This is a genomic window from Reyranella aquatilis (assembly GCF_020880995.1).
In the GTDB taxonomy this organism is placed as follows: Bacteria; Pseudomonadota; Alphaproteobacteria; order Reyranellales; family Reyranellaceae; genus Reyranella; species Reyranella aquatilis.
In genome coordinates, this window is the sequence record NZ_JAJISD010000005.1 from 57,672 (window position 1) to 115,342 (window position 57,671).

Sequence of the window (57,671 nt, forward strand, 5' to 3'; positions counted from 1 at the left end):
TGTGCTCGTCAAAGGCGAGGATGCCGCCCTCCAGCGCGAAGGCGCCGCGCGTCTCGATCCAGCTGCCGACGAACCCGTCGATCACCGCCGAGGTGAAACCCATCTGCGTGCTGAACAGGCTAGCGAGCCCGGTGGCGAATGAGGCGAAGGACGCCGAGCCCCGCACCACGCTCGCACGGACCTCGCCGCGCGAGCGTCCACGGCCCACGGCCGAGACGAAGAGTTCGTCGAGCGTGCCGCCCTCGCCTCTCCAGACCATCTCTTCGACGTCGAGCGTGCCATTCAGCGCCACCGCGAGCTGGTCGGTGCCGAACTCGTTGGCGGCGCCCGCCACCGCGATGGTGCGCGAGATGTCGATGTTGCGCACGCTGCCGGCCACCTCGATCGCGGGCGTGGCAGCGCGCGCATCGACCCGCGCCGTCAGGTCGAAGGCGGCACCTTCGAGCGTGCCGGACAGCCGCGTGACGTCGAGGACGCCGCGCTCCAGCCGCGCCGAGAGTTCGACCATGCCCAGCGCATAGGATCCCCAGGCGACGTTCGGCGTTGCGAGCGTCAGAGTCGCGTCGAGCGTGCTCAGCGCGTCCGTCAGCCCCGAGCTTCCCGTCGCCCTCGAGGTCCCGCCTCGTGAATAGCCCGCGCTTCCTGCGCCCGACCGCGGTGCCGCGGGCAGCCAGCGATCCAGCCGCAGCCCACCGGGCGCCCGCAACGAGGCCACGACATGCGGGCGCGCGGTCAGGGTCGAGGAGAATTCGCCCGAAAGCGCCATGCCGTCGATCGCGAGGGTGCCGCGGAACGTCGCGTGGCTCGAATCGCCGTGGAAGGCGCCGTCGGCTTCCACGTCCGCCAGCTCTTCGCGGGGGCCGCCGCCGGCCGCCGCGAGGAAGGCGCCGAGTTCGAGGCCGGCCACCGAGAAGCGCGGGAAATCGAAGCGGCGGTCGCCGTCGAAGGACATGCGCCCGGCGGCGGTGAAGGTGGCGCCGAGCATGGAGACCGACAGGTCCGACAGCGCCGCTTCCTTGAGCGTACCCACCGCGCGGCCCGCCACCTGGGCAGCCCCTATGCGCCCGTGGACGAAGCGCGGCAGCGCCGCGAAATCGAGCATGCGGTCGGCATCGCGCAGAACGCCGCGCCAGTGCAGGTCGAAGCGCGGAACGGTGCCGTAGTCGGCGATCGCGCCTGAGAGTTCGATATGCGAGCCCAGCAGCTCGCCCACGCCGACATGCTTGAGCCTGAGTTCGTTGCCGCGGATGACGACATGGGCGTCGACGTCGCGGGCGGTCTCCCCGCGATAGAGCACGTGGTCGAAGCGCGCCGCGAAGTTCAGCACCGGCGGCGGCGGTTCGTCCGCGGGCGGCGGCGAGGCCGGGGTCGCGTCGGGCGCGGGCATCAGCCCCTGCAAGGCCGCGCCGGTCAGTTGATAGGCGTCGAGGTTGAGATCCGGCAGATGGATTCGGGCGGTGATGACCGTCGGGATCGAATAGGCGATGTCGGCGGTCGCGGTCCCGCGCTGGTCGTCGAGTTCGAACGTCGCGTCGCTGACATGCACGACGCCTTTTGCAGGCCGCGTCCGGCCGGCGATCCGCAGGGTCTGCAGCCGGTCGGGCGGCAGCGACGACGTGTCGATGCCGATCCACTTCAGCGTGCGGCGCAGGTCCCGCCCCTCGACCTCGATGAGGCCGTCGTAGCCCGCCTCCCTGGCATCGCCCTCGAAGCCGGCCTTGCGGTTGACCCTGAAGTCGCCCGGCAGCACGGCCCTGAGCGCCAGCACGTGGAGCACGTCGTCGCGGTAGCGGAAGCTCGTTTCGAGATCGCGCACCGTGTCGCGGCGATAACGCAGCGCCCCGACCTCGCAGGTCAGTCGCACTTCCAGGGACGACAGCTCGTCGTCAGGCCGTCCCGTTTGCAGCGCTGCGCGGGCCGCCGCGCCGGTCGGCTCCACGAAGAGCGACCCGCCCTGCAGCCGCTCCAGCCATCGGTCGGCGTCGAGTTGCGGCGACGCGAGCCGCCCGCTCACCGTCGTCGTCCCGCCCCCGTCGATGAGCAGGCTGCCGCGGATCCGCTCGTCGCCCAGCTGGATATCGAGATCGTCGAGCGAGAGCCGGTCGCCGGCCAGCGCGAGATCGGTCGACGCTGTCAGCCTGCGCGCGATCGCCTCGTTCACCCGCATCGGCCTGCGGCCGCTCGCGCTCGTGATCGCCTCGACGAACTCCGGCAGGAACTCCGCCTCGACGGACAGGCGGCCGCGCAACGGATCGCCCGCGGTGCGCTCACCCGGCCAACCCGCAAAGACGAGGCGCCCGCCGGGCACGCCAAGCCCCAGCCTCACCGGCGCCTCGGCCGTTTCCGCGAGCCGCAGGCCGAGCGCGAAGGAAACCGGCACGCCGTTCAGGACGGCGGTGCCATCCAGCGCGAGCCGGCCCGCGGTACCGTCGAACGATCCGGAGAGATCGATCGCGCGGGCGTCGAGCGGCTGGCCCGACAGTCCGATGGCGTCGACGATCCGGCCGCCGCGAATTTCGAGCCGGGCGATCGAGATCGCCGGCACGCTGGGCGCAGAACCGTCGGCCACCGGCAGGCGCCAGTTGGGGCCTTGTCCGGGTTCGCGCGGCAGCACCAGCCGCGGTTCAAGGACCACCACGCGCTGCAGGCCGATGCGCCCCTGCAGGATGGCCCGCCAGGACAATGTCACCGTGAGTTGCCGTGCTTCGAGCATATCCGGGGCCAGGGCGCCCGGCGCGTTGCCGACGCGAAGCCGCTGCGCGACCAGGACGGGCTGCGGCAGCAGCGTGATGTCGAGCGGACCGTCGAGGCCGACGTCGCGCCCGATCGCCTCGGTCAGGAATGCGGCCAGACGTGCCTTGTACGGCCCCCAGTCGACGACCTTGGGAAGGATGAACAGACCGGCCACGACGACGACCACGCAGACGGCGATCCACGCCGACATCCGCACGAGAAAACCAGCCGTTCTCAACGACCATGCGAACATCGAGGATACCGTGACGACAGCGACTTGCCGGAGTTTGATTTCGAACGGAGCCTAGGCGGCCCTGGCAGGAGCTTCAAGGTTGGCGGCATCCGAGCGGCTGCGGGCCCGGTACCGCAGCGCCCTCATTGGGCCGGCACCGTCACCACGGGAGCGGCCGTACGCACGCCGACATCGGAGATCGAAAAGAGCAGCATGACGCCCGAGAACATGGACTTCGAGCGGATATCCGCATCGGAAATCCAGAACCAGCGGCCGTTGTACTGAACGGCGGCATAGGAATCCGAAGGCGGCGCCGGCCCGCTCAGGATGTTCAACAGGGGCGGACGTTCGCCGGCGGGAAACAGGATGTCACCCGGGCCCGGTGTCGCCCTTCCGCCCGTCACGTCGGTCTCGGGCACCTGCGCCAGGACACCCAGCTCGACCATGACCTGCAGCATGGAGCGGGTCGTCATGGCGATTTCATCGCCCCTGCCCGACCAGCCGCCATAGCGGACCTGATGGCTCAGGCCGGCCCCCGTCAGGTGCAGGATGCGCCTCACTTCCGCGATCTTCGCGGCGATGTCGGGTGAGGTCCTGATCGGCGGAAAGCCGATGATGGAGACTTCGGCGTTGTCCTTGGAGCGTTCGATCCGGATCTGCAAGGCATTGGCGCGCTGCAGGTCCGTCAGGAGCTCGGCTAGGCGGAAGAACTCCGGGTCGCCGGCACGGCTCATGGCCGCCCGCCTGGACTCGTTGGCGACGCCGTTGATCGAGTCGACGGCCAGCGGCACGACGACGGTGGCGGGATAGCCCGACTGCAGAAGGAAGAGGATCGCGCTGGGCGGGATCGGCCGCAGCAGCGTCTTGATGAAGTCGTTTCCCGTGAGCGGCGCGTAGATCACGGTCGGGCGATCGATATAGGTGGCGCCCACGCCGGCCGTGCCGCCGATGGCCGCCGGCCCACCGACCGATGTCGACAGATAGTTCTGGGCGGAGAACCCCGCCGCGGCGGTCGTCTGCACCTGATAGCCCGCGATCACCTGGGCGATCTCCAGGAACACCGGAAAGTCGCCGTAGCGCAACTTGACGATGTTGAGCAGCGTCTGCTGCTTCCAGGAGGCCCCGATCGCGCCGGCATAGTCGGACCGGTCGCGCGCGACGGTCGTGGGACCGACGCTGCTGCAGCCCGCCGCTGCGACGGCGACCGCTGCCGCGAGAATCAGCGGCGAAATCCGGCGGGCGACCATGAGAGGCATCTCCCGGCAGGCCGCCTACCTGTCGTCCTCGATCTGCACCTTGATCCTGCCCGCGCTGACGGCGGCCTTGAGCGCGGCATGATCGCGTTCCGTCTGGTCGGCATAGGCCACCGCGAAGTCGCCCATCGCCTCGTCGAAGGCATCGCTCGAGCCAAGATATCCGGTAATGAGCCAAGGATGGCTTGCCCTGCCATGCGCGCGGGCCAGCGCCCAACCGCAGACCTTGGCGTAGAGCACCAGCATGTGGCGGTCGAAGGTCTCGACCAGCGGCTTGATCTTGGCGTCGCGCAGCTGGCGGACATAGAGGTCGTTGCCGCGCAGGCCGTTCGTCCAGCCGAGGAAGATGTCGGACGACGACTGGATCAGGCGCTGCCCCTGGACCACGCGCTGACCGGCATGACCATAGGCGCTCCTGCCGGCATAGGGCTCGAGAACGGAGGCCACGGCCTCCTTGAACTGCAGGAACAGGGGCTGGTTGGACGACGACATGAAAAGGCCGATCGAGCAATAGCGCCCGACGCTGCCGATCCCCACGACCTTCATCGCCACATCGACGAGGCGATAGCGGTCGAGAAGGGCTTTACGATCGTCGGGCAGGCTTTCCCGGTAGGTCGCCAGCGCCTTGTCGACCATCTCCCTGAAGCCGTCCGCCCGCGAGGCCTCGGTGTGGAAGATGAGCGGAGGCTGGTCCTTGATCTGTACCTGCCCGCCGACCATTTCGGCCAGCTTGGGGAAATCGAGCTCGGAGGCCCTCTCCTCCTTGGCTTTTTTCATCCGGCGCAGCACGCGCTTCCTGATATCCGGATCGTCGATGAGGGCGAAGAATTGCTCCGTGCCGATCCGGCTGTACCAGGCTTCCAGCGGGCTCATTTCCGCCACTTCCCGCAGGCGCTCGCGATAGCTTCGGGCAACGGCCACCGCCGCACCGCGCTCGGCCGATCGCGAGAGGCCGTTGGAACGGGCCGCGAGAACGAACGACGCCACCAGCCGCTTCACGTCCCACTCCCAGGGCGCCGGCAGGGTCTCGTCGAAGTCGTTGATGTCGAAGTTGATACTTCTCTCGGGCGTCGCAAACCCGCCGAAGTTGAGCAGGTGGCAATCGCCGCAGGCCTGCACGTGGACGTTCGTCGTCGGCAGGACGGCAAGGTCGGCTGCCATGACCGCCGCCGACCCGCGATAGTACGTGAACGGCGACTGGAGCATCCGGCCGTAGCGGATCGGCAGCAGCTCGACCTGCCGGCCGGCATCCGAGGCCTGAAGAATGACGAGTGGGTCGGCGCGGTCCTTGTGGCGCTTCCACAGGCCCTGGCTTGCTCTCGGAACCGTATCGCGCAGTCGCTTGCCGGCCGCCATCAACTCGCCGGCTGGCACGGAATGAGCCGGGCGCCGGAGTTCGGGCACGCCGGCGCTGGCATGAAGCTTTGCCACGTTGCTCATCGACGCATCTCCGACCGTGGCCCGCGAAGGAGAATCCCTTCGTGACGATCAGGTTACGCCGGCACACCTGCGTTGCCTTGATGCAGGTCAATGGCCCCCGTCCCCACCAACCGCGGGAGCACGGCCGGGCGGCGAGGAGACTCTGCATCTTCCCCTGGCCATTCCCGTTGGCGAAACCGCCGGGCAATTCATGCGCCGCGAGACTTGTCAGCACGCGCGAGGGCTGCTCCCTTTCGAGCTAAGGGAGAACACCAGCATGAAAAGCGACGCGACCTATGACTACATCGTCGTCGGTGCCGGGTCCGCGGGCGCGGTGGTCGCGAGCCGGCTGAGCGAGGGGGGCCAGCATCGCGTGCTGCTGCTCGAGGCCGGCACCGAGGGCTCGAACTTCTTCTGGTCGAAGGTACCGGTCGGCGTCGCCAAGATGATCGACGATCCCGCCGTCAACTGGTGCTACTCGTCGGAGCCCGACGAAGGCTCGGGCGGACGCCGCATCGCCGTACCGCGCGGCCGCATGCTGGGCGGCTCCAGCTCGATCAACGGCATGGTCTATATCCGCGGGCAGGCGCAGGACTACGACCACTGGGCGCAGCTCGGCAATCGCGGCTGGAGCTTCCAGGACGTGCTGCCGATCTTCAAGCGCATGGAGCGCTTCGAGGGCGGCTCCGACGAGTTCCGCGGCCGCGACGGCATCCTTCCCGTCACCCACACGCCGCGCAACAAGGTCCCCCTGCTGGAGAAGATGATCGAGGCGGCCGAGAAGATGGGGCTGCCGTACAATCCCGACCAGAACGGCGCCACGCAGGAAGGCATCGGCATGTCCCAGGTGACCATCACCAGGGGCCGCCGCCAGAGCACCGCCTTCTGCTATCTCGATCCCGCGCGCGGCCGCGCCAATCTGCAGATCGACCAGGGCGCGATCGCCGAGTCCCTGATCCTCGAAGGCAGGCGCTGCGTCGGCGTCCGCTATTCGGTGAACGGCGAGAAGCGCGAGGCCCGGGCCGCGCGCGAGGTCATCGTCTCCGGCGGCTCGATCAATTCGCCGAAGCTGCTCGAACTCTCCGGCATCGGCCAAAGCGAGCGGCTGCGCGCGCTCGGCATCGCACCGGTGCACGAGCTGCCGGGAGTCGGCGAGAACCTGCGCGACCACTATTCGCCGCGCATGAAGTTCGAGATCACCGGCAAGAATCTCACCTTCAACGACAATGCGCGCGGCTGGCGGCTGGCACGGGAGGCCGTGAAGTACGCGCTGTTCCGCGAGGGCTTCCTCGCCTCGACCTCGGTGCCGATCCGACTCTATTTCCGCACGCGCGTCGGTCTCGACTCACCCGACGCCACCATCTCGATCGCGCCCTTCCTGTACGAGATGGTCGGCAAGGAGCGCCGCGTCTCGGCCCAGAAGGGCATCACCATGAACGTGAACGTGCTGCGCTCGGAGAGCACCGGCTCGGTCCACATCAAGTCGGCCGATCCCCACGAGCCGCCGGCCATCCGCTTCAACTTCCTGTCCACCGAGCACGATCGCATCGGTATCGTGAACGTGCTGCGCAAGGGCCGCGAGCTGATGGCGACGTCGCCGCTGAAGGAAGTCACCGGCAGGGAGATCGCCCCCGGCGCCCATCTCCAGAGTGACGCCGAGCTGCTCGAATGGGTGCGCAACAACGCCGAGACGACGTATCACCCGGTCGGCACCTGCAAGATGGGCAACGACCCGCGCGCCGTCGTCGATCCCGAACTCCGGGTCCACGGCCTCGCCGGCCTGCGCGTCGCCGATGCGTCGATCATGCCGACGCTCACCAGCGGCAACACCAACGCCCCCACCATCATGATCGGCGAGAAGTGCGCGGCGATGATCCTCGCGACAGCGGCGACGGCTCGCGCGGCCTGAGAGCCTCACTCCGCGCGGATGTCGGCCGCCTTGATGACCTTGCCCCAGCGCGCCACCTCGGCCTTCAGGTAGTCCTGGAATTGCGGCGGCGTGTTCAGGACCATGTCGCTGCCCGAGGCGATCAGGCGTTCGCGCACCGCGCCCTGGCCCAGCACCTCCTTCACGTCGGCATAGATCTTCTGCACCAGCTCCGGCGCCATGCCGGCGGGGCCGTAGAGGCCGTTCCAGGTCGCGGTGACGATGTCGCCCGCGCCGGATTCGACGATGGTGGGAACGTCGGGCGCGAGCGGCGAGCGGGTCTGGCCGGTCGTCACCAGCGCCTTCAGCTTGCCGGCCTGGACGTAGGGCATGCCCGACGGAATGTTGGCGAACAGCACGCCCACCTGGTTGCCCATGACGTCGGCCAGTGCCGGTTGCTCGCCGCGATAGGGCACGTGCACGGCCTTGAGGCCGAGCTGCATGTTGAGCAGTTCGGAGGTCATGTGCGGCGAGGAGCCGATGCCGCCCGAGGCGAAGGTGACCTTGCCCGGGTTGGCGCGCACGTAAGCGAGGAACTCGGCGAAGGTCGATGCGGGAAACGACGGGTGCGCGACCAGCAGCATCGGCGTCGCGGTGAGAATGGTGATCGGCGTCAGGTCCTTGAGCGGATCGTAGGGCGACTTGGCGAAGATCTGCGGCGCCACGGCGATCGAGGTCTGCGGCGAGACGAGCAGCGTGTAGCCGTCGGGCGCCGACCTCACCACCTGCTCCGCGGCCATCATGCCGCTCGCGCCGGTACGGCTCTCGACCATCACGGTCTGGCCCCAGCGTTCCTTGAGGGCGTCGGCCAGGACGCGCGCCACGAAGTCGGTGCCGCCGCCGGCGGCGAAGCCGACCACGATCTTCACCGGCTTGTTTGGGAAAGCCTGCGCGGCGGCCGGGGCGGCGCCCGCGGCGGTGGCGACAAGCGAGCCCATCAGCGTGCGGCGCGTGATCCTCATGACGTTTCCTCCTGTTTTGGTTCTTTCGGTTGGCGGGAGTGTCCGCATTGCGCATTCCAGGGTCAACGCAGTCTTGCCGTCGTCGCCCGCGAGGCGGACAGTCGGCCTTCGACGAGACTGATTTGATTCCGGTGACGACATGCTGACGGACCGCTACGGCCTGCCCCTCTCCACGACCAGCGCCGTCGCGCGCGATGCCTATGTCGAAGGCGTCGACCTCCTGCTGACGGTCTATCCCGGCGCCACCGCCGCCTTCGATCGCGCCCTCGCCGCCGATCCCGACTTCGCGCTCGCCCATGTCGGCAAGGCCCGCGCCGCGCAGGTCGCGACGAACCTCGACGCCATGCGCGCCTCGCTCGCGACGGCGCTGTCGCACGTCGAGAGCGTGTCGGCGCGCGAGCGCAGCCACATCGGCGTCTTCCGTCACCTGTTCTCCGGCCAGCCGGTCGAAGCGCTGGCGGCGCTGCGCGTCCATGTGAAGACATGGCCGCGCGACGTGCTGATCCTCAGCCTCGCCGCCAACCAGGGCGGGTTGATCGGCATGTGCGGCCTGCCCGGCCGCGAACAGGACCTGGTCGATTTCCTCGGCGGCTTCGCGCCGCACTACGGCGAGGAGTGGTGGTTCGAGGCGCACTACGCCATGGCCTTGTCGGAGATCGGCCGGCATGCGGAGGCCCGCCCGCTCATCGAGCGCTCGCTTGGCCGGTTCAAGCGCAACGCCTACGGCGCGCATGCCTTTGCCCATCTCTGCTACGAGACCGGCGAGCGCGATGCGGGCATCGCGTTCCTGCGCGACTGGCTGCCGCTCTACGATCGCGGCGGCAGCCTGTTCGGGCACCTCAACTGGCATCTCGGCCTGTTCGAACTGCACGCGGGCAATCTGGAAGGCGGGCTTCGCCTCTACAACGAGGCCTTCTGCGCCGACGATCATCGCGGCGCCGTGCACCAGAAGCTCTCGGATTCCGCGGCGTTCCTGTGGCGCGCCGAACTGGCGGGCCATCCGCGAGAGTCCGCACGCTGGGCCAGGCTCAAGGACTATGCGCGCGAAAAACTTCCGCGCCCGGGCATGTCTCTCGCCGACTGGCATGTCGGCCTGACCTATGCCGCCACGGGCGACGAGGCTGCGCTCGAGAGCTGGGTCCGTGCCATCGAAGCACTCGCGGATGCCGGCCGCTATCCGTCGGGCGGGCTCATCCCGGCGGTCACGCGCGCCTTCGCGGCCCACCAGCGCGGCGACCACGAGACGGCGATCGAGCTGATCGAGGCCATGCTGCCCGAGCGCGAACGGATCGGCGGCAGCCGGGCGCAGGGCGATCTGGTGGAAGCGACGCTGCTCAAATCGTATCTCGCCACCGGACGCGTGGCCGAAGCACGGCGCCTGGTCGAACGCCGGCGAACAGGACCGGCGGGTCTGCCGGTCGCCGGGCCCGATTCAGCTCCCGCCTGATCGGCCCCGCCACGCTTTGACAGATGGCGAACATTTCGCCGCCTCGTGCGGCCAAGCTATGCGCCCGGCGCGATTGTCCATAAGTTTACTGTAGGTATGCTGGCGGCCTGTCCCAGGAGAGATTTCCATGTGCAACGCTTGTCTGTCGCGACGCGGTCTGTTCTCGGGAATGGGAGCGCTCGCCGTCACAGCCGCCGCCGGTACCGCGTTGCCGCGCGCGGCGATGGCCCAACCATCGCGCTCCGCCGAGACGCCTGACGCGGCGCTGTCGCTCCTGATGGAAGGCAATGCGCGCTATGTTTCCGGAAAGTTGGCCGAGCGCGACTTCTCCGCCGGTCGGGCGGCGCGTGCCCTTGGGCAGGCTCCCTTCGCCGCGATTCTCGGCTGTGCCGATTCGCGGGTGGCGCCGGAACTCGTGTTCGACCAGACGGCAGGCGAACTCTTCATCGTCCGGGTCGCCGGCAACTTCGTGACGCCGGATGGGCTGGGCAGCCTCGAGTATGGCGCTGCGGTGCTCGGCACGAAGGTGATCATGGTGCTCGGTCATACGAGCTGCGGCGCCGTGAACGCCACCGTCGAGGCGCTGCAGAAGGGCAATACCCTGCCCGGCCACATCGCCGACCTCGTGCGCGCCATGAAGCCCGGCATCGAGCCGGTCCTCAAGACGCCGGGCGACGATCTCCGCCAGCGCGCCGTGGTCGCCAACATCCAGTCCAACGTCCGCCGCCTGCAGACCGAAAAGCCGATTCTCGGCGACATGGTCGCGGCGGGCAAACTCAAGGTCGTGGGCGCCTATTACGATCTCCCGACCGGCAAGGTCATCATGGTCTAGCGGACAGATGCGCCGCGACTATTCCGAGTTTGTTTGCTCCGGGCGATGGCCTATCATTCCCCGATCGGGTTTGAACGACTGTCATCGGGGAGATTTCGATGGATCTGGCCGCGCTTTCCCGCGCGATGCCATCTGGAAGAGCGTTCGGTCGCACCCGTAGTATCGGGGGTGCGCCATGAACCTCGGTCCTCGCCTCCGTCAACCCGTCTACCTCGCGGCCGGCCTCGTTCTGGTCGTCTGTTTCCTCATGCTCTTCTTCAGTTCGCTGCGCGAACTGGGATTGCGTCGCGACGCGCTGAAGGCCGCCGAGGTCGATGTCGCCAACCTTGCCCAGTCGCTGGTCCAGCACGCCGAGGACTCCTTCGAGATGGCCGACAGCCTGGTCATCGGCCTGGTCCATCGGCTGGAAGCGGAAGGAACGGGTCCCGTGGCCCTCGCGCGGGTGCAGAGCGACATCAACTTCCGCAAGGGAGCGATGGGCCGCGTCCGCGGGCTCTTCGTCTACGACGACAAGGGACGCTGGCTGGCGACATCCGAGACCGTCGACCTGAACGCTTTCAACAACAGCGATCGCGACTATTTCAGGTACCACAGGGACTCGACTGATCCGGGCCTGCTGATCGGAAATCCCGTGAAGAGCCGGTCGGGCGGGCAATGGATCATCCCCGCATCGCGGCGCTTCAACAATCCGGACGGTTCGTTTGCGGGCGTCGTGCTGGCCACCATCGACGCCAGCTACTTCGCGGACTTCTACAAGCGCTTCGATCTCGGCTCCACGGGCGTCATCACGATGCTGCAGAAGAACGGCATCGTGCTTGCGCGAAGCGTCGACAACGAGACGTCGGTCGGCCGGGACCTTGCCAACTCGGCCCTCATCAAGGACATGCATGGCCGGCCATCGGCCAGCGTCTATTACTTCCAGTCGACGTTCGACGACTCATGGCGCCTCGCCTTCTACAAATTGAGCGACCGGTTCCCGATCATCGTCGTAGCCACCGAGTCCAAGGAAGAAGTCCTCGCCTCGTGGCGCGAGGAAGCGATCTTCCGCATGGCATTGGTGTTCATCCTGATCCTGCTGATCGGAAGCACCGGCTACTATCTCGTGCGCCAGTTGCTGGAACGACAGCGGATCGCGGCGGTGATGGCGGCCAAGGAGGCGGACTTCCGGCTGCTGGCCGAAGAGTCGAGCGACATGGTGATGCGCATCGGCCTGGACGAGCGCATCCTCTACGCCTCCCCCGCCTGTCTCCGCGTCCTGGGCTGGAGCCCCGAGCAGATCACCGGGACGCCCGCGCTGGCCGGTGTGAACCCCGAGGACCTGCCGCACGTGCAGGAGACGGTCCGCGATCTCAAGCTGGGGGAAATCGAGGAAACCAAGCTCATCTACCGGACCCGCCATCACGACGGCGGCGAGATCTGGCTGGAGACCGCCCTGCGCGCGACCCGCGACAATGTCACCGGCCGGATCAGCGGCGTCGTGGCGATTTCGCGCGACATGACCGAGCACAAGGATCTCGAGGCCAGGCTGTCCACTCTCGCCAGCCAGGACGGTCTGACGGGCATCGCCAACCGGCGTAACTTCGACGAGCGGCTGCAGACCGAATGGCGGCGCGCCGCGGGCGACGAGACGCCGCTGTCGCTGCTCATGGTGGACGTCGACAACTTCAAGAAGTTCAACGACCAGTACGGCCACCAGGCCGGCGACGCCTGCCTCAAGGCCGTCGCCCAGGCGATCGCGGCCGAGGCGCGTCGCCCGGGCGATCTGGCGGCGCGCTACGGCGGCGAGGAATTCGTGTTGCTGCTGCCCAATACAGACGAGATCGGCTGCGCCAGCGTGGCGGCCCGCATGAGCGAGTCCCTGGCGGCGCTCAACATTCCGCACGCCCTCAATCCGCCGAGCAAGCGGGTGACGATCAGCGCCGGCGGCGCCACGGGCTGGCCGGGCGCGGAGTCCGCGAACAACCATCCGTCGCTGATCGCCGCAGCCGACCGCGCCCTCTACGCGGCCAAGCATGCCGGCCGCGATCGCTTCGTCATGTCGGGCCAGGTGGTCGCCTGGCGGGGCGCCGAAAGCGCCTAGAAAAGAGCGCGCGGGCGAGAAAAGCGGCCCAACGGGAGGACGTTCGGACTAAACTGGTTTTGCACCGCAGCGAACAGCCAGGCAAATCCGGTCGATGTCGATCGACGTCCTAACGATCTATCTGCTGAACTTCGTGATCGCCTTCGCGATGGCCGGGCTGTGCTTCTTCTCCTGGTACCACAACCGCGACATCCTCGGGCTGCGCGGCTGGGCCACCAGCCTGGTCCTGGGAGCGATGGGCACCCTGGAACTGAGCCTGCGCACCAACAGCTCGCCGCTCTACATGGTCATCATGGCCAACTCGCTGATCGTCGCCGGCTACTCCACCGTCTGGATGAGCGTCCGGCGCTTCAACAGCGGGGAGCGCGGGATCCGGCTCGCCGTCATCCCGACCGCCCTCTTCGTCGTCCTGTTCTCGGCCATCCTCCTCGATGGCATCGACGTGAACAAGCGCGTGGCCCTTTGCTCCCTCGCAATCGCCATCCTGTCCAGCCTCGCCGCCTGGGAGGTGATGCGGGCCAGGATCACGGAGCCGCTGAGCAGCCGCCTGCCGACGGCGCTCGCGCTGCTGCTGATGGCCTTCTCCATGGTCGTGCGCCTCGTCTTCTCACTGCTGAGCGATGCGCCCGAGGGCGAGACCACGCCCTTCTACGACCCGACGCAGGGCATCACGCTGTTCATCAACACGATCTGCGTCGTATCGATGACGCTGGGCTTCCTGCTGATGGCCAACGAACGGCTGAGGCATCACTACGAGAAGCTGGCCTCCACCGACCAGCTGACGCACCTGCCGAACCGTCGCTTCTTCCTCGAAGAAGCCGAACGCCTCGCCAGCCGGGGCGCACTCGGCATGTCGCGGGCCTGCGTGCTGATGATCGATCTCGACCACTTCACCAACGTGAACCGGACTTTCGGACATGCCGGCGGCGACCAGGCGCTCGTCGCCTTCGCGCGCCTCGCACGCGAGCAGCTGCGGCCCGACGACCTGATCGCGCGCTATGGCGGCGAGGAATTCTGCGTCCTGCTGCGGGACGTCGACGAGCCGGAAGCGCTACGGGTCGCGGAGCGTCTGCGCGCGGCCATCGCGGACCTGTCGGTCGACATCGACGGCCGCCCCCTGCGCATCACCACCAGCATCGGCGTGGCGACGTTGCGGAAGGACCTGCAGGATGCGATGCGCCGCGCTGACGTCGCGCTCTATCGCGCCAAGGACCGCGGCCGCAACCGGGTGGAAAGCGCGGAGGAGCCACCGGCCGCCGCCGCCTGACGCCCCGTCAGGCGCGTCGTCTTGCGGGCGGCCGGTATCGCCCGGCCTTGGCCATGCGGGAGATCCAACCGGTCACGCGCTCGCCGGGCATCGGCCGGGCGATCAGGAAACCCTGGCCGAATTCGCAGCCGAGCGCCTCGAGGGCGTCCCACTGTTCCTGGGTCTCGATTCCTTCGCCGGTCAGGCTGACCTTTTCGCGCGCCGCCAGCGCCACCAGCATCGAGACGATGTCGCGGCCCTCCTGGTCGCCCGGGAGGCGGGCCACCAGCCCGCGGTCCATCTTGAGATCGCTGAACGGATAGTATTGGAGCCGGCCGAGATCGGAGTAGCCGACGCCGTAGTCGTCCATCGAGATCCGGACGCCGGCCTCGCGAAGTCTTCCGAGCAGGGCGCGCGCGACCGCGGGGTCGGGCGCCCGCTCCGTCTCCGTGAGTTCGAGGATGAGCGTGCACGGCTCGACCTGATGCTCGCGCAGCAGGAACAGGATCTCGTCCGCCGTCTCGACGGAACCGAGAAACCGCGCGGATATGTTCACCGCGATCGACAGGGGAAGCCCGTCCCTGTTCCAGGCCGCCTGTTGCCCGGCGGTGCGCCTCAGCACGTCCCACGTGAGTTGGAGGATGGCGCCGGAGCGCTCCGCAAGACCAATGAACCCCTCCGGGCCGATCAGGCCGTATTCGGGATGCCGCCAGCGCACCAGCGCTTCGGCGCGCGAGAACACGCGATCATGCATCGACACGATCGGCTGGTAGTGAATCTCGAGCTCCTCGCCGGGAATGCGCGCAAGGTCGCGCGCGGCGAGATCGGCATTGGTGTTGTCCTTCTCGCGCGCCTCCAGCGCGGCCAGCCGCGCCGAAAGGGCGGAGAAGGACAGAGGCTTGGCGAGAGCGCCGACGACGTCGAGGCCGGCGCGAATGGCGTTCTGCCTGATGTCGTTGAGCGCGCCCGGGTCGGTGTTTCCCACCAGGACCGTTCGCGGCCGCCAGCCGGTGCCGAGCGTCCGGATGATTTCGAGGCATTGCGCGAGTCCCAGCTCCACGTCGAGGAACAGCCAGTCGAAATGGCGGCCGGGGAGAAAACCGGGCAAGTCCTTTGCCGCGCGGATGGCACGCACCGAGAAATTGAGCTTGATGGCCCATTCGACCAGCTCGGCCCGCAGTTCATCGTCGCCGCTCGCGACGAGCGAGCGGAACCGGCGGGGCGCCGAAGGAGCCTGGTCAGGGTTGGACAAACGATATCCTCGAAGCCACGGGCCTCACCCGGGCCGGACATGACTGGTGCAAATCTCCCTCGGATGCAACCCGTCACGCGCGCTTCGCACGCGGGGCTTCCTGGCCTGCCAAATTCGCAAGCAGCTTGAGACTGGCGGAATAGTAGTCGTCGTCGTCGCCGACGGTCGCAACCGGCGCGGGCCCCTTGTTGCCATCGGCCACGTATTGCGTAACCGATGAGACCGCGACGTAGCCGCCGCTCGATGGATAGGGAGCCACTGCGCCCGTATCGAGGTCGATCCACGCCGGCGGGCGACCGCCGAAACGGGGCGTGCGCCACGCCGTCAGGAAGCGGCCGAGGCGCGAGGCCTGGTTGTGCCACGCGAGATAGAGCGGGATGCGGATCGCATCGAAACCGAAATAGGGTTTCCAGTCGTCGGCGACCCGGAAGGCCTGGTTTCCGAACAGGAGCCAGTCGGGCGGCAGCCGGTAGTCGCCGAAAGCCGCATTGTCGACCAGCCACAGCCCGTCGGATTCGAGACGCCGCCAGCGGGCCTGGTCGCCGGGCTGTTGAGCGAAGTCATGCAGGGCCGGCCAGACGTAATACGACAGATTGACCACGTGGCGGTTGCCGCGGGCGAAGCCCTGCGCCCCGGGCAGCAGGATGAGCCTTCCCTGCGATTCGATCGCCAGCCGGTCGAGCACGGCGGACTGGATCCGCTTGGCCGGCGCCAGCCACTGCGGCTCGTTCCATTTCGCGGCAGCGCGGATGAGCGCCCAGGCGATCAGGATGTCGCCGTCGGCGGCGTTGTTCTTGTCGGGAACGGGATCGCTGGTGTTGGGCGACCAGCGCCACGAGAAGAGACCGTCGCCGCGCTGCAGGGACTTCGATGTCCAGTCCCAGATCTTCGCGAAGGTTTCCTTGTCGTCGTAGCTCTGCGCGAACAGCAGCCCCCATCCCTGGCTCTCGGAGTGGCTGACGTTGTTGTTGCCGCTGTCGATCACGCGGCGGTCGTCGACGATGAAGCGACGCTTGTAGGTCTGCCAGTTCTGGTCCGCCCGCGCGACGCCGGGCAGGAGCGAAAGCGCGGCCAGGCCAATACCCGCCGCCAGCAGACGCCGGCGCGAACCGTCGGGCGACCGCCGAGGGTCCATGACTAGGCGCCGGACCGTTCGTAGCGAAAGATCAGCGCCGGATACGGGCCGCTGCCGCGTTCGACGAGGCGCATCGACAGGCCGGAGCGCGCCGCCTGCTGGGCCAGCCAGCCCTCCAGCAGCGCTTCGAGGATGGCGGCGAACGCCGTCTGCGCCTCGACGCCCTCGAAGCAGGGATAGCCGACGACCACGAACTCCAGCGCCTTCTCGGCTTCGTAGAGGTCGACCTGCCCCCAGTCGAGAACCTGCAGGCCGGCGTTCATGGCCGCCTTCAGGTCGGTCAGCGAATTGCAGACCGGCACCGGCTGCTCGCGGGCGATCGTCGCCCCGACGGCGGCCAGGATTCGGAGCGCCTGCTCGTCGCCCGCAACCTGCGACAGCGACGTCCCCAGCGCCTCCATGAAGATCCGCGAGTGCGGCGGGCTGGAGCGGCGCGCGGCGGCGGCGAGCGTCATCGCGTCGAATGAATTGCTTGCGGGGCGAACTGCCATCGGAAAACCGGTGTCGGGCGAGCTAATTGAACGAGGTTCTCAGGAATAGCAGAATTGTGCCCTGATCGTACTGGTATGCGTTGTCGAAATTGGCCTTGGCACCGATCGCCGTCCGGTCCGTGGCGGCGTATTCGAAGCCCAGCCGCAGGCCGAAGGCGATGCCGGTGTTGCTTTGCGAGGGGAAGATCGGCGCGATCGCGATGGCACCGCTCGAGGCCAGTATGTTCGCGGCGTTCTGCAGATAGTAGTTGTTCGGGAAGAAGAGTGCCGAACTCTGCTGGATGCTCTGCACGCCGAGCGTCGCGCCCGCACTGTAGGTGAAGCGCCCGGACGTTTCCGTCCAATCGACCGGGAAGGTCAGGCTGTAGAAGCTCTGCGGGCTGAAATAGCCGCCCTGGCCGAACGTGAAGTAGCTGAGGTTCTGGTTGTAGCTGAGATAGGTGGCCGAGATGCCGATCTTCAGTTCCTGGCTCTCGTCCTTGATGGGGCGGAAGTACGCGCCCGAGGTGAACTCGTAGGACTGGTTTGTCGGGATGTTGTTGCCCGTGTAGTAGCCGTAGGCGAACTTGGTGTAGATGCCCAGCGTCTGGTCGTCGTAGCTCACGATCGCTTCGCCGCCGTTGCGGATCACGCCGCCCCAGGTGGTGCCGGTGATGGGATCGGTGACGCCGGCATAGGAGAGGACGGAGTCCGTCACCGACCGGCGCGATCCCTCGAGCTTGATGTTCATCCGGTCGCCCAGCGGCTGGTTCCAGGCGAGGCCACCCACGATGTTGGTGATCGGGAAGCCGAGCGGCGTGCTGCCGACATCGGCCGTGAGCCGGCCCCAGTCGAGGCCCATACCGAAGGCGATGCCGGTGGCCCGCGCGTTGTTGGGCTGAACGACGCCGTTCAGTCCCGCGATCGCATTCGCGCCGTAGCGCGACAGCGTCGACGGATCGGCGGAGATCGTGCCGGCATCGAGCGTCACCGGCATGATCGACGGAACGAGGGCGGCGTTGCCCACGGGAATGCGGGCCTTGACCGGCACGTTGAGTTCGTTGACGCGGCCGAGGCCCGATTCGCCGGAGCGGCCGCGGAAGCCCAGTCCGCCATCGACGATGATCGCCGTCTGCTTCTTGAGCGAGTTGAGTTCGCGATCGATCTCGCGGCTGAGTGGGTCGGTGTCGCCCATCGAGCCGGACGGTACGCCGGGCGTGCCGGGCAACGGAGGCGGCGTCATCGCGGTCACCGACGTGGCAGCACTGCTCTCGCCGCCCGGCCGGCGCAGCGGCACGAGCGGATTCCCCTGCGCGATCTGCACCGGCTCGGCACGCACCGGCCCGGCCTGCGCCGTCAGCACCGCCGGCGTCGCCAGCGAGGGACGGTCGAGCGACATGACGTCGGAGCGGCCCGGCGCACCGTCGGTGGCGGTGGGCGAAGGCTTGCCCCCGGCGACGCGGCGCTCGAACTCGGCCATCAGCTTGGAGTCCTCTCCCTGCGGGACCGGCCGCAGCGCGACGACCTCCGGCGAGCCTGCGCCTGCGGACGCGCGCTGCACGGTGCGCTCGGGCAAGGTCGCATCCGCGGCGAGGACTGCGGCTGGGGCGGCGTTGCGCGGCGGCGCCGCTTCGGCGCGCTGGACGGGCGGAGGGGTCGATGCCGGACCGGGAATCGGAACGACTTCGCTCTGGCCGAGGCCGCGATTGAGCTGCTGGGCGGTTTCGAGGGCGCGCTTGGCGCCCATCGTGTCGCCGCGGGCGCGCAACAGGCGCGCCTGGACCATGTAGAGACGCGGGTTCTGCGGCTGCAGGCGCAGCGCCTCGGCCAGCCAGACGTCGGCCCGCTCGTAGCGCTTGAGATCGATGGCGATGTTCACCGCCTGCTGCAGCGTGTCGGGATCGGCCGGCGACGACACCATGATGCCGTCGAGCACCTGGATAGCCTGCTCGCTGAAGCCCGAATCCTTGTAGACCCGCGCCAGCGCAAGCCGCGCGCCGACGCTGGGCGACGGGCCGGACACGTAGGGCAGCAGCACGTCGTAGGCGGCCGTGAGATTCTTCTGCTGGCGCAGGCGGTCCGACTGCTGGATCGCGAGCGACTCCTGGAGATTCGCGACATCGCGGCCGCCGGTGTTCCGGGAGATGCGCGCGAGCAGCGCATTGGCCTCGCCATCCTGGCCGGCTTCCGACGCGGCGTAGAACATCGTGCGCAGCGTGTCGGCGTTGAGGTCGTTGCGAGTCTGCAGCCGGCGCACGACCGCCATCGCCTGCGCCTTGTCGCCGACCTTGGCCAGCGCCAGCGCGGCATTGGCCTGCTGCGCGGGCGTGGCGTTGGCGGCGTTGGCGCGCGCCGCCAGGGTGGCGCGCGCGCCGGCATCGCCCGCCTTGGCCGCGGCGATCAGCTGGTCGGTATCGCCGGCATTGCGCAGGTCGTTGCGCAGCGTGTTCATGCGCGCCGACCGCTGGTTGGCCGGGATGCGGTCGAGCAGCGCCACGGCCTCGCCGGTGCGCTGCTGCTCGGAATAGTAGACGGCGGCCGCGTAGAGACTCTCGGGCCGGCCACTGGCGACCAGCTCGTCGATCAGCGCCTGGGCCTCGGCCACGCGGCCGCGACGGGTCAGGAACTTCGCGAGGTCGTAGCGGGTCCACGGGCTGGAAGGGTCGAGGCGCATGGCCTCGCGGTAGAGCTGCTCGGCGCGCTCGGGCTGCGAGCGTTCGAGCCCGGCGGCCTGAGTGCGCAGGCGTTGCGCCGCCTCCTGGCTGCCGTCGGACTGGATGCGGTTGCGCACCGACGGATCGAGATTGGCGAGCAGCGGCTCGGTGCGCGTGTCGCGGCCCTGCGCGGTCATGACCTGGTAGAGGCCGGCCTGCGCTTCCTTGTTGCCCGGATCGCGGTTCAGGGCCTCGCGATAGTAGCTCTCGGCTTCGCGCGCCTTGCCCTGGCGGCGCAGCAGGTCGCCCATCAGGCCCTGCGCCATGCCGCGCTCCTTGGCGGTGCCGGTATGGTCCGCCAGCGGCCGCAGGATCTTTTCCGCCTGCGCGAGGTCGCCCCGGTCACGCATCGAGACGGCGTCGCGATAGGACAGCCAGAAGTTCGCCGACTCGAGCGCCGGCGCCCATTCGGCGGCGCGGCTGGGCGCCATCCTGATGGCCTTGTCGAGCTGGTCGCGGGCATCGGCGAACCTCTCCTGCCGGAGCCGCACGATGCCGATGCCGGCGACGGCTTCGGCGTTGGTCGGATCGGACTGCAGCACCGCCTCGAAGCGCGCGGCAGCCTGGTCGTTCAGCCCCTGGTCGGCGAGGCGATAGGCTTCGTTGATCGCCGCGCCGATCGGATCCTGCCGCACCGGCCGCTGCGAATCGATCAGCCGGTCGCGCACCATCGTGTCGCCGGGGAAGCGCTTGAGATAGGACTCGAAGAACGGCTTGTCCTGCGGGCCGACGGTCAGCCAGAGCATGGCCTGGCGCATCGCCTCGAACGAGGCCTGGCCTACCGCGGGATCGCTCGCGAGTTCGGCCAGCAGCACGATCCCCTCGCGCCTTGTCTGCTCGTTGTAGGTCAGCACGCGGGCGTAGGCGAACTTGGTGCGGGAGGTCGCATAGCTGCGCTCGGCCAGCGCCTTGAGCCGGATGCGCGCTTCCTCCCAGCCGGTGCCCGTGCCGGCCAGCGTCTCGTAGTATTCCACGGCGAGGTCGAAGGGCGGCGGACCGCCGCGGAACGCCCGCTGATAGGCCGCGATCGCCCGGTCGTAGGCGCCGGCCGCGGCCAGACGGCGCGCCTCCGCCAGGGCCACTTCGTCGGTCTGCCCCACCGCCATCGCCCGCTCCAGTTCGGCGGCGCGCGCGTCGTTGGGATCGATCTGGCGCAGGCGCTGGATGGTGGCACGCACCTGCTCGAAACGCTGGCTCTGCAGTTCGATCGAACCGAGCTGGAACAGCGCCTCGGTATTGTCGGGCTGGCTCTCCAGGATCTTGCGCAGCGATTGGGCGGCGAGGTCGGGGCGGTTCCGTTCCCGCCACATCGTGGCCTGTTCAAACAGCAGGCCGTAGACCGACGAAGACGGATCGGCCGACGGAGATGCCGGGGGCGCCGCGAGGGCCGGGCCGGACGCCGACAGGGCCACGACCGCGCTGGCGAGAACGCTCTTCAGGGCGCCCCTTCGCTCGGATCGGTCAGACCGCGTCATAAGCCCCCGGATTCAAACGGTTTTCGTCGGTGGATTGGGTAGTCCCCGGACGAGGATTCGGTTCGCCCGGTGCGCGGAGAGGCGCTCGATCGTCACTGCAAAAATCAATATAACACAAATCACGCAAATGAATGCAGCAAGCTCAAAAGATCCCGCAAGCCATTGAATTCGCCACCAGATCGGCAGTCCACCGACGAACTTCCTGATCCCGGACGTGTAGAATTCGCCCTTACCCCCTGTCAGATAATAGAAATCTCCCTGGATCTTGGCGACCTGTTCGGGGTCTCCGAGCTGATTGCTCAACTCGACGAGGTTGGCCGGCTGCGTGCTGCCGACCATGACGACCAGCTGGTCGGCATTGAGCGGCGACCAGAAGCTCGAGAGATAGGCGTAGGGTTTTCCGAGGTTGGCCTTGGCCAGTTCCGGCGCGGCGCCGCGATAGTAGGGCGCGCGCGGATCCGTCGGCTGGAGCTGGCGCTGCAGGAAGGTGAGGCCCGGCCCCGGCGTGACGCTGGTGCCGGTGATCTGCAGCGAGTTGTTGCCGCCCCACTCCCTGAGCAACGGCTGCGACGACTGCAGCCCGATGACGATCAGGTCCCGGTCGGCCACCTGGTCGACCCCGGCCGCGTCGGCGACCTTGAAGCGGGTCGGCGCCACCCCGGTGGCGTCGGCCATCATGCCCAGCAGGTTGAGCATCGCCTGGACTTCCTCGGGCGCGGAGGTCTCGGGCATCACGAACGCCGTCGTCGCCAGATCGGCATAGCGGGTGAAGGGGAAGCCTGCGTTGGCGAACAGCGCCAGGTTCGGGAAGGCCGCGAAGTGGGCGACGCGGCTGAGGTCGATGGTCGAGTTCGGGTCGATGCCGGTACGATCGCTCCAGTCCAGCATCTCGCAGTCGGCGTCCGCCTTGGCGCGCAATTCGAACATGAAATCGAGATGGTTCTGGCTGGCCAGCTGGAAGCCGGGAAGCAGCACCTGGCTCACGCGATCCTCGGCCTTGCCCGGGAACAGCCACTCCTTCAGCCGCGACAGCACCTTGAGCTTCGGCTCCAGAGGAATCTCGCCGACAACCTTCCGGTTCAGGTCGACGAAGACGCGTGAATTGCCGGCATCGATCCAGCTGTCGTCGGCGCGCCGGATGTGCAGGTACATCGTGCCGCCCGACAGGGCGCCGAAGAACAGGTCGGGCGCGGTGCGGAAGGAGATCTGCGGGGAATCGATCAGCCGGCGGCCGTTGAGGGCGCCGCCGTGCGCCAGCTCGCCCAGCCGCACCGGGCGGTTGCTGGGAATCCACTTCGGCGCGTCATAGGCCGGTCGCGGCGGCGGCAGGGGCTCCGCAGCGGGCGACCAGCCGCCCGTCAGCCGCGCCGTCGCCGTGGCAAGCGTCCCGGCCGCGGCCTGGAGTTCCTCGGCATTCTCGCCGACGATCAGCAGCAGCTTGCTGTCGACCTGCGAGGGATTGGCGATCACGGCCACCCGCGGGCCCTCGCCCGGGATGGCGGCGATGCCTGCCGGATACTGGCCGCCTTCGACCAGCACGACGGCATTGCCGGCGGGCAGGCCGGTGTATTGCACGGGAAAAGTGGCGCCCTTGGCCCCGGCGATCAGGCCGAAGTAGCCGGCCACCATGCCCGCCGCCTGGATGACGCCCGGCTCGGGCTTGGCCGGCAGGACGAAAGGCAGGCTGAGCGGCAACGGATCCTTGGGATCGGCGAAGGGACGCGGCAGGAACGACAAGTCATCGGCCAGCGGCAGCCGCGTGGTGCTGAGGAAAATGAACGTCGCGGGCTCGATGTTCACCCAGATGGCCTTGTCGCGATCGACCTTGCAGGCGGTCGCCCCCTGCCCCTTCAGCGTGAAGCGGAACTGCAGGCGGTTGTCGGTCGTCAGCAGCGCCGGCGTGAAGGTGAATTCGGCGCGTGCCTTGGGTCCTCTCGCCTTGCCGAGCGGCACCGTGCCGATCGGCTCGTTGTTGAGGAACACCGCGAGCTCGCCATCGTCCCGGGCGACGGCGTTGGAATAGCTGAAGACCAGGCTGATGCGCGCGGCGACGAAAGCGTCGTCCTGCCGGGTCGTGAAGGCGACACCCCCTTCGGCGGCGGCGCCTTCGAGGTGGAGAGCGGTCCCGCGGATGTCACGCAGCCGGATCAGCTGGCTGCGGCCCTCGCCGGTGCCGGTGAACATCGGATAGCCCGCCGTCGGCAGCGGCGCGGGAATGGGCAGGATGTCGGGCCGGCCCGAACCGACCGGCGGGACGGGCGTCGCCGTGACGGGCGGGGCCGCGGGCGCCACGCCGACGGGCGGGACGGTGGCGGCGGGCGGCGCCGCGACCGGGGCTGGCGCGGGCGCAGCCGGCGCCGCCTGCGGGCGCTGGGCGCCGGCCGGAACCGGACTGACCGGCGCCGGCGCGGACGGGACGGTGCCGACCGCCGGCGGAATCGTCGGCAGCACGATCGGGGTGGCGACATCGGCCGGCGGCATCGGCGTGGTCGTCGGCAGGGGCGTCGAAGGGGCCGGTCCCAGCGGTCGCTGGCCCTGCGAATCCGTCGGGGGGATGACGGCCACGCCTGAGGGAATCGAGGGGAAGGTCGAGGGCAGTTCGAACTTCGGCGTCACCGGAGCGGTCGGCGGCGTCTGCGTCTGCTGCACCTGTGGGGAGTTGGCCTGCGGCGGGAAATAGGTCGACGGCGCTCCCGTACCAAGCGGCGGATCGGCGGCCCTTTGCGCCGCGGCCGGAGCCACGAGCGCGAACACCAGGGCCATCGCAGCGCGACGGACCGTTGCTGGCTTCACGCCGGCCTCGACGGCGCCGCCAGCGGTTGCTGCACGCCTTCCCGCGGCCGGCGCATGTTGCGGAACGCCATCCCGGCGAGCCCCCGGATGGCGCCCGAGAGGTCGACCAGCGACTTGCCCACCGTGTCGGGCGGGCGGTCGTCCCAGTTGAGCCAGGCATCGGCGCGTCCGAACACGGCGCTGACGATCGTGCGCTCGTCATCCAGCGACTGCGGCATGAACTCGAGACGGACCTCCCGCCCCTTCACCGCGACGACGCGCGCCGCCACGCCGGAATCGCCCTCGATCTGCTCGAAGTTGACGTACACTTCCTCGTTCACCGTCACGTCGTCCGCCAGGTCGTCCATGCGCAGCAGGCCGCCCCCCAGGGACAGGTCCTCGGTCCGGCCGAGCAACGACCGCCGGCCGTCGAAGTAGAGCGCGACCGGCTGCCTGATGCGCACGCGCGGCTGCGCCCGCACCTGTCGTCGCTCGCGGCCGACGGCCAGCGCGGCGAAGACGGTGAAAGCGCTGTAGAAGCACCAGAACAGGTTCATCCAGAGCACCGGCGCATCGCCCGGGAACAGCTCGGTGAACAGCAGGCGGTAGATCCCGACGCCGATCGCACCCAGCAGCACGACCGCGAGGATCATCAGCGGCCGCATGATCGGCGTGTCGTAGAGTTCCTTCTCCAGCACGCCGCCCTTGCTGGTGACGTTGAAGCTGCCGGCCTTGGGATTGATCAGCGCCAGCAGCGTCGGTCCCATGATATGGAACAGCAGCACGTTGTCGTAGATCTCGCCCCAGAAAGAGTAGCGGTACTTTCCGTCGAGCCGCGACTGCGTACAGAGCGTGTGGAACATGTGCGGTCCGGCATAGGCCATGACCATGAGGGCGCTGGCGACGATGATGTTCTGCGAGGTCAGAAGATAGGCCACCGGCGCCGTGAGGAAGACGAAACGTGGTACCGGGAACAGGAAGTACATCATCGCATTGAGGTAGCAGATGCGCTGGCCGAAGCTCAGGCCTCGCCCCAGCAGCGGATTGTCGGTGCGGAAGATCTGGATCATCCCGCGCGCCCAGCGCATGCGCTGGCCGATGTGGATCGACAGCCGCTCGGTCGCCAGGCCGGACGCCAGCGGCCAGCGGAGATAGGCCGTGTTCCAGCCCTTGCGATGCATGCGCAGGGAGGTATGGGCATCCTCGGTCACCGTCTCGACGGCGATGCCACCGACCTCGTCGAGCGCGTCGCGGCTCAGCACCGCGCACGAGCCGCAGAAGAAGGTGGCGTTCCAGAAGTCGTTGCCCGGCTGGATCAGTCCGTAGAACAGCTGGCCCTCGTTGGGCACGCGGCCGAAGGTGCCGAGATTGCGCTCGAACGGATCGGGCGAATAGAAATGGTGCGGCGTCTGCAGCATGCCGAGCTTGCGGTCGCGCAGGAACCAGCCGACCGTCATCTGCAGGAAGGCGCGCGTCGGGATGTGGTCGCAGTCGAAGATGGCGATCAGCTTGCCCTTGGTGACCGTCAGCGCGTGGTTGATGTTGCCGGCCTTGGCGTGCTCGTTGCTCGGCCGGATCAGATAGCCGCAGCCGGCCGCCTCGGCGAAGCGCTTGAACTCGGGCCGGCGGCCGTCGTCGAGGATGTAGACCTTGAACTTGTCGGCCGGGTAATCCATCGCCATCGCCGCCAGCACGGTCGGCTTCACCACGTCGAGGCTCTCGTTGTAGGTCGGGATGTAGACGTCGACCGTGGGCCATTCCTTGACGTCGGCCGGCAGCGGCGCGGGCTGCCGCTCCAGCGGCCACAGGACCTGGAAATAGCCGATCATCAGCACGATCCAGGCATAGACCTCGGCGGCATAGAGCCCGTAGCCGAACATCATGTCGAACGGATCGATGAAGCCCAGCGTCTCGGTCGTCCGCCACCACAGGTACCGGGTCGATACGATCGCCGACAGCGAGACGATGACGAGGGTCGCGGTGCGGCTCTTGAAGCGGTTGACCAGCAGGAAGATGGCGGCCGTGAAGACGGCGAAGATCGCCTGCGTCTGGAGATCGAACGGCGTGATGATGACGAAGGCGGCCGGCACGAGGGCTGCGACCGAAACCAGCAGGTAGAAGAGCCTCGTCACCATCGAGACGGGCCGCGTTCCGGTCGGCAGCGCATCGCTGGGAGAGGTCATGTCGGCCCTGGATCCCCGCTGGTCGCGAGCAGCCCCTGGATCGCGGCGGCCACGCCGCGCACGTCGGCCGCCGCCTTGCTCACGGGCGCCCGGTCGACCAGCAGCTGCTGGTGGGCAACGGCGTCGCCGAAGCTGTCGTCGTAGTTCACGATGCCGATCATCGAAGGACCGAGCCGGCGCCGCAGCAGCGTGATCACCTCGCGCGTCAGCTTGCGGCGCATGTCCACGAGATTGAAGACGTAGCGCACCTCGCGCCGCCCGTCCGTCGGCTTGGTTCCGAGGAAGCTCTGCGTCTCCACCGCCGAGAGCAGCGACACGGAGGTGGCGTCGGCCTGCAGGATGACGACGTCGAGGGTCGAGATGGCGCGCGTCTGTTCGAGGAAGACAGACGGGCCGGGCGGCGTGTCGATGACGACGACGAAGCCGCGCTCGATGAAGGGCGCCAGCGTGTGGGCGAGCCAGTCGCCGTTGCGGGCGAGATGGTCGGACACAGCGTGGAGTTCCGCCGCGTTCACCTGTCCGAACGGCAGGACCAGCAGGTTGGTCCCGGCGTTCAGGACGCTCTCCCGGATGGAACGCCCGTGGACCAGGCAGGGCGCCCAGCCGCGGTCGTCGGCAAGCTGGACGCCGGCATGCAGGCGCATCGAGTTCTGGACGTCGAGATCGACCACCAGCACCCGCAGCCCCGAGCGCGCCAGTACGCCCGCCACATTGATGCTGAGAGAGGTCTTGCCTACACCGCCCTTGGGCGAACAGAAGCAGACGACCGACATCACCGTGCCAGTCGGTCGAAGAGCCCGTTGAGACTGTCGTTCGACGCCGGCCTGGGCGCCTGATCGACCGGCGCGGTGATGACGCGGCGAATGTCGCCGAGCGATCTCACGGGACCGGCGGGGGCCGCGGCCGTCATCCGGATGGCCGCCGGGGATTGCGTCCGGGGCGCAGGGTCCCGCCAGCCGCCGCGATCGGCGGCCAGCGGCGCCGGCCGGGCCGGCGTGCCGAAAACGTCGGCCAGGAGATCGTGACCGGGTGCCTGGGAGATGCCCAACGGCACTTCCTCCCGCTCCGAGCCGGACGCGTCCTTGCCGAAGATGGCATCGATCAGGGGTGCTGACATTTGGTCCGCCGCGCTTTCGAATTCCCGATAGGGCGTGCCGGTGCGGCCTGTCGCATCCAGGAGATGGTTGACGTCGTCGTTGTTCTTGATCGTCATGTCCGTATCTCAACCCTGTGATTCCGATACACTATCCTTCGCGATTCGTCATCTCTGTAGCCACAATATACGCGATGTATTTGGGTATGTTAGCGGCCGTCCCTAAAGCTGCGTCACGGACCGCACCCTGGAGGTCGGCGAGATGAGTTGGAACCGGAAGCTACCCCGCCGCGGCTTCCTGGCCGGGTCGCTGGGCAGCGCCCTGATCGCGGCGCCGTTCACGATCTCGCGCGCGGCGCCGACGGGCGTCTCCGGCAATCCCTTCACGCTGGGCATCGCCTCGGGCGCGCCGCGCGAGGACGGCGTCGTCCTGTGGACGCGCCTCGCGCCCCGGCCGCTCGAAGGTGGCGGCATGCCGGAGGCACCGGTCGCGGTCGACTGGCAGGTCGCCGAGGACGAAGCCTTCGCGCGCATCGTCGCCCGCGGCACCGAGCAGGCCGTTCCGGCGCTCGCCCACTCGGTGCACGCCGAGGTGCGCGGCCTGAGGCCCGGCCGCCCCTACTGGTACCGCTTCCGCGCCGGCGCGGCGCAAAGCCCGGTCGGTCGTACCCGCACCGCGCCCGCCTCCGCCGGCGCGGTGCCGCGGTTTCGCTTCGCCTTCGCCTCGTGCCAGCAGTACGAGCAGGGCTACTTCGCGGCCTATCGCGACATGGCCGCGCGCGAGCTAGACCTGGTGATCCATCTCGGCGACTACATCTACGAGAAGTCCTGGGGATCGCGGCTGGTGCGCCGGCACGAGGTCGGCATTCCGACGACGCTGCCGGAGTTCCGCGACCGCTACGCGCTCTACAAGCTGGACGACGACCTGCAGGCCGCCCACGCCGCCGCACCGTGGCTCTCGATCTGGGACGATCACGAGGTGGCCGACGACTATGCCGACGACCGTTCCTACACGACGCGCGATCCCGCCCGCTTCCTCAAGATGAGGGCCGCGGCCTACCAGGCCTATTACGAGCACATGCCGCTGCCGGCCTCGGCGCGGCCGCGCGGCCCCTCCGCCACGATCTACGAACGCTACCGCTTCGGCGACCTGCTCGACGTGATGCTGCTAGACGACCGGCAATACCGTTCGGCGCCAGCCTGCGTGAACGGCGCGCGTCCCGGCACCGTGCCCGATTGTCCCGAGCGCACGCTCGAGGAGCGCACCATGCTGGGCCGCGCGCAGGAGGCCTGGCTCGACACTGAGATCCGTAGCTCGAAGGCACGCTGGACCGTCGTCGCCCAGCAGACGCTGATGGCCGAGCTCGACCGGCCCGCCGAGGGCGCACACCGCTACTGGATGGACGGCTGGGACGGCTATCCCAACGCACGGCGCCGGCTGCTCGACTCGATCGCCACGCACCGGCCGCGCAACCCGGTCGTCATCGGCGGCGACCGCCACGCCTTCTTCGTGGCCGACCTCGCCCGCGATCCCGCGCGGCCGACCGCGCCGCCCGTGGCGACGGAGTTCGTCGGCACCTCCATCACATCCGAGGGCCCGGGCGCGAAAGGGCTGCGCGATGCGCTGGCCGCCAACCCGCACGTGAAGTACGCCCGCGGCGACCGCCGCGGCTACGCCACGGTCGACCTCACCCCGGCGCGCTGCACCGTGGGCTTCGAGGCGATCGACGACGAGAAGAGGAAGGACGGCACGGTCTCGCGGCTCGCGACCTTCATCGTCGAGGACGGCGCGGTGGGCGCACGCCAGTCCTAGCGACGAGGGTCCGGCCTCTCCGGCAGACGCTCACGACCACGGGGCGGCGCCAGAACCCGCAGTGCAAGCAACCGCGCAAACGACGTCGAGAGATCGAAGTCGGGACTCCCGGCCATGGCCCGTTCGGCCGCTTCGCCGAGACTCTTCCCCTAAAGAATGGCGTCGGTGAAGGCCGCTTCTCCGTCGTCCAGCCTTACAAAGACCGCTTCATCGTCTTGCCGCATCACGAGCAGCGTGATGCCGCCCGCAGCGAGATCGACCTCGGCGGCACCGGCGCCCGGCTGGCAGGCTTGCCAGATCCTGTCGAGCGGATAGTCCGATCTCAACAGTTCTGCCCCCAGCGCAAGGCAGGGCGTGTACGCGACCAGTTCGTCGGACGACATTCCTTCCAGGTTGGCCATATCCAGGAGCAGACCCGGCGCAGCATGGAACGCAAGGTTGAGCGCCCAGTCGAGGCGCGCCGCGTCGCCAAGATAGGGTAGCCCGCGCGCCGGCGAGAAAGCGGCGACGAAAGCCGGAAAGTCCGAGCCGTACTCGGTGAGCACGGGTCCCTCCGGCAGACGATCGGCGACGAACACCGCCGCCATGGCGCGAAAGAACTCGTCGCCGACCAGGCTGACCACCGTCGGGAAAGTCGCCGATAGTGCTGCCGCAAGGCTTTGCCGGACATGATTGCGATGTATTCGAACCCGGGCGCCGGCGGAGATGGAATCGCCGGCGATCAGATCGAGTAGCGTGTCGCCGCCGCCGGCAAGACCGCGGGCAAAGGCCGACTGAAGTTCAGCGAGCGGGAGCATGTTGCCTCCCCTTCTCGAGCACGCGCGCGGCGCGACGCGCCTCGTCCAGCAGGACGTCCAGCGCCGGAATATCGGTGTCCCATTCGACAAGCGTCGGCCGGCATCCGAACCGGTCCACCATCGCGCCGAACAGCTCCAGCACCGATTCCCCGATGCGACTGCCATGGTCGTCGATCAACACAGGTTCGCCGTCCGCATCGTTCACCGCATGGCCGGCCAGATGATACTGGGTCACTGCATCGGCCGGCAGGTCCTCGAGCCAGCGCGCGGGATCCAGCCGCAGATTGTGCGCCGTCACGACCACGTTGTTGGCATCGAGCAGGATGCCGCAGCCGCTGCTTATACCCTGGCTGGTCCGCTTCCTGCGAAGCTCGCGCGAAAGCATCTCGGGGGTGCTCTAATACCACTAGCATCCCCTGTAGACTCCGCTTGAACGAGGGCAGCCTTTCCACATTAATTCTGCGGAAAGATTAACGTGCTTTGGGGGCACTCGTGGCAACAACCTACGACTCGGTCAGCGGTTCTACGTTCCTAGAGTTTACCGGTGCGGGGGTCGCCGACCAAAGCCAGACAGTCGTGCAGGCATACGGCTTCACCACTACTGGAGAGTTCACAAGCTCAGACCCCGGAATCAATGTGGCGTTGGTCTTGCCACGCGCCAACGACCCGACCGCATTACTCGCTGGTGACTGGGGCAGCCGGCAAGCGTCACTGCAGGCGCTGAACGATACGAACTCCCTGTGGACCACCTACGGCGCTGACGTCGCGACGTACAACAATGCCGTCACGTTCATCCAGAACACGCTTCTCTTGGATGTGCTTGCCAGCACGAACGACGGCACGCTGATCGATAACAGCAATTACATTTCGTCTGCCGGGTCCCGGACCATCTGGGTGGAGATCAACAGCCAGGCCGACTGGCAGGCCCTGTTTGGTCCCGACAGTACCCTCATGTATGCGCCTTACGTTGCCGGCCAGCAGTATGAGACCTGGTTCTGGGAAGGCTCTCTCTCGCTGCCCAGCGAATTGACGATCGCAGGCCTTTGGGTCGACGAGGAAGCGCGGCCGCAACCGTCCAACTTCGCGCCAGGCGTCACGGCTACTCTGATCGAGGGCTCGCAAAGTCCAGGTAATGCGGCAACGCAGCCACTCGAAGCCCCCCAGGTCGTTGGCGAGCGCTACAAATTTCCGCTGAACGGCGCCGATTACCAAACAGGAATGATCGGCCTGATCGAGCCCGGGATCGGCAGTTATATCACCGGTGATCCGACGGGCACTCAGTTCGAGACGCTGCTGACTGAGTATCTGACGACCATGGAAACCAGTGGAACTGGTACAGTATTTGTGCAGGGAATTGACGGTCAGAACTCCATCAGCAGCGAACGATCGCTGGACGTTGGCATCACTGCAGCCGTCAATCCAAACAGCAGCATCGCTCTTTACAACGGATCGGGCCATGTCCCGGCCTCGACTGGCAATGCAAAGTCTTCCGTCTTTACGGCGGTACAGAACTCGATTTGGGGCACGGCGTCCAACCTTGTCGGCGATTCCGTTGGAGTAGCACCGGTCACCAGTAGCTCCTTTAGCGAGGCCCAGCGAGCGGCAAAGGACTCGTTGTTCTACAAGGCTTACTCTGAACTCTTTGTCGATGCCGCTCTGATGAACCAAACCACGCTCATTGCCCTCGGCGATGGCGGTTCCGGCGGCGAGATCGGAAACGGAGTGGTGAACGTCGATATAAACGCCACAAGTCCCTACAACATCTTGGTCGGAGGCACTTCGTTCTCTGACGTGGAGGCAGCATCGCAGGATGCGACGCTGAACGGCACCAATACCAATTTTACGCCCATCTATAACCTCGCGATGGCCGGCGACCCCGCGACCCTATGGCAACTCATGAGTGGCGGGCTCACCCACCTGCCGAGCACCGCCAACACCGAAGAATGGTTGGTCGAGACCGTCTGGAACGAATACGAGACTGACGAGCAGACCTTTGTAGGCGGTAACGGTCAAGGTGGCAGGTCCTATGCGACCAACAATACCGGCGCCGGCGGCATGGACACTACGCGCGCCACCCCCTCCTATCAGGTCGATTACGGCCTGACCTCGGCAATTTACGGCGCTCTCGGTCTTACGGGACGCGGTGTTCCCGACGTCGTGGCGCCAGCCGGCGGAAACCTGTTTTACGCGACGCCCGGTCCCGACATGACGCTCCCGCCTGTTGGTGAAGGTGGCACCAGCGCCGCGACCCCCCTGTGGGCGGGTCTGATCACGCAGATCAACTACGTGTTCAACGATCAGGGCTTGTCCAACCTGGGCTACATGACCGACTTGCTATACCTCGCATCGGTCATTGCACCGGGGTCATTTAATGACGTGACAATCGGCAACAACGTGTCGAGCTACTCGCTGACCGGCACTGACTATGGTGGCATCAATCCCACGGGATACGGTTACGAAGCGGCCGCAGGCTACGACCTGGCATCCGGTCTAGGGTCGCCCAACGGGCTTATACTCGCTCGGACTCTGTCCGAGATCGCTCACTCCCAGACCTATTTTAGCGGAACACCAGACGTTGTGGATGCGGCGCCTGGAGGCTGGACAAGCGGTACGACACAGACGCTGCTACTGCAGACTGTCGCAACCGCGGATGCGGCAGTAACGGTTGATGCCGGTGCTGCCTCCATCGACGCCAGCAGTGTTGCCCATGCTTCGTATGCGTGGACGAGCCAGCTCGCGCAGCAATCGCTACAGGCTGGTTTTGACGGCGACCTGCTGGCCCTATTCGACGGTCAATCACAAGGCTCCCTTACTCAGGCCGTTGTAGCCAACGGCGAGAGCTTGTCGATCACCTTCAATGGTAGCACGGCGGTCGCGGCGCAGGCCGGCATGAGCGCGTCGTTCGGCTTCGCCGACTTCTTCTCCGATGCCACCAACTCCGTACGCCTCGCGCAGGCAGTCGCGGTTGCGGAGACGGCGAACGCCGCCGATGACATCAACGTCGTGGTGCGCATGCGCCAAGTGGCGGGCGCCGACCTCTCGCTGATGCTCTACAAGGTCGACGACTACAACGGCACGATCGGCGGCCTTGCACCGGACCAGGCGGGCTACGCCGCAGCCGCCGCAGGCCGCGCTTATGCGGTTCTGGGCGGCGGGACTACCATCGCCGGGCCTGGCGATGGCAATGCCGGGCATGCGCAGATCACCGGCGTCGATGCCGGCGACCTGATCGCCATGCAGCTCACCAACGTCACCAACGGTGACACTTTCTGGGCCTTCAGTCAGGCAAACGAGATCGTCGGCGGCGAGCATGTCGCCCATCTGTGGAACTACGGCGCCAACACATGGGGCTGGGAGGATCTGGCAGGTGGCGGTGACCGCGACTTCAACGACCTGATCGTCCAGCTCGACTTCACGAGCACTGCCGGTAGCGGGCTGCTTGTAACCTGAAACGGGACGAAACGGTGCGAGGCTGAAGGCCCTCCGCTGAGAATGTCACGGCCCACGCCGTGCATGCGGCACGGCGGATGCTACCGCTGCAACGTCCGCAACCACCAGCGGCGGTTTCAAGAATGCGCCGCCCCTGTCAGGGCAGAAACCGGCGCGACCGAACATCGGCTGGCGGGCGCAGTCCGTCGAGACGGTCCGAAAAATGCCGTTCTCGAGGACGGAAGGCCAGACAGGCGACCTGGCGAGATCTTCGATGCACCTGATGACGGCGCGAAGAGAGAACGACAAGGCCCGGTCAGCATCCCACTTTCCAAGACAAACGTCCCGCCGTCAGAAAAAGTCTCTGGGACAGCCACTTACGAAGTGGAAAAAGAAGGATGGTACCCCCGGTCGGGCTCGAACCAACACTCCGTGAGGAACCTGATTTTGAGTCAACCGATGGCTACTGTAACCATCTGAATTTCCTACACATTTCCGGCCCCCTTGGGTGACTGTGTAAGAAACTGTGTAAATCTAGACCAAAAACAGGGTTCCTCCTAGGTAGTTTCTGGGCTGCGGTCCGGCCCATTTTCAGCGTGTTATCGGCACGATTTTCTTCAGCCTTCCCTTCATGTCTCGCTCTACAAAAGCCTCAACAATGGAGGCCGCGAAGATGTCCGGCGTAAACCCCGCCCTCAAGGCCCCGCCAACGCCCATGAAGCTGCGATAGCCCGTATCGGACAGGAACGGCCTGCTCTGCTCGATCGCGTGAGCCGAGAAGCTGAGCCATGACATATGCGTCGCACCGATGCCGAACAGGCCATCCATTTCGATGCGTACCCGCATAGCCTTGTGCTGGATTTCGAAGGAACCGGATTGGCCCCACAGCGGAACGTTGCCCTCATCGGCACGGGTTAGCCGGTCCAACACACAGCCTGGAGCCTCGTCGTCCGCCAAGATTCCCGGATTGAACCCGTTGAGCTTGTAGGCAAGCTCATGTGCATCGCTGCGCAAACGCGTAACGGCGTCCACGTCACCCGCCTGCATCGCCGCATGATGGCGCTCGATGAGTGTCCGATAGTACGGAAGGGCGGCCTCCATGGAGTCCGGCAGGTGGGCATGTGCCTCCTCCTCCGTCCGTTGCCGGTTGATGGCTTTCGTCTCCGCCAGCAAAGAGGCGAAAGATAGCTGATTGATGTTTGATTCAGGTTTGCGCATGCAAACCAACTAGCCACGCGGCAATGAGCGGGGGTGATGCGTCAGGGCCGGAAAGCGGTGGGTGGTGCGGGCCGGAGCGAAGCGACTACCCGGCCACCGCTTTCCGCCCGCAGGGCCTGGCCTTGACGCAACGGGGGCCGCAGGCCCCTCAATAAAAGGAGGGGGCCAGCCGTAGGCTGCCAACATCAAATGCGCGAGGGATCGTCACCCGAAGGGCGAAGACACCCCTCCCTCAATTTCCCGAGGGGTGGCTTCGTGAGGCCGCTCGCCCAGGCGGCCGAGTAGAGCCCGACCGGCACAGCCGGTCGCGCCAGAGGTTGATAGCCGATACCTCTTGATTGGTTGAGTGCTGATGGGCACGCTCGCGCAATTGGACGGGGAAGTCTGGCGATGGGCAATTCGATTGAAAACAGCTATGAGCGGTTCACAAAGCTGCTGCCGGAGATTGAGACTGCTCTAGGCAACCAACCAAACGAAGCCGATACGCGCCTCAAGGTGCTCGACAGGGTGCTGTTCGAAGTCTTGGACTGGAAGCACGAAGCTGTGTTTACGGAGCCTGCGACACCTTCTGGCTTTATTGACTATCTCCTAACTGTCGGCGAGCGCCGCAACGCCCTGGTGATTGAGGCGAAGCGTTCCGGTTTTTTAGAACCGGCGACAAAAGGGGACGAGGTGATGCACGTTGCCCTTAGCGGGCCCGTTGTGAAGCCCCTTCGCGCGGGCATTGAGCAGGCCCTTCGGTATGCCACGGAAAATGGCGTCCCAGTGGCCGTAGTCACTGACGGCAAGACTTGGCTGTTCTTCAAAGCATCCCGTACAGATGGGCAGGCCCCGATGAACGGAAAGGGTGTGCTTTTCCCCAATCTGAAAGCGGTGGCCAGCAACTTCGCCAAGTTCTCCGAACTGCTTAATGTTGGCGCCATTATCGATCGAAAGAACCTTGCGCACCTTCATGAGGCAGAGGGGCTGATCGTTCCGGAGGCCGAGCAACAATACTTCGTCTTGAATCCAATCGACGCCTCTATGCGCCAGCGCGAGGCGCTGGCGAGTGACGCGGCACTTCTATTTGCCCAGTTCTTTTCCCGGCTCTCAAACGAAAAGGACCGGGAGATGCTTCGGGACTGTTTCGTCGAGACCGCCGAGAGTCGGAAGGCCGACTTTGAGCTTGAGAAGATCGTTCAGAGGGTACTCAATAACATCACAGCCTTAGACACAGGTCAAAGTACCGCGCTTCAAGCCGAACTTCAGCGCACACTTGAATCCAAGCGCTCGGAGACCGTCCTGCTAGTTGGTAACAATGGAGCGGGCAAATCGACATTCATTGATCGGTTTTTCGAGGACATCCTTCCCAGACGCTTGCGCGAGAAATGCGTCGTCGTTCGAGTGGATCTCGAAGAATATGACGGCGATCCAGAGCTCATCGTGTCCTGGATGAACGCCCAGCTTCGCGAACAACTAGAAATCGAGGTTTGCGCGAGCATGCCTCCGACTTACGACGAGCTCATGGGCGTCTTCTTTCAGGAGTATCAACGGTGGTCCGTAGGCTCCCGGAAGCATCTTTACGAGACGGACAAGATCAAGTTCAAGGATGAGTTCGGCAAGCATATGGAAGACCGGCGCGAGAAGAATCCCGGTGAGTATGTGCGCCTGCTTCTCGATTGGGCGGTCCGTGGCCACCAGAAACTTCCGTGCCTCGTATTCGACAATACCGATCAATTTCCTGCAGAAATCCAGGACAAGGTTTACCAGGCCGCGCATTCTTATGAGAGTGCCTCTGCCCTGTTCAATGTCGTGCCTATTACTGATCGAACAATTTGGAGACTGTCCAAAGCGGGCGCACTTCAGAGCTATTCGGCGCGCAATTTCTATCTTCCCGTTCCCGACGCGAAGGAGATCATTTCTCGGCGCGTCGATTTCCTGAAACGCAAAGTCGAGGAAGAACCTAGGGCAGCGAAGCTATACTTTTCCAGAAAAGGCTTTCAAGTCGAGGTCAATGACCTCGCCATTTTGGCGGACGCTGTTGGCAAGGTATTTGTCGAGAACGATTACGTCACTAGGTTCATCGGGCGCTTGGGTAACTTCAATATTCGTCGCATGTTGAAGATCGCAGAGCGTATCTTCCTATCACCTGAATTGAAGATTGATGACATCATCAAGTCGAGATTTGGCGGAGAAGACGTAACAGCAGATCGTCATCGCACCCACCGCGCCCTGATCAAGGGTGAGTATGACCGTTTCAGCGAAAGCGAGAACGAATACATCTCAAACTTATTTCAGACAAACCGCCAAAGACCTGGGCCACCGCTCCTCCCTTACTACATCCTCGCAATGCTGCGACAAAAGCTCAACGCAGTGCGACCGGATGACGACAACATTGAGAACCAGCATTGGTTAGCAGAGGATCTGTGCCGATTGTTTGAGGGGTGTGGAGTCTCTGAAGACTTGGTTATGGCGGCTGTGGTTCGGCTCTATGACCGTCGGCTCATTGAGGCACTTGATCCAAATGCCAAGCAGTTGTCCCTCATGGACAAGGTAGCCATCAAAGACAGCGGGCTCGCTCACCTCGAAATGTTTACTACGTCACCCGTCTACATAGAGCAGATGGCATTAGTTACAGGCTTGAATGAGATGTCCGCGCGAGATGAGATCCGCCAATATCACAGAAGCAATAATTTTCCTGCGCTTCGCGACGAGTTCCTTCGGTATATTACCAAGATAGATAACAGTCGGCTGACAATTCCGACGCATCAGTTGTATTCAGAAATCGCGAAGTCACGTCGGCTGTTTGATGGTCTCAAGGCACCCGGCCCGGCAAGGCGGAAGGCTTCCGCGTAGCTCAACCAGGAGAAGGTTTGCGTTTGGCGCAAGATGTTTGTTCAGCGTCCGTGAATGCCGAGGATCTAAGGCCGGCCACCTGCCAGACATCGAGGGATATCGAGAGTACTTAAGGATCACGTGCCAAGATCATCCGGGAGCGGGGATAACCTATATTGAGCTTTGCAAGCATGATGTCGCTACGTGTCTATTCTTGTCGAGCCTCACAGATCATTCTTCGCACCCTTCCGCCTCGTCGCAGAACGTAACTCTCTGCCCACCGTGAAGAGAACTCGCAACCGACCGCACCACTGAATTACACCGGGTCCTGTTAAGTCAATTTACCACGGGCTTCGTCGCGTTTTTTTGGCGCTCGCGAATAGACTGAATCCAGTCCTCCAGGCCCTTGACCTCATTCAGCAGGTCATCGAGGGAAACGGCTTCTGGATTCAGTGCTTGTGCAGACGAATGTAGGTCTTCGGACAGTCTTGCTTGCGCGGCCATAACGCGCTTCACGTCGTCTTCGGTGAGAATGCCGAGCCTGAACATCGAGGTGGGCTTTACCTTGTTGTCGAACCTTTCGAGCACTGGCCGGATATAGTCAGATATGGCCTGCTCCCAAGCATCGCGCAGTTGGCCGATAGTTCCCTTACAGAAGGTAGTGCGTTGCGTATCGGACAGCTTGTCGAAGCCCGGTCTTGTCGTTTTGAGCGACGATCGAAGCGCGTTGCACATTTCAAGCCCGGATTTTGCTTTGTCGGGCAGCTCGTTCTCTATGTAGCCGGGCCTGCCTTGTTGCCTTCTAACATTGCGAAACGCAATCGGCCTGTTTGCCTTTTCTGCTTCGCGACGAAGCTCGTACAAAAATACAAGGTCGTGCGTGAACACGACAACCTGACGATGCTCCGCTTCCTCGACCAGCCGCGACGCCACCGCGCTCCGATGTATGTGATCGAGCGACGACATGGGATCGTCGAAGACGATGCCCGAGTAGCGCTGCGCGGTAACCAGCTCGGCCAGAAACGCCGCAAGAGCCACGCACCGATGCTCGCCTTCGCTCAGTATCTCTCCGACTTTCGCGCTCGGATTCTCTACCAACGCGACACGAAAATAGGATACGGCCTGCCGATCCTTCTCTTTCCGAAGTTCCACCGGCATCCTGGAGAGCTTCAGCTTGCCAATCTCTCGCGCAAATCGACCGCGCAACGCGTCGGTCACCATGCGATCCGAGAGTTCCTTGTTCTTGTCAGTGATTGACTTCTTCGCTGTTGTCTTGAGTGCTGTGGTGATCGCTTCCATCTCCTTGAGGCGAGCGATTTGGGCCTTAATATCCGCAACAAGTGGCGCGAGGGCGGCGCGATCCTTCAGTTCGAGATATTCGGATTGGAGTTTCTTGTACTCGTCACTCTGCGTATCGGCGGAAAGCTGCGCAGCTCGCGTTTTCAGATCGGTCGCGACGATCGCAAGCGCCGGTAGCGGATCTGCTCCAAGCTGCTTGGGTTCGGCACGGGCCTTAACCATCGCCCGAAGCCGCCAGAGCATTACGACGAACGCGCGACGAACTTGTTGCGAAAGGGCTTCATCGCCGATGTCGGTTGCGACGAACTTGCGAAACTTCAGAATGTCAGCGAGGCGCGGCGCTTGTTCGATCAAATGGCGAAGCGACGTACCTAACTTCGCGCGCGCAGCCGCTTCGTCAGCCTTAGTCGTGCTTTTGATGAATGACTCGAAAGTCTGTTGACGCGCGATCGCCTCCGCGTTGAGTGGCTGTTGACACAGGACGCAAAGCGTATCCGGCTCAGTCGAGGGGAAAGTTTTCTCGGGGTAGGCTACAGTATCCGCATAGTTGCGAGCCGCCTCCCACAGTTTCTGCCACGTAGCTTGCCCCACTTCTGGCAACGGAGACGCGCTGAATAGCTGCTGCGAAGCTAGCGATGCGGCTGCAACTGCGTTGGCATGAGCCAATCTCAAGGCCCCCATCTCCGCGAAGGATGCCGCATTCGTAGCAGACCTCAATGCTTCTATACCCTTATGAATGCGTTCGATTTCCGCGCGCTGAACGTCTAGCCTCGCAACAGCTCGTTTGGGATCTTGAGCGAAGTCTGCTTCCAGCGCGGCGAGACGAGATGTTTCCTGCTCGCTGAGCGCTGCAAGTTTATCAAGCTGCGCAATGTTGGATTTGGCGCTTAGTGCGAGAACATAACTGCCCGCAGCCGTGTCCTGACTCAGCGTGGGATTTGAGATCGCAAGCGGAACTTGCTTCTTGAGCGCGGCAATCCGGGCGTCGAGCAATGCTTTTACGCCGTCGCAAGCGTCGGCGAGCGCTTCCAGTACACGCATCGGCCGCGGAATGTAAGCCACTTCGTTCGTGCTTTCGACGTGGATACTTGCACTTCGGGAATCAAAGATGCTGACCGAAGGAAGATCTGTGTGCGGTGCTCCACTCGGTGTCCAAATGAATTGGTCGGCAGTCGCGCCACGAGCAAAGAATATCTTCGCCGATTGCGGAGTTTCGCTTTTGTCTTCCAAGTCTCGGTGGATGGCAAACTTCTCGTCGCGCGAGCGACAGGCATGTTTCAATACACGGACATAGCCCGATTTCCCGGAGCCGTTATCGCCATAGATCACAGTCAGTCCAGAGGGCTCGAAGGACAGCTTCTGCTGGCTGGCAAGCGCATTTACGGCAGTAGGATTCTCTATCGAGACAAGCGATATCTGTTCTGCCGAACCGGTCTGGACGACGATATGCGACTGTGCGAGCGGCACATGCGGACGACTTGGATCGAGACAGATCTCCGCAAGGTCCTCTATGGCTTTCTGGTCGAGCGTCTCGCCGACGACCAGACGACGAAGAGCGTCTCGCTGCCACGCCGCACGTTTCCCTGACCAAACCAGCAAGTCAGCAAGGGCCGCATTTTCAGTCAGCGGGATTGACTGGACAGGTTGGGCGCTCATGCCGGTTCAAACCCCTTTGGTGCTTGATCGAGAATGCTCTGCGTAAAGAGCCTCTGCGGATTGTTGTGGAGTGGCAGTAATATACTAGAGGGTGGGCGAATTCCGAGAACAATCTATCAGATGTTCTACTTGCGCTTTGCGCATACAAGCCAACCCGCCAAGCGGTAATGGGCGCGGTTGACGCGTCGGGGCCGGAACGCAGCTACTACTTGGCCACCACTTCCCGCCCCCCAAGGGCCCGAGGCGCTCGCCCAGGCAGCGGAATAGAGCGAGGTTGGCTTCCGCAGATGGGTTTATCCACAGATAATTCGCGATTGGTGTCACTCAGCACATATACGACCAACTGACAGCGCGTGGCTTGGCAGCTCCGGCCCGACTCTTGGACAATGGCCTCCCAGCACTAGGAGGCAGCGATGACAGACCCGCAGAAGAAAACAGAACGCCAGATCATGGAGGAACGGGCGGCACAGCTCTTCAGACCAGACACGCCGGAGCGCCGGGCGGCACGAAAGAGCTTTGGCACCCGTTGTGGGCACCTCAAGCGGAAGCTCTTCGCAAAAGAACGCCTAGAAGGGAAGATGCTCGAATTCGCGCTCGACATCGCTAACGACGAAATCGGCAAGAAACTCAAAGCGGGCGAGCCACTGGATCACTATGAGACGCACCTGATGGTCGACGTGTTCATGCTGCACATCAGGTTAAGTATGTGATTAGGCACAGACCAATAAGTTCCTAGCCGATTATCTGCTTCAGGCTTTTCAGATCGGCCAGGAATTGCTCACGCATCTTCGTCGTATAGATGCGAGCGATCTTGCCCTGATTTTGGCGATCAAGAATCTTCTTGAGATCGGAGAGTCGTGACTTCCAAGTCGTGCCGTCCGTGACGAAAAGCAGCCATGTATCACGCCGCATGGCGTCGATGATGGCGTCGAGATCGCCTATAATATCCGTCATCTTGGAGCCGGTCGCGCCGTAGCCCTTTACCTCGATCACTATCCGCGGACGGTGCCGATCGGGAACAGCGACATCGCACTTCGCTGTCTTGCCATCGGCGCCAGTGAAGGTTACGCGGGTTTCGTATCCATCTCCGAACACCTCACGGACCATGGCTTCGGCAAATTCCTCTAGGCCGCGGCCGCGCCGCTGACCTGAGATGGCCGAGCCGCGTCCCGAGCGCAGGCGTTCGACAAGAATATCACTCCAGACGGGCTCGTAGTTGATGCTGGTAGCCATTGCCTCGGGCAATTGCAGCTGCTGCAAAACATCAAGGAAGGCATCGGGGTCGGCCTTATAGCGCTTTACACCGATACCGCCTGCACCCAGCCCACGCTTTAGCTCCGCCTCCATGCTATCCTTAGAGAGAGCAAGAAACAGCCTGGCGCATAGGATGCCCTCGTCGAAGTTGCCGTTAAGGAGTGCCGAGATGTCGGAGCGGTTGTAGCTTTCCTTCCTAGGAAGGTCGGTCAGGCGCGCGATCGCGCTGGCTGCAACATCGTCCATCCAGTCGACATTAAGCGGACTCAGACTGTCAACGACCTCATCCAGGGTCTGGTCCTTCGCCTGCATCAGCTGCCGACGATCAGATACTCAGTGACGGCCGCTCGTTTGACGCCGACGTGCGTCCCGAAGTGGTAGCGGTGCGGCCTCTCAAAAACCCGGACACTACTCTTGTATCGGCGCATGAGAGCTTCAAGCTGGTCTAGGTCTGGAAAACCGTTCGAGCTATAGGAAAGTGCAATTTTGCTGTGCTTGAAGCGCGCGAACATTCGGTCAAAGGCTTCTATTGCAGTGTGGCGATAGCTGAAAGGTGTGTATCGCTTGGCAATTTTTTTGACCTTAGTCGAAGTGTTCACTGGCAGTCCTTGCCAGTAACATGACAGTCCTTCGAGGAAATGATAGCGCTTGATGTAGCAGTTATCATCGGAGCGTGGCACATAGGGCGGATCGAGATAGACGAGGTCGACCTTGCGACGCGTCAGCTCGAAGAGGTCGCTGCGTAGTGCATGATTCTTGCGGCCATTGTCGAAAACAGCGGCATTATAGACCTCGATCTGCTCAAGAAAGTGTTCCTCGATCGAGAGGCGCAGGTCGCGGCGACCGTCATCATAGCGCGAAAGATTGCCCGAAATCGTGAAAACGCCGCGAGGCTGCCGTTTCAGGCAGGAGCGGAACAGCGCGGCGAAGGCGAGCGCTTGCTGATGGGGATCTTGCAGCTGACGGATGTTACCTGACACGAGGTCGAGGAAACGCAAGTCTTCCGGTGTGTAAAACACGCGCTCGAAGGTGCGCTCAATGAAATTGTGAGCGGGCTTCGTACGATCAAGCAGCCGCTTGATTGCCTTGCCGTCGAGATGGGTATGATTGTTCTCGACGGTCGCGCGCGCAACGATGCTGGGAAAATTCAGAAAATCAGAAGCAACGACACGCCGCCCCATTGCCTTCATTAGGTAGGAGACACAGCCAGTCCCAGAGAAGGGATCGAGGGCGCTCTCGAAATCGACGAGGTTCAGCGTTTCGAAAATCCACGGCAGTAGCCGCGTCTTCGATCCCATGTAGCGCATCTCGGGATATTTGGCAGCTTGCGTCGGCATGCCAGCGATCGCCGCTTCGCTCCCCCTGAGGGGGACGACGGCGAGAGCGGCGCGAGGCACATGAAGCGGGGCGGGAGCGACTTTCGTCATACTCAGGTATCCGTACAGTTACCTCTGGGGTCACCGATAGCCGGAAAGTCCGGATTCCGATTCGGAGCTAACGGCCGAGAGTAACTGTTTTTCATATGTCTATATTGCGACTGCGCCTTGCGGCCCGCAAGCCTCAGGATCACGAACGGCCGCCGAAGCATCCGCCAATGGGCGACCGCTGTCTTATCCACAAAATGCTCTCATGCGTTCATTCTGCCGCTCCGCCAACGTAGATTCAGTGGAGGTCTATTACCGAGCGCAAACGACATCCCGCGAGAATTCCTACTCCCGATCGCCAGCCAGGATACAGGGCAGTACGTCCTATTCAGTGAGCAGGAATAACCACCCAACCGCACCCGCCTGATAAGGGCAGCGGGCTGGTCTGGACCTACATTCGCCGCCGGCGGCCGAAGTCGTGCTTTGGATTTCGCTTCTTGAAAGCCTCCATCCGCCGCATGAGGTCGTCAGCCCGATCCGGAGTACCCGATACTTCGTTGAACGATCTGCTGGCCTCCGGGCCATCTATCAGAAGCCCGGCGGCCTCTTGCGGAGCAAGCGCCTCGCCTTGCCCAAGTTCGGGCCGGGACATGGCAGGGGTCGGCAGAGCCTGAGGCTGTGGCCTGAGGGCGTCTTCCCTCGCCCGCGCGTTTTCAGCATCAGCTTTCTGGGTGTGGGCCAGACCATCGCGCTCAAGCCGTTGCCGGGTCCGCATGAGGCGGAAATCCTGCATATGCTCGCGCCACGCGATGCGAGCCGCACCGTCGGCCAGCTTGCGCTCCCACGCGGCCAAAGCCGTCCGTTCCCCGCGATGGATACGCTCAACGCGCTGGGCCAGCGCTTTCCCCGAGAAGACCAGACGGGCAACATCGCGAACGCGAAGCGTCCCGGCCTTGGCCAGGAATTGGCGGTTCGCCATCACGAAGCAAGCGCGTTCAAAGATGCCGCCCCGATTGGCCTCGGCCACCATCCGCGACTGTACGGCCTGGCGCTGATACAGCGTCCGCCATTGGGGCTGGAACTTCGTTCTGGCGGTTGCCCTGTCGGCGACGACCCGCGCCTTGGTCGTAGCCTCAAGAGCATCGCGTTCACCAACCTGCTTCGCCCATAGCGTTTCCCGCTCACCGCGCTGGGTCTCTTTGCGAAACGCTTCCTGCTCCTTGCGCCAGATTTCCCACGCGCGCGTCTCGGCCCGCTCCTTGGCCGTGTACTCAGCCCGGCTCAGGGAGACGGTATCGCGGGTCATGATGCCCTGCGACCGCAGTTCGTTGTTCCGGACCCGCTGCTCGCAGCGTATGCCCCCGTGGTCCCGCTCGTACTGCTCGGCCCATCGGGAGAAGCGGAGCTGGTCGAAGGCGATATTCCGCGCGCGGCTGCCGTCCCGCTCGATGCGGTTCACGATGACATGAATGTGCGGGTGCGGCTCGTCCGTGTGCTGGACGATCAGGGTCTGAAGCCCCTCCAGCCGCAGCGCCGTCAGGCTCGATCGGGCAGCCGACATCATGTCGTCCTGGGTCGGGTTCTGGTCCGGTGCCCACGCCAGCGAGTAGACGTAGACCGGCTTGGTCAGCTTCCGGCCCCGCTTGTTGGCTTCCTTCGCCCGGTAGCGCTCGTAGCTCGCGGTCATCTGGTCGATGGCCTCGCCGGGCGTCTGCGCCTCCATGTTCAGGATCTCGGTGAAGCCGACCCGGTAGGCTGTGCGCTCTCCGTTCTTGTCATGAAGGGCGTACTCGCCGACCCTATCGAACGCAGCCTTGGCATCGCCAGACCGTTCCGGCCTCGCGTCCTGCTTGTCGTTCAGATAGTAGAGACCCGCGCCTTGGAACGACTGGCCCGAGCCCGCCACACGCGGAATCAATTCACCCTCTCAGTTTTGTAAATTCCCTGTATTAGGGAAATTACACATCTTGCTACCACTCATGATGGAGAGGGTTATGTCGTGTCGAACTTCGTTAAATCAAGAGATTCACTTCGGCATTAACCAAGTCGTTACGGTTGTACCGGCTTCCGTCATGCGCCTTTACGTCTTGCATTCATGTGCATGGGTGCGTTTTCATGCCTCTGGTCGGGCTCATGATCAGGATCGGGCTCGGGGCTTCTCAGGAGCGTGGTCGGCATGATGACTTGGGAGTCTGTGGCACCAGAGGATGGTTTTCCACCCAGGGGCTCGGACGGCCCGGCAGCCAGCGAGACGTCACCGGCGGCCCTCTGGGGGAGGCCTGGGCAACTCAGCGATCGGTGGCTCTGGAAACCTGGGAAGGTGCTACTTGGCAAACGGGGCAGTAAAGCTGCCTGGCAGCTGATCGGTTTCGACGACAACCGCCATGTCGTGACCGTCGCGGGCTCGCGGGCGGGCAAGTCGTCTACAGTCCTCATCCCCAATCTGCTTCGCTATCCGGGGTCGACCCTCGTGCTCGACCCCAAAGGCGAACTGGCGCGGGCCACCGCCGACGCGCGCCGGGCCATGGGCCAGCAGGTTCATATCCTCGACCCGTTTGGAGCCACCGGCCAGCCTTCGCAGGCGCACAATCCTTTTGACGAACTCGCCGGAGGCAACCCGGAGCATATCGGCGCGGACGCGGCTTTGCTGGCCGACGCCCTCATCATTTCAAATGACAAGGACCCGCACTGGACGGACTCAGCCAAGAACCTCCTTCGGGGCATCACCCTTCATCTGCTCAGTACGGGCCGCACCGCGACCATTCGCGAGCTGCGGCGGCTCCTGAACGCCGATCCGGACGAACTGGAGCACCTGCTCAAGGACATGGTGAACTCAGACGCCTTCGACGGGGCGGTTGCCAATGTCGGAGCGGCGTTCCTCGGCAAGGCGACATCGGGCGGGGAAGAGTTACAAAGTATCCTCTCCACCGCCCAGGAACAGACCACCCCACTCGATGACGTTCGGAAGATCACCGACCGATCCGATTTCCGGCTACGGGATCTCAAGCGCGGCCCCGTCACCATCTACCTGGTCCTGCCTGCCATGCGCATGGCTACGCATTCGCGCTGGCTGCGCCTCGTGATCCAGCAGGCATTCGCTGCCATGGAACTGGACGAGACCACGCCTGCGCACCCCGTCCTCTTCCTCCTCGAGGAGTTTCCGGTACTGGGACATCTGCGGGCCATCGAGACAGCCGCGGGCTTCGTCGCCGGCTTCGGGGTCAAGCTCTGGACCGTTGTGCAGGATTTTTCCCAGCTCAAGGTCCACTACCCCAAGTCCTGGGAAACCTTCCTCGGCAATGCCGGCATCATTCAGGCCTTCGGGAACGTGGATCTGACCACGACCGAGTACCTGTCAAAGCGGCTCGGCAATCTGACCATCGTCGAAGAGCAAAACGTCCCCATCTCGTCATCTTCGCTAAGCCATGGGGATCTTGGACGGCGTGAGCATCTGCGCCAGGTACCGCTACTCGATGCATCGGAGATTACGCGCTTCTTTGCGCGCGAAACCGGACGCCAGCTTCTGCTGTGTCCCGGTCGTCCACCTATCTACTGCGACCGGCTGTCCCTAGAGAACGTCGCGGTTCGAGACTAGTTCGAAGTCACCCGGAAACGATATGCAGACATGACGGAGGCGATTGATCACGAACGAGTGGCAGCACTGCATGCACAGATGACGGCGGGCATTGCCGCTCTCGCGAAGACGATGAAACTTGTACCCAAACCACCGTACCTGCCAAGGCCGATGCAGCCTTGCGAAATCAGTATCGACATTCCCTATACCCGAGACGAATACGCGGAGATCCTACACTACGTTCTGATTTTGCGGCGCATGCCGCTCATGCCTCGGGACGAACGCCTGGCAGACGGGGCCTCGTCGAGATTGAGTTATTTCGCAAGTCTCATCTGGAATCATCCAACTGCGCCGGAACAACGTCATTTCGGACCCGCGTATATACGCCTTGCGCGGGAGTTAAACGCAGTGTCCTCTGCCGCGACGAGCTGGCTCGATGCCGCCGGTTACGGCATCCCCTACTAGAACGCGCCACATGGGTAGACAGCTGAACGCTAGTCTATGATCCGCGCAGCTCGCGGGTGGCGCGGTTGCGCCGCTGCAATTCGCGCCTTCAGCGCGTTAAGGCAGCCCGCGATTTGGTGAGCGTGACTGCGCGAGCCAAGGTTACGCGAAATGGTTATGCGCCATTCCTCGCCAAGAAACAGATGCACGTCATACCAATGATCCGGCGACCGCACACATTCATTGGTGATCCATGACCAGTCGGCGGTCTTGGTGTACTCGATGGAAGTCAACCGCCTGAGGCCATCCTGCAGACGGAAGGAAGGACCGTCTGTTTCGTAGTTGGCGTCCTCCGCTGGCGGGTTTTCCAGAGAGATAGATCCGTCTGGTGACAGCACGATCGATCGCACACTCCGTCGCCGTCGCTCATGATAGAATTTGAAAATCCACGCTCCCACAGCCGCGACAGCGAACAACCAGGTTAGGGTCTCGGAAAAGGCGCGAGTACCGGGATACAAAGAGACAGTAACGAATGCCGATACAAGAGTGAGTACCGGCAAAATAAACAGCAGATTGCCCTGGTCCCATAGCCTGAGGCGGGTGAAATCCGTCCACGTCACTTTGTATTCGATGCCTTGTGCCGTTTGCCGTTCCGTCACTGTCGCGCTGACCGGCGGCGCGCCTGCCGCCTTGCCGGTCTGCGCAGTGGATTTTCGCGCACGAGCGGGCTCCGACGGCGCGGCCTTCGCGGCATTGGATGCAATCGTCGGCGCGTAGTGCAGAGCGGCGTATGAGAAACCACTGAGCGCGCACAGTCCCACGAAACCTTGCCAGGGCATCCCCGGCAAAAACCACCACGATCCGACTGGCCCCACTATCATGCCTGCAATGCATGCTTCTCGAAAATACCGCCACCCTGTCTTCGCACCATAGTACGCAGCGCCAGCCAAACAGGGTGCGAGCGCCATAAAGAACGCAGGAACTCCAAAAACGATTCCAGGAAGCAGCGGCGCTGCGGCAAGGCCGACCGCCCCTAGCAACAACATGTCCTTCGAACCCGATGACGTTTCACCGTTTGGACCGCCATTGTCGCCAGACCCGATCATCGCGTCCCCCATGGTCGCCTCAAAGTGTTTATCTTCTACCGGAGCGCGTAGTGGCGGAAGCGCAATTTCCCGTGCCTCGCGAGAAAAGGGAGCCGTTACCGGCTCCCTCTCCCTTCGGGCTGCTGTTCGCTGAATTCGCGAACCACTGTCCGGCCAGCGACCGGGTAGGCGTCGAACTTGAGCGTCAGGCCCTTGCCGTCACGGTTGGGCCAGGCTGCGCCGACCCGTATCCAGCGGGCCTTGTCGCCTTCGCCAATGACCTGCCAGATGGCATGTGTAGGACGCTTGCTGTCGTTGTTCTTCGTCATGACTAATCTCCTTCACTTCGCTTTGGCCCCGGCATGAGCGCCGAGCCTTGTGGGAACGTGAAGACCGGTAAGCGCAGGACGCGGGTCACACTGGCAACACGGGAGCGCAGCGAATGGAGCGGGCAGCCAGTTGACCCATTAGCGGCCTCGTCTTCCGGTTAGATTCCCACTCTTAAGGCCTCGCGCTTCTCACGCCGGGCGCTGGCAGTGAAGGCAGATGCATGACGCAACAACGACTGCCCCCGAGACCTCTGGAATGGAACAGCGGCAAGGCCCGCCCTACGGGGTCGCTGCACTATGACCGACACGGCAAAGCCGACTGTCAGACTGACGCCCCAAGGGGCCCGACAATGCAGAGCTCAGCAGAACGCTGCCGGAGGGTACGGGCTACGACGACTGTACTGCACGTTGATGGCTGGATGGTCCCCTTGCGGTTCTCACCTTCCGTACACGCCACGCCTTGAAAGCAGACCTAATCTCATCGGGCTGAAAAGTGGTTCAACAAGGGCCCGCTCCATTCGCGCGCAAGCGCACTCCCGTGTTCCATGTGTGAACCTGCATCCCTGGATGGATTGGCCGGTCGCTCAAGGCCAGGCGCGGTGCCCGGCTGGAACCAAAACAAAGGAGTGACCAATGACAACTATCAAAACGGCAACAGCCGCGAGCGTATCGCCAGATACCAGGCCGCAGGGCAAAGCGTTCGACCTGAGCGCAGCCATTGACCTGCCGGTACGTGGCAGACGGCTGACGGTGGCGTTCACCGCTGCCGTTACCTACGGCGACAAGCCTACCGGCTAACGCCCGGTGCATCAGGGCCAGCAATGGCCCTGATGCATTCGTCGCTCTCAATGCCGCGATGGAATATCTTCCTAGAAGAAGACAGTGGTTAACACCGCATAAACCCTTTTCCAGTACGGTAAGTAGAGGTTAGGCTTTCAGGCATCGAATGAAGTTTTTCTGTCGCCACGTCTGCGGTTTCATCGTCGTTGCTCTTGCCCTGCTTGGAGCGCCACGCGCAGCTTTGGCCGCTTGTACAAGTCCAGCCGGCATCGGCGGTACCATCACATGGAACGGTACGGACTCGGTGATCTGGTGCGACGGCACGAATTGGTACACGCTCAAAAACGCGGATGCATCCGGCAGTGCAGGCTACATCCAGTTTTCTAACGGCTCAGGCGGGTTTTCGAACTCCGGCACGACGGCGGGAGAGCAGCTCTTCTGGGACAACACGAACAAGCGCCTCGGCATTGGCACTGCGATAGTACGTTATCCACTCCATGTCGGCGCAGGAACGGGGGCTCTGACAGCGTACACCGGAAACTCTATCGATACGTTCACGCCACAGATCGTGGCGCAGCCCACATCAGGGGTGGCCGGCGTCGGCGCGTTCGTGAACAACGGCACCAACAATCGACGTGCGGCGTTGTTTATGAACGACACAGATCTACTCTGGGGACTCAGCCAGGCCAATTCATCGGGCGGCGCCGTTCCCTTCGTCATTCGGCAGTATAACACTGGCGAGGTCTTGAGGATCGACAGCAGCGGCAAAGTCGGCATCGGCACGGCGAGTCCTGTCGGCAGACTGCATGTGTCCACCGGCAACAGTGGGCAAACAACTCCGGGTGCAAACGCCGATGATATTGTGGTCGAGAGCGCCGGCAACACTGGGCTCACCATACTTTCCGGCACGACCAGCACGGGCCAAATCAACTTCGGCGACTCTGGCAACGCTGCGCAGGGGCGCATCACATACGACCACAGCAACGACTCGCTCTCTGTTCACACCAATGCGAGCCAGGCGTTGACCATTCTCTCATCCGGCAACGTCGGCATCGGCACCACGACGCCCTCGGGTACGCTGTACGTGAAAGGCAATACGCTCCTCTCCGACGACACCGCGAACGTCACGGCGTCCTATCCATTGCGGGTCTACTCGGCATCGAATGCGTCAGGGCTCGTCAATCTCTACTACCAGAACGCCGATGTGAACGGCGCGAACCTCTCGCTCCAGAAATACAAGAGCGGCGGCAACGAAATCGCGGCGGGCGATATACTCGGCTCCATCGACTTCTTCGGCACAACGGGTGCCGGTAACAGTCTGCGGGCAGCACAGATACGAGCAACTGCCGAAACAGGTTGGGGTGGAACGGGCGACGCGCCTGGTCGTCTGACGTTTTGGACGACGCCGGATGGTACTAGCACGGCTGTCGAGCGTATGCGGATCGATAATGCGGGCAATGTCGGCATCGGCATCACGACGCCAGGCAGTGCGCTGCATGTTAGCGGAACCGACAATACGGCCTATGCCACGTCATCGTCGGCTGCGGATGGCCCAGCTTTTCTCTCTTCCCCGACAGCCCCCATGATGATGATCGGCAATATAGGAAACACTGACGGACAGGGCGCATATCTGAGCTTCCTGACGAGGAATAGCGCAGCCAATGGACAGCGCGCCTATATTGGAGCCGTCTCCAATAGCGCAGGCAGAGCACCTACGATTGTTTTTGGACAGCAAACCGCCCTCGCCGCCTATGCTGAGAGAATGCGCATCAGCAGCACGGGCAATGTCGGCATCAGCACAACGACGCCAGCAGCCAAGCTCGACGTGAACGGCTTCATGCGCCTCGCGAAAAACGGCTCAGCGCCCGCAACCTGTGACGCCACTATTGACGGTGCGATTGCGCTCACGAGCGCGCGCCGCATGTGCGTCTGCGACGCCACGAGTTGGGTCGAGGTCAACAGCGCGACGGCCTGCACCTGGTGATAAGCGGCCCAACCGTCCAACCACGGTACTCAGCTGAGCCACATACGCGAAGCGATTTCGCGCTCCTCATCGCCCATTGCTTGCAGGTAGATAGCCGTCGTCGTGAGCCGCGCATGCCCAAGCCAACGCTGCACGAGCGTGATTGGCACTCCAGAGCGAATGGCATGCAGGCCATAACCGTGGCGCAATCCTTTCGGAGTTGCGTGTGCCCCGTCAGGAATCTCCGCTTCACGCATCACTGCCTTGACCAGTGCCCACGCCCAACTGCGCGATATTTGCCACAGCGTTTCGCGGACTTCGCGCTCGCGCGAAAAGGCCGCAAGCTCGGCCAACAGCCAGAGTGGTACCGGCACTTCACGGAACACGATTGCGCGGTTCCGACGCTTCAGGCTGCGCAAAGCGATGAATCCATCGTGCGCCTCGATAGACGTGCCCGTGATCGCCAGCGCTTCTGAAATCCTGCATCCGGTGTAGGCCAACGTCAGGCAAAATAGGCGCACGTCGCGAAGCGGATGCGCCTGCGCCGCAGCAATGAACCGCTCACGCTCGGCGGGGGTTAGGTACTTCCTGGTGCCTGCGCGCGTGTAAAGGCTGGCAGTCTGGAAATGCTGCTGGTGGAGCATATCGCGTCCTTTCGTCGGCAGATCCGGCGGCGGACGCGACAGTATTGCCTATTCTGTTGAGCAACCGCTGATTGGTACGAATTTGCACATCTCGATCAGTGGCTGTTGGCTGATCTAACCGATCACTGGACTCCCCGCAATGCCCATTTGGCGGGTCTTTCTACGGACTAAACAGAATAGGCAATTCTGTTGAGCGGTGAAGTTGAGTGCAAGTCCACCAGTTGCATGGGGGTTAGAGCCATGGATGGGAAGCCGTTGGCAGCAGTTGCCTGCCTGATACTTTCAGGTTGCTTTGGGAGTAGCCCTTCTGAGTCTGATGTAAAAGAAGCCGCCCGTGGATTGATGGCGCAACAAGCGCGCATCGATTGTTCCAGCGTAGGTATAATCATTGGCTGCGATGTGCCGCTTGATCGTGCTGTTGCCAATCTCAAACTGATTGGATGCACAGAGGCCACGCCCCAAGTCGGCTATTTCTGCGACTACACATGGAGCCACACGACGGGAAAGGAGCGGAAGGATCGCATCTGGCTCGTCAAGCGGGATGGCCGCTGGCAGAGGCCTGCCTGACTCCTCTTGAAGAGGACAGTCGATAAATTGGTGCCGGTGGTCGGGGTCGAACCGACACTCCTTTTGGGAACGCGATTTTGAGTCGCGCGCGTCTGCCAATTCCGCCACACCGGCCCGGCGGGTAGGTTCTACACGGCAAATACCATCGTCTCCAAGAGGAATATCGACCTAGGAGTGATCTCGGCTCTCCGCTGGGCGTCTGCCAACCTTCGCCAGCCGTGTGGCGCTATCCTCCAGAGATTGCCCTTCTCGGCCTGGCCGGGCCTTCCGGACGTTTATCGCTGAGGCATCCAGCGTCGTCTTCAGGTGGGATGCGTAATACTTCTCGATCATCTCAACGCTGGTCCGGCAGTTCTTGGCGATCTGGTAGATGTCCGCCCCTTCCATGAGGCGGATGCAGATATAGGTGTGCCGCAGTGAGTAACAGGTACGCCGCTTCCCTTCCCGGTCCAGCTTCAGGTCAAGTTCGCCAAGAACCGTGTTCATCAGGGAGCGTGGCGTCCCTTCAGGGAAGAGCAAATCTGTCTGCTCCGGTCGCGTACCGTGAGGGCCGCGCCGATCACGCAATCGCTTGAACGGCAACACCGCACCAACGGTGCTCTTGCAGTAGCCGGTGCCGCGCTTGCCGCGCACCTCGATCTCAAGGATCGTTTCTCCGGTAGCCTGATCCTTTACGATCTTCACATCGCGAAACTGAAGCAGGGCCGCCTCATCGGGCCGCAGGCCCGTGTTCGCCATGAACAGCACGTAGTCGTGAAACTGTTCGTAGATCCACTTCCACCGATTGGGCAGAGGCCCCGGCGGATTCTTGATCCTGTCTCTCGTCGCGAGATAGAGCTTTCGATACTCCTGCGGCGAGAACCAAGCGCGGTGCTCGATCTTGGTCGAGGATCTGTAGGGCATAGACAGATCCGGGATAGCTGTAATCCACCCCATACGCTGCGCCGCCTTCATCACGTGCCGAAGCGTAATGATTTCGTGATGGAGCTGGCTGCGGCCTGGCCGCTTGCCTTTGCGTGGGTTCTGAACCCGCTCGATGCGGTAGTCCTGGACAAGTCCCGCAGTGATTTCTGATAGTCCTTTCTTGCCGAAGAAGGGCCGTAGATGAACCTGCAGATTCTGTTTGAGCTGGCTTACGTATTCAGGGCTGCGCTGACCTTCGGTGATGACTTCAAATTCTTTCTCGAAGCGATCGGCCGCGTCGTTGAATGTAAACTCGGGCCGCTTTAGTTCTCCGGCGCGGCTCTTGCCGCGCATCCCGATAAACCAGTCTTCTGCCACTTCCTTGGCTCGGGAGAGACTGTCTTCCTTGGTGCTCTTCCGGTGGTTCTTTCCATTCAGGAATGTTGAACACTGCCAAAAGCTGCTGTTATCGCGTTTGTAAACGCGCAGCAGGCCTCCCAACAGTTCGTGAACTTCCGCCATGCCCCCTCCGGCGAACCGAAGGGACATTGTGCAATCATTTCGAGTATCCTTCCAGTATTTGCCCGACTGCATAAGGCTGTATGCAGTCGGGCACCGGCTGCGGCGTGTTATGCCGCGACCGGGATGTCATACCGCCCCGCTTCAGGTCTGCGAGGCTTACGGACATTGATCGCGGAGGCATCGAGCGTGGTCTTGAGATGCGCTGCATAGTACTTCTCAATCATCTCGACGCTGGTTCGGCAGTTCTTGGCTATCTGATAGATATCAGCGCCATTCATCAGCCGTGTGCAGATGTAGGTGTGTCGAAGCGAGTAGCTGCTGCGCCGACGCCCTTCCCGGTCGAACTTCAGTTTCAGTTCACCGAGAATGTTATTCATCAGCTCGCGGGGTGTTCCTCCCGGAAAGAGTAGATCGGTGGGTCCAGCCTCCTTCCCCTCGCGCATTCTTGCGCTCAGTCGGCGGAAGGCCTCGACGGCTTCGGCAGTGCTCTTGCAGTAGCCGGTGCCGCGTTTGCCGCGTACCTCGATCTCCAGGATGGTTTCTTGAGTGTCCCAATCCTTAACGATCGTCACGTCCCGGAATTCAAGCCGGGCCGCTTCATCGGGGCGAAGGCCCGTATTGCTCATGAAGACGAGATAGTCATCGAACTGCTCATATTCCCATTTCCAGCGGAGTGGCCTTCCGCCTACGCCGTCTGAGACGCGCTTGCGGGAGGCCTCGATAAGGCGGGCAAGCTCTCCGGGTGAGAACCAGCCCCGGTGCTCGACCTTCCCCGATTTTCTGTAGGGCAAGGACATGTCAGGCAGATGCTGTAGCCATCCTTGGCGGATGGCGGTTTTCAAGACCTGTCGAAGGGTCACGATTTCATGGTGCATGGCGCTGCGCGAGGGCGGCTTCCCGGTGCGGGAAGTCTTGGCCCGGTGCATGCGGTACTCCTGCACCAGTGCCGGGTTGATGTCGGTCAGCGGCTTCGTCCCAAAGAAGGGCCTCAGGTGCACCCGCAGGCGGTCGCTGTGGGATTGAACGTACTTTTCGCTTCGCTCGCCTTCCGTGATGATCTCGTATTCTTCAACGAACCGGTTGGCCGCTTCGTTGAAGGTCGTCTCACGACCCTTGAGCAATCCGGCGCGGCTCTTGCCGCGCAATTCGAGATACCAGTCCTCAGCAATCTCGCGCGCTCGCGCGAGATTGTCTTCCTTGGTGCTCTTGCGGTGGTTCGTCCCTTTCAGGGAAGCGGAACATTGCCAGAGGCTGCTGTTCTCGCGCTTGTAGAGGCGGAGGTCTCCGCCGAACAACTCAATGCTTTCACTCGACATACTGCCCTTTCGGGCCGGAAAACTGTGCAACTGTGTAAGGACTGTGTAAATCCTAAGTTGCTGTTTTTATTGACTTTTTAGCTGTTTTTTAGCTTTTGAGTCAGGCGCGTCTACCAATTCCGCCACGGGGGCACATCGTCGTGCGCGGCGAATAAAGCCGATGGGCGGAACCGGGTCAACGCTTGCGAGCGGACTTTCTGTCCGCTCTTATGCGGCCCGCATGCATCCCTATCATCACGCCCGCACCCATCCCGACAAGCCCGCCTACATCATGGCCGGAAGCGGCGAGACGGTGACCTACCGCCAGCTCGACGAGCAGTCGAACCGCATCGCCCATCTCTTCCGGTCGCTGGGCCTCCAGGCCGGCGACCATGTCGCGCTGTTCCTCGAGAACAATCCGCGCTTCTTCGAGATCTGCTGGGGCGCCCAGCGGTCCGGTCTGGTCTACACCGCCATCAGCTCGCGCCTGACCGCGGCCGAGGTCGACTATATCGTCACCGACTGCGGCGCCCGCCTGTTCATCACCTCGGCCTACCTGGCCGAGAAGGCCACCGAGCTGGCGCCGCTGATGAAGGGCGCGCCGCATCGCTTCATGATCGGCGGCACCGTGCCCGGCTACGACTCATGGGAGGAAGCGGTGGCGCGCTTTCCTGCGACGCCCATCGCCGACGAGACGGCGGGCCACGACATGCTCTATTCGTCGGGAACGACGGGCCGGCCCAAGGGCGTGATGCCGGTGGTCGAGAAGCAGCCCATCGACTTCGACAATCCGCTGCTGGCGATCAGCCGCAAGCTCTACGGCATCGACAGCGACACCGTCTATCTGTCGCCGGCGCCGCTCTATCATGCGGCGCCGCTGCGCTTCAACATGAGCGTCATGCGGCTGGGCGGCACCTCGGTGATCATGGAGCACTTCGACGCCGAGGAGTATCTGTCGCTGATCCCGAAGCACCGGATCACGCACACCCAGGTCGTGCCGACGATGTTCGTGCGCTTCCTCAAGCTGCCGCCGGAGGTCCGCGCGAAGTACGACGTCTCGTCGCTGAAGTGCGCGATCCATGCCGCAGCCCCCTGCCCGATCCCGACCAAGGAAGCGATGATCGACTGGTGGGGTCCGATCATCTGGGAGTATTACGGCGGGACCGAAGGCAACGGTCTCACCATGTGCAACTCCCAGGAATGGATGGCGCACAAGGGCACGGTCGGCCGCGCCATCGTGGGCAAGCTCAGGATATGCGACGACGAGGGCAACGAACTCCCCGTGGGCGAATCGGGCACGGTCTATTTCGCCGAGGGCCGCCCCTTCGAGTATCACAACGATCCGAAGAAGACAGCCGAGTCGCGCCATCCCAAGGGATGGAGCACGCTGGGTGACGTGGGCTACGTCGATGCCGACGGCTTCCTGCACCTCACCGACCGCAAGGCGTTCATGATCATCTCCGGCGGGGTGAACATCTACCCGCAGGAATGCGAGAACCTGCTGATCAACCATCCCAAGGTGATGGACTGCGCCGTGTTCGGCGTGCCCAACGCCGACTTCGGCGAGGAAGTGAAGGCGGTCGTGCAGCCGCGCGACATGGCGGAAGCCGGCCCGGCACTCGCCGAGGAGCTGATCGCCTACTGCAAGCAGCACCTCTCCGCCATCAAGTGCCCGCGCAGCATCGACTTCGAGGAGGAACTGCCCCGCCATCCGACCGGCAAGCTCTACAAGCGCCTGCTGCGCGACCGCTACTGGCAGGGGCGGGCCAGCAAGATCGGCTAGGCGCGTAGCCTGCGAGGCTGGACTCCACCGTATAACCGGTTATATGGTTACTTCGTCAAAACGGAGGTTGCCATGACGGCGGAGCTGCGCGCGCTGAATGCCCGGTTCATCCATAATTTCATCACCAACGACGTGGCGGGACACGACGCGATCCTGCATCCGGCGTTCATCTGCATCTCGCCGGCTGGCCTGCGCGTGAGCCGCGCCGACTACCTGGCGGAATGGGCCCACGGCTTCGACGCCGAGCGCATCCCCTACTTCGACTATCGCGACGAGAGGATCGACGTGTTCGGCGACACCGCGCTGCTGCGCTCGACCAACAAGAGCGTTCGGCTGAAGGACGGCGTCGAGACCACCGGCATGACGATGTACACGGACACCTATGTGCGCCAGGACGGCACCTGGAAGTGCGTCCAGGCGCAGATCACGCCGGTTCAGCCGGCCCACTACCCGCCCGACGAAACGATCGTGAAGAAATACGTGAGGGGCATGGCCCAGCCGTAGAGGCCGCCCGCCCCGCCTGCTAAGCAGGATCCCTGAAGCACAATCTCATTTCAGGGAGATCCGCCATGAAGGCAGCCGTCGTCACCGACAAGGGCGTCCAGTACACCGACGCACCGAAGCCCGCGCCCAAGGGCAACGAGATCCTGATCAAGGTGAAGGCCGCCTCGCTCAACCGCGCCGACCTCGCGGTGGCCTCGGGCCATGCGCACGGCCGCATCGGCGGCCCCGGCACCATCGTCGGCCTGGAATGCGCGGGCGAGGTCGAGGCGGTCGGCCCCGACGTGAAGGACTTCAAGCCGGGCGACCGGGTCATGAGTTCGGCGGCCGGCGGCTTCGCCGAATACGCCCTCACCGATGCCGGCCGGGCGCACAAGATCCCCGCCAACAACATGAGCTACGAGCAGGCCGC

General features: G+C 64.0%; 41 protein-coding genes and 1 tRNA gene (2 of these 42 cut by a window edge). 17 read left to right on the top strand and 25 right to left on the bottom strand.

All coding sequences use genetic code 11. The features are described from left to right. The 3 genes from LJ725_RS12835 to LJ725_RS12845 all read right to left on the bottom strand — a co-directional run. A protein-coding gene (locus LJ725_RS12835; protein WP_230551061.1) for an AsmA family protein crosses the window boundary here: on the bottom strand, positions 1–2,944 show its 5' portion. 179 nt of this gene lie to the left of the window's left edge; the window shows 2,944 of its 3,123 coding nt (coding positions 1–2,944); it begins with the start codon at positions 2,942–2,944; its stop codon lies beyond the left edge, outside the window. A 164-nt stretch (positions 2,945–3,108) separates the two neighbouring features. Next, positions 3,109–4,212 carry a hypothetical protein gene (locus LJ725_RS12840; protein ID WP_230551062.1) on the bottom strand — a complete coding sequence of 368 codons (1,104 nt, stop codon included), beginning with the start codon at positions 4,210–4,212 and terminating at the stop codon, positions 3,109–3,111. Positions 4,213–4,236: 24 nt separating this feature from the next. Beyond that, positions 4,237–5,658 carry a DUF2252 domain-containing protein gene (locus LJ725_RS12845; RefSeq protein ID WP_230551063.1) on the bottom strand — a complete coding sequence of 474 codons (1,422 nt, stop codon included), beginning with the start codon at positions 5,656–5,658 and terminating at the stop codon, positions 4,237–4,239. A gap of 256 nt (positions 5,659–5,914) precedes the next feature. Here LJ725_RS12845 and LJ725_RS12850 point away from each other — a divergent pair, with 256 nt between their 5' ends. Then, positions 5,915–7,546, top strand: a complete 1,632-nt coding sequence (locus LJ725_RS12850) for a GMC family oxidoreductase (protein ID WP_230551064.1) — start codon at positions 5,915–5,917, stop codon at positions 7,544–7,546. Between the two features lie 5 nt (positions 7,547–7,551). On the opposite strand, the gene LJ725_RS12855 is transcribed toward LJ725_RS12850, so the two are convergent. Continuing rightward, positions 7,552–8,526 (bottom strand): Bug family tripartite tricarboxylate transporter substrate binding protein, encoded by a 975-nt coding sequence (locus LJ725_RS12855; RefSeq protein WP_230551065.1) that lies wholly within the window; start codon positions 8,524–8,526, stop codon positions 7,552–7,554. 139 nt (positions 8,527–8,665) lie between these two features. Between LJ725_RS12855 and LJ725_RS12860 the strand changes: the two genes are divergently transcribed. The 4 genes from LJ725_RS12860 (at position 8,666) to LJ725_RS12875 (ending at position 14,152) form a co-directional block, all read left to right on the top strand. Continuing rightward, positions 8,666–9,973 (top strand): tetratricopeptide repeat protein, encoded by a 1,308-nt coding sequence (locus tag LJ725_RS12860; RefSeq protein ID WP_230551066.1) that lies wholly within the window; start codon positions 8,666–8,668, stop codon positions 9,971–9,973. A 127-nt stretch (positions 9,974–10,100) separates the two neighbouring features. Next, positions 10,101–10,805, top strand: coding sequence for a carbonic anhydrase (locus tag LJ725_RS12865; RefSeq protein WP_230551067.1), 705 nt, complete (start codon positions 10,101–10,103; stop codon positions 10,803–10,805). A gap of 175 nt (positions 10,806–10,980) precedes the next feature. Beyond that, on the top strand, positions 10,981–12,885 hold the full coding sequence (locus LJ725_RS12870; protein ID WP_230551068.1) for a diguanylate cyclase domain-containing protein: 1,905 nt from the start codon (positions 10,981–10,983) through the stop codon (positions 12,883–12,885). A 94-nt stretch (positions 12,886–12,979) separates the two neighbouring features. Then, positions 12,980–14,152, top strand: a complete 1,173-nt coding sequence (locus tag LJ725_RS12875) for a GGDEF domain-containing protein (RefSeq protein ID WP_230551069.1) — start codon at positions 12,980–12,982, stop codon at positions 14,150–14,152. A gap of 7 nt (positions 14,153–14,159) precedes the next feature. On the opposite strand, the gene LJ725_RS12880 is transcribed toward LJ725_RS12875, so the two are convergent. The 8 genes from LJ725_RS12880 to LJ725_RS12915 all read right to left on the bottom strand — a co-directional run bounded on the left by LJ725_RS12880 (position 14,160) and on the right by LJ725_RS12915 (position 27,345). Next, positions 14,160–15,383 carry an EAL domain-containing protein gene (locus LJ725_RS12880; protein ID WP_230551070.1) on the bottom strand — a complete coding sequence of 408 codons (1,224 nt, stop codon included), beginning with the start codon at positions 15,381–15,383 and terminating at the stop codon, positions 14,160–14,162. A 73-nt stretch (positions 15,384–15,456) separates the two neighbouring features. Further along, positions 15,457–16,518, bottom strand: a complete 1,062-nt coding sequence (locus tag LJ725_RS12885; RefSeq protein ID WP_230551071.1) for a glycosyl hydrolase family 8 — start codon at positions 16,516–16,518, stop codon at positions 15,457–15,459. 2 nt (positions 16,519–16,520) lie between these two features. Next, positions 16,521–17,009: a cellulose biosynthesis protein BcsD gene (gene bcsD, locus LJ725_RS12890; RefSeq protein WP_230551072.1), complete on the bottom strand. Its 489-nt coding sequence runs from the start codon at positions 17,007–17,009 to the stop codon at positions 16,521–16,523. Between the two features lie 22 nt (positions 17,010–17,031). Next, entirely contained in the window at positions 17,032–21,177 is a 4,146-nt protein-coding gene (locus LJ725_RS12895; RefSeq protein ID WP_230551073.1) for a cellulose biosynthesis protein BcsC, read from the bottom strand. Between the two features lie 12 nt (positions 21,178–21,189). Beyond that, complete coding sequence (locus LJ725_RS12900) at positions 21,190–23,970, bottom strand: cellulose biosynthesis cyclic di-GMP-binding regulatory protein BcsB (RefSeq protein WP_230551074.1); 2,781 nt, start codon at positions 23,968–23,970, stop codon at positions 21,190–21,192. Next, positions 23,967–26,132, bottom strand: coding sequence for a UDP-forming cellulose synthase catalytic subunit (gene bcsA, locus LJ725_RS12905; protein WP_230551075.1), 2,166 nt, complete (start codon positions 26,130–26,132; stop codon positions 23,967–23,969). Before bcsA ends, LJ725_RS12900 begins: the two co-directional genes overlap by 4 nt. Further along, entirely contained in the window at positions 26,129–26,905 is a 777-nt protein-coding gene (locus LJ725_RS12910; protein WP_230551076.1) for a cellulose synthase operon protein YhjQ/BcsQ, read from the bottom strand. Before LJ725_RS12910 ends, bcsA begins: the two co-directional genes overlap by 4 nt. Beyond that, complete coding sequence (locus LJ725_RS12915) at positions 26,905–27,345, bottom strand: hypothetical protein (RefSeq protein WP_230551077.1); 441 nt, start codon at positions 27,343–27,345, stop codon at positions 26,905–26,907. Before LJ725_RS12915 ends, LJ725_RS12910 begins: the two co-directional genes overlap by 1 nt. Positions 27,346–27,487: 142 nt before the next feature. Between LJ725_RS12915 and LJ725_RS12920 the strand changes: the two genes are divergently transcribed. Then, positions 27,488–29,038, top strand: coding sequence for an alkaline phosphatase D family protein (locus LJ725_RS12920; RefSeq protein WP_230551078.1), 1,551 nt, complete (start codon positions 27,488–27,490; stop codon positions 29,036–29,038). Positions 29,039–29,187: 149 nt separating this feature from the next. On the opposite strand, the gene LJ725_RS12925 is transcribed toward LJ725_RS12920, so the two are convergent. Together LJ725_RS12925 and LJ725_RS12930 are read right to left on the bottom strand one after the other, a co-directional pair. Continuing rightward, complete coding sequence (locus LJ725_RS12925) at positions 29,188–29,835, bottom strand: HvfC/BufC N-terminal domain-containing protein (RefSeq protein WP_230551079.1); 648 nt, start codon at positions 29,833–29,835, stop codon at positions 29,188–29,190. Continuing rightward, positions 29,819–30,220 (bottom strand): multinuclear nonheme iron-dependent oxidase, encoded by a 402-nt coding sequence (locus tag LJ725_RS12930; protein ID WP_230551080.1) that lies wholly within the window; start codon positions 30,218–30,220, stop codon positions 29,819–29,821. The genes LJ725_RS12925 and LJ725_RS12930 overlap by 17 nt, the downstream gene beginning before the upstream one ends. Positions 30,221–30,327: 107 nt before the next feature. Here LJ725_RS12930 and LJ725_RS12935 point away from each other — a divergent pair, with 107 nt between their 5' ends. Beyond that, entirely contained in the window at positions 30,328–33,285 is a 2,958-nt protein-coding gene (locus LJ725_RS12935) for a DUF4114 domain-containing protein (protein WP_230551081.1), read from the top strand. A 570-nt stretch (positions 33,286–33,855) separates the two neighbouring features. Here the strand turns inward: LJ725_RS12935 and LJ725_RS12940 are convergent. Beyond that, the gene (locus LJ725_RS12940; protein ID WP_230551082.1) at positions 33,856–34,482 is read right to left on the bottom strand and encodes a hypothetical protein; all 627 of its coding nucleotides are present in this window, start codon (positions 34,480–34,482) and stop codon (positions 33,856–33,858) included. A gap of 390 nt (positions 34,483–34,872) precedes the next feature. On the opposite strand from LJ725_RS12940, the gene LJ725_RS12945 reads away from it, so the two are divergent. Then, the gene (locus LJ725_RS12945; RefSeq protein WP_230551083.1) at positions 34,873–37,317 is read left to right on the top strand and encodes an ATP-binding protein; all 2,445 of its coding nucleotides are present in this window, start codon (positions 34,873–34,875) and stop codon (positions 37,315–37,317) included. A 315-nt stretch (positions 37,318–37,632) separates the two neighbouring features. Here the strand turns inward: LJ725_RS12945 and LJ725_RS12950 are convergent, their stop codons facing one another. Beyond that, positions 37,633–40,251 (bottom strand): AAA family ATPase, encoded by a 2,619-nt coding sequence (locus tag LJ725_RS12950; protein WP_230551084.1) that lies wholly within the window; start codon positions 40,249–40,251, stop codon positions 37,633–37,635. Between the two features lie 413 nt (positions 40,252–40,664). Here LJ725_RS12950 and LJ725_RS12955 point away from each other — a divergent pair, with 413 nt between their 5' ends. Beyond that, the gene (locus LJ725_RS12955) at positions 40,665–40,961 is read left to right on the top strand and encodes a hypothetical protein (RefSeq protein ID WP_230551085.1); all 297 of its coding nucleotides are present in this window, start codon (positions 40,665–40,667) and stop codon (positions 40,959–40,961) included. A 22-nt stretch (positions 40,962–40,983) separates the two neighbouring features. On the opposite strand, the gene LJ725_RS12960 is transcribed toward LJ725_RS12955, so the two are convergent. The 3 genes from LJ725_RS12960 to LJ725_RS12970 all read right to left on the bottom strand — a co-directional run bounded on the left by LJ725_RS12960 (position 40,984) and on the right by LJ725_RS12970 (position 44,787). Further along, entirely contained in the window at positions 40,984–41,817 is an 834-nt protein-coding gene (locus LJ725_RS12960; RefSeq protein WP_230551086.1) for a DpnII family type II restriction endonuclease, read from the bottom strand. Next, positions 41,817–42,932 (bottom strand): DNA adenine methylase, encoded by a 1,116-nt coding sequence (locus tag LJ725_RS12965; RefSeq protein WP_230551087.1) that lies wholly within the window; start codon positions 42,930–42,932, stop codon positions 41,817–41,819. The genes LJ725_RS12960 and LJ725_RS12965 overlap by 1 nt, the downstream gene beginning before the upstream one ends. A 388-nt stretch (positions 42,933–43,320) precedes the next feature. Continuing rightward, positions 43,321–44,787, bottom strand: coding sequence for a relaxase/mobilization nuclease domain-containing protein (locus LJ725_RS12970; protein ID WP_230551088.1), 1,467 nt, complete (start codon positions 44,785–44,787; stop codon positions 43,321–43,323). A 402-nt stretch (positions 44,788–45,189) separates the two neighbouring features. Here LJ725_RS12970 and LJ725_RS12975 point away from each other — a divergent pair, with 402 nt between their 5' ends. Both LJ725_RS12975 and LJ725_RS12980 read left to right on the top strand, forming a co-directional pair. Next, entirely contained in the window at positions 45,190–46,464 is a 1,275-nt protein-coding gene (locus tag LJ725_RS12975; RefSeq protein WP_230551089.1) for a type IV secretory system conjugative DNA transfer family protein, read from the top strand. A gap of 30 nt (positions 46,465–46,494) precedes the next feature. Further along, complete coding sequence (locus tag LJ725_RS12980) at positions 46,495–46,908, top strand: hypothetical protein (protein ID WP_230551090.1); 414 nt, start codon at positions 46,495–46,497, stop codon at positions 46,906–46,908. A 29-nt stretch (positions 46,909–46,937) separates the two neighbouring features. Here LJ725_RS12980 and LJ725_RS12985 read toward each other — a convergent pair whose 3' ends face one another. Both LJ725_RS12985 and LJ725_RS12990 read right to left on the bottom strand, forming a co-directional pair. Then, positions 46,938–48,005, bottom strand: coding sequence for a hypothetical protein (locus tag LJ725_RS12985; protein ID WP_230551091.1), 1,068 nt, complete (start codon positions 48,003–48,005; stop codon positions 46,938–46,940). An 83-nt stretch (positions 48,006–48,088) separates the two neighbouring features. Then, positions 48,089–48,301, bottom strand: a complete 213-nt coding sequence (locus LJ725_RS12990; protein ID WP_230551092.1) for a hypothetical protein — start codon at positions 48,299–48,301, stop codon at positions 48,089–48,091. Positions 48,302–48,934: 633 nt separating this feature from the next. Between LJ725_RS12990 and LJ725_RS12995 the strand changes: the two genes are divergently transcribed. Then, positions 48,935–49,099 carry a hypothetical protein gene (locus LJ725_RS12995; protein ID WP_230551093.1) on the top strand — a complete coding sequence of 55 codons (165 nt, stop codon included), beginning with the start codon at positions 48,935–48,937 and terminating at the stop codon, positions 49,097–49,099. A 148-nt stretch (positions 49,100–49,247) separates the two neighbouring features. Further along, positions 49,248–51,065 (top strand): hypothetical protein, encoded by a 1,818-nt coding sequence (locus tag LJ725_RS13000; protein WP_230551094.1) that lies wholly within the window; start codon positions 49,248–49,250, stop codon positions 51,063–51,065. Positions 51,066–51,094: 29 nt separating this feature from the next. Here LJ725_RS13000 and LJ725_RS13005 read toward each other — a convergent pair whose 3' ends face one another. Beyond that, positions 51,095–51,688: a tyrosine-type recombinase/integrase gene (locus LJ725_RS13005; protein ID WP_230551095.1), complete on the bottom strand. Its 594-nt coding sequence runs from the start codon at positions 51,686–51,688 to the stop codon at positions 51,095–51,097. Positions 51,689–51,928: 240 nt separating this feature from the next. On the opposite strand from LJ725_RS13005, the gene LJ725_RS13010 reads away from it, so the two are divergent. Next, on the top strand, positions 51,929–52,255 hold the full coding sequence (locus LJ725_RS13010) for a hypothetical protein (protein WP_230551096.1): 327 nt from the start codon (positions 51,929–51,931) through the stop codon (positions 52,253–52,255). Between the two features lie 28 nt (positions 52,256–52,283). Here the strand turns inward: LJ725_RS13010 and LJ725_RS13015 are convergent. From LJ725_RS13015 to LJ725_RS13025, 3 genes are all read right to left on the bottom strand, one after another. Next, positions 52,284–52,369, bottom strand: a tRNA-Leu gene (locus LJ725_RS13015). A gap of 54 nt (positions 52,370–52,423) precedes the next feature. Beyond that, positions 52,424–53,680 (bottom strand): tyrosine-type recombinase/integrase, encoded by a 1,257-nt coding sequence (locus tag LJ725_RS13020; RefSeq protein WP_230551097.1) that lies wholly within the window; start codon positions 53,678–53,680, stop codon positions 52,424–52,426. 107 nt (positions 53,681–53,787) lie between these two features. Continuing rightward, positions 53,788–54,996, bottom strand: coding sequence for a tyrosine-type recombinase/integrase (locus LJ725_RS13025; RefSeq protein WP_230551098.1), 1,209 nt, complete (start codon positions 54,994–54,996; stop codon positions 53,788–53,790). 220 nt (positions 54,997–55,216) lie between these two features. Here LJ725_RS13025 and LJ725_RS13030 point away from each other — a divergent pair, with 220 nt between their 5' ends. From LJ725_RS13030 to LJ725_RS13040, 3 genes are all read left to right on the top strand, one after another. After that, the gene (locus tag LJ725_RS13030) at positions 55,217–56,758 is read left to right on the top strand and encodes an AMP-binding protein (RefSeq protein WP_230551099.1); all 1,542 of its coding nucleotides are present in this window, start codon (positions 55,217–55,219) and stop codon (positions 56,756–56,758) included. A 72-nt stretch (positions 56,759–56,830) separates the two neighbouring features. Continuing rightward, positions 56,831–57,262 carry a nuclear transport factor 2 family protein gene (locus LJ725_RS13035; RefSeq protein ID WP_230551100.1) on the top strand — a complete coding sequence of 144 codons (432 nt, stop codon included), beginning with the start codon at positions 56,831–56,833 and terminating at the stop codon, positions 57,260–57,262. A gap of 65 nt (positions 57,263–57,327) precedes the next feature. Then, positions 57,328–57,671, top strand: partial view of a zinc-binding dehydrogenase gene (locus tag LJ725_RS13040; RefSeq protein ID WP_230551101.1) — the start only. It continues 628 nt past the right edge of the window; 344 of the gene's 972 nt are visible here — the first part of the coding sequence; it begins with the start codon at positions 57,328–57,330; its stop codon lies beyond the right edge, outside the window.

What these genes read in the sequence shown, in the direction of transcription:
- LJ725_RS12840 (WP_230551062.1), bottom strand. Translation starts at nt 4,212, where the DNA reads ATGGTCGCCCGCCGGATTTCGCCGCTGATTCTCGCGGCAGCGGTCGCC.
- LJ725_RS12845 (WP_230551063.1), bottom strand. Translation starts at nt 5,658, where the DNA reads ATGAGCAACGTGGCAAAGCTTCATGCCAGCGCCGGCGTGCCCGAACTC.
- LJ725_RS12850 (WP_230551064.1), top strand. Translation starts at nt 5,915, where the DNA reads ATGAAAAGCGACGCGACCTATGACTACATCGTCGTCGGTGCCGGGTCC.
- LJ725_RS12855 (WP_230551065.1), bottom strand. Translation starts at nt 8,526, where the DNA reads ATGAGGATCACGCGCCGCACGCTGATGGGCTCGCTTGTCGCCACCGCC.
- LJ725_RS12860 (WP_230551066.1), top strand. Translation starts at nt 8,666, where the DNA reads ATGCTGACGGACCGCTACGGCCTGCCCCTCTCCACGACCAGCGCCGTC.
- LJ725_RS12865 (WP_230551067.1), top strand. Translation starts at nt 10,101, where the DNA reads ATGTGCAACGCTTGTCTGTCGCGACGCGGTCTGTTCTCGGGAATGGGA.
- LJ725_RS12870 (WP_230551068.1), top strand. Translation starts at nt 10,981, where the DNA reads ATGAACCTCGGTCCTCGCCTCCGTCAACCCGTCTACCTCGCGGCCGGC.
- LJ725_RS12875 (WP_230551069.1), top strand. Translation starts at nt 12,980, where the DNA reads ATGTCGATCGACGTCCTAACGATCTATCTGCTGAACTTCGTGATCGCC.
- LJ725_RS12885 (WP_230551071.1), bottom strand. Translation starts at nt 16,518, where the DNA reads ATGGACCCTCGGCGGTCGCCCGACGGTTCGCGCCGGCGTCTGCTGGCG.
- bcsD (WP_230551072.1), bottom strand. Translation starts at nt 17,009, where the DNA reads ATGGCAGTTCGCCCCGCAAGCAATTCATTCGACGCGATGACGCTCGCC.
- LJ725_RS12895 (WP_230551073.1), bottom strand. Translation starts at nt 21,177, where the DNA reads ATGACGCGGTCTGACCGATCCGAGCGAAGGGGCGCCCTGAAGAGCGTT.
- bcsA (WP_230551075.1), bottom strand. Translation starts at nt 26,132, where the DNA reads ATGACCTCTCCCAGCGATGCGCTGCCGACCGGAACGCGGCCCGTCTCG.
- LJ725_RS12910 (WP_230551076.1), bottom strand. Translation starts at nt 26,905, where the DNA reads ATGTCGGTCGTCTGCTTCTGTTCGCCCAAGGGCGGTGTAGGCAAGACC.
- LJ725_RS12915 (WP_230551077.1), bottom strand. Translation starts at nt 27,345, where the DNA reads ATGACGATCAAGAACAACGACGACGTCAACCATCTCCTGGATGCGACA.
- LJ725_RS12920 (WP_230551078.1), top strand. Translation starts at nt 27,488, where the DNA reads ATGAGTTGGAACCGGAAGCTACCCCGCCGCGGCTTCCTGGCCGGGTCG.
- LJ725_RS12925 (WP_230551079.1), bottom strand. Translation starts at nt 29,835, where the DNA reads ATGCTCCCGCTCGCTGAACTTCAGTCGGCCTTTGCCCGCGGTCTTGCC.
- LJ725_RS12930 (WP_230551080.1), bottom strand. Translation starts at nt 30,220, where the DNA reads ATGCTTTCGCGCGAGCTTCGCAGGAAGCGGACCAGCCAGGGTATAAGC.
- LJ725_RS12940 (WP_230551082.1), bottom strand. Translation starts at nt 34,482, where the DNA reads ATGCGCAAACCTGAATCAAACATCAATCAGCTATCTTTCGCCTCTTTG.
- LJ725_RS12945 (WP_230551083.1), top strand. Translation starts at nt 34,873, where the DNA reads ATGGGCAATTCGATTGAAAACAGCTATGAGCGGTTCACAAAGCTGCTG.
- LJ725_RS12950 (WP_230551084.1), bottom strand. Translation starts at nt 40,251, where the DNA reads ATGAGCGCCCAACCTGTCCAGTCAATCCCGCTGACTGAAAATGCGGCC.
- LJ725_RS12955 (WP_230551085.1), top strand. Translation starts at nt 40,665, where the DNA reads ATGACAGACCCGCAGAAGAAAACAGAACGCCAGATCATGGAGGAACGG.
- LJ725_RS12960 (WP_230551086.1), bottom strand. Translation starts at nt 41,817, where the DNA reads ATGCAGGCGAAGGACCAGACCCTGGATGAGGTCGTTGACAGTCTGAGT.
- LJ725_RS12965 (WP_230551087.1), bottom strand. Translation starts at nt 42,932, where the DNA reads ATGACGAAAGTCGCTCCCGCCCCGCTTCATGTGCCTCGCGCCGCTCTC.
- LJ725_RS12980 (WP_230551090.1), top strand. Translation starts at nt 46,495, where the DNA reads ATGACGGAGGCGATTGATCACGAACGAGTGGCAGCACTGCATGCACAG.
- LJ725_RS12985 (WP_230551091.1), bottom strand. Translation starts at nt 48,005, where the DNA reads ATGGGGGACGCGATGATCGGGTCTGGCGACAATGGCGGTCCAAACGGT.
- LJ725_RS12990 (WP_230551092.1), bottom strand. Translation starts at nt 48,301, where the DNA reads ATGACGAAGAACAACGACAGCAAGCGTCCTACACATGCCATCTGGCAG.
- LJ725_RS12995 (WP_230551093.1), top strand. Translation starts at nt 48,935, where the DNA reads ATGACAACTATCAAAACGGCAACAGCCGCGAGCGTATCGCCAGATACC.
- LJ725_RS13000 (WP_230551094.1), top strand. Translation starts at nt 49,248, where the DNA reads ATGAAGTTTTTCTGTCGCCACGTCTGCGGTTTCATCGTCGTTGCTCTT.
- LJ725_RS13005 (WP_230551095.1), bottom strand. Translation starts at nt 51,688, where the DNA reads ATGCTCCACCAGCAGCATTTCCAGACTGCCAGCCTTTACACGCGCGCA.
- LJ725_RS13010 (WP_230551096.1), top strand. Translation starts at nt 51,929, where the DNA reads ATGGATGGGAAGCCGTTGGCAGCAGTTGCCTGCCTGATACTTTCAGGT.
- LJ725_RS13020 (WP_230551097.1), bottom strand. Translation starts at nt 53,680, where the DNA reads ATGGCGGAAGTTCACGAACTGTTGGGAGGCCTGCTGCGCGTTTACAAA.
- LJ725_RS13025 (WP_230551098.1), bottom strand. Translation starts at nt 54,996, where the DNA reads ATGTCGAGTGAAAGCATTGAGTTGTTCGGCGGAGACCTCCGCCTCTAC.
- LJ725_RS13030 (WP_230551099.1), top strand. Translation starts at nt 55,217, where the DNA reads ATGCATCCCTATCATCACGCCCGCACCCATCCCGACAAGCCCGCCTAC.
- LJ725_RS13035 (WP_230551100.1), top strand. Translation starts at nt 56,831, where the DNA reads ATGACGGCGGAGCTGCGCGCGCTGAATGCCCGGTTCATCCATAATTTC.